At 70.1% G+C, this 57671-nt stretch carries 42 protein-coding genes (2 of these 42 running past the window's edge); 20 read left to right on the forward strand and 22 right to left on the reverse strand.

All coding sequences use genetic code 11. The annotated features are described in order from the left end of the window. A protein-coding gene (locus ABD743_RS00845; protein ID WP_344717719.1) for a beta-glucosidase family protein crosses the window boundary here: on the reverse strand, window positions 1-1943 show its 5' portion. Its footprint begins 559 nt before the window's first position; the window shows 1943 of its 2502 coding nt (coding positions 1-1943); its start codon is at window positions 1941-1943; the stop codon falls past the left edge of the window. 438 nt (window positions 1944-2381) lie between these two features. On the opposite strand from ABD743_RS00845, the gene ABD743_RS00850 reads away from it, so the two are divergent. The 4 genes from ABD743_RS00850 to ABD743_RS00865 all read left to right on the forward strand — a co-directional run bounded on the left by ABD743_RS00850 (window position 2382) and on the right by ABD743_RS00865 (window position 6280). Further along, window positions 2382-2927 carry a hypothetical protein gene (locus ABD743_RS00850; RefSeq protein WP_344717722.1) on the forward strand — a complete coding sequence of 182 codons (546 nt, stop codon included), beginning with the start codon at window positions 2382-2384 and terminating at the stop codon, window positions 2925-2927. 116 nt (window positions 2928-3043) lie between these two features. After that, on the forward strand, window positions 3044-3583 hold the full coding sequence (locus ABD743_RS00855; RefSeq protein WP_344717725.1) for a helix-turn-helix transcriptional regulator: 540 nt from the start codon (window positions 3044-3046) through the stop codon (window positions 3581-3583). A gap of 61 nt (window positions 3584-3644) precedes the next feature. Beyond that, window positions 3645-4265 (forward strand): Pvc16 family protein, encoded by a 621-nt coding sequence (locus ABD743_RS00860; RefSeq protein ID WP_344717727.1) that lies wholly within the window; start codon window positions 3645-3647, stop codon window positions 4263-4265. Beyond that, on the forward strand, window positions 4262-6280 hold the full coding sequence (locus ABD743_RS00865; protein WP_344717729.1) for an AAA family ATPase: 2019 nt from the start codon (window positions 4262-4264) through the stop codon (window positions 6278-6280). The genes ABD743_RS00860 and ABD743_RS00865 overlap by 4 nt, the downstream gene beginning before the upstream one ends. 39 nt (window positions 6281-6319) lie before the next feature. Here the strand turns inward: ABD743_RS00865 and ABD743_RS00870 are convergent, their stop codons facing one another. Then, a complete protein-coding gene (locus ABD743_RS00870) occupies window positions 6320-6937 on the reverse strand; it encodes an eCIS core domain-containing protein (protein ID WP_344717731.1) in 618 nt (205 codons plus the stop codon). Window positions 6938-6973: 36 nt separating this feature from the next. Beyond that, window positions 6974-8485 (reverse strand): hypothetical protein, encoded by a 1512-nt coding sequence (locus tag ABD743_RS00875; protein WP_344717733.1) that lies wholly within the window; start codon window positions 8483-8485, stop codon window positions 6974-6976. A gap of 221 nt (window positions 8486-8706) precedes the next feature. Here ABD743_RS00875 and ABD743_RS00880 point away from each other — a divergent pair, with 221 nt between their 5' ends. From ABD743_RS00880 to ABD743_RS00895, 4 genes are all read left to right on the forward strand, one after another. Further along, window positions 8707-10284, forward strand: coding sequence for a phage tail sheath family protein (locus ABD743_RS00880; RefSeq protein WP_344717735.1), 1578 nt, complete (start codon window positions 8707-8709; stop codon window positions 10282-10284). Window positions 10285-10345: 61 nt separating this feature from the next. Continuing rightward, a complete protein-coding gene (locus ABD743_RS00885) occupies window positions 10346-10795 on the forward strand; it encodes a phage tail protein (protein ID WP_344717737.1) in 450 nt (149 codons plus the stop codon). Window positions 10796-10856: 61 nt separating this feature from the next. Continuing rightward, window positions 10857-11270, forward strand: coding sequence for a hypothetical protein (locus tag ABD743_RS00890; protein WP_344717739.1), 414 nt, complete (start codon window positions 10857-10859; stop codon window positions 11268-11270). Then, on the forward strand, window positions 11267-11425 hold the full coding sequence (locus tag ABD743_RS00895) for a DUF6760 family protein (protein WP_338104185.1): 159 nt from the start codon (window positions 11267-11269) through the stop codon (window positions 11423-11425). Before ABD743_RS00890 ends, ABD743_RS00895 begins: the two co-directional genes overlap by 4 nt. 716 nt (window positions 11426-12141) lie before the next feature. On the opposite strand, the gene ABD743_RS00900 is transcribed toward ABD743_RS00895, so the two are convergent. From ABD743_RS00900 to ABD743_RS00920, 5 genes are all read right to left on the reverse strand, one after another. Further along, a complete protein-coding gene (locus tag ABD743_RS00900) occupies window positions 12142-12393 on the reverse strand; it encodes a hypothetical protein (protein ID WP_344717741.1) in 252 nt (83 codons plus the stop codon). A 588-nt stretch (window positions 12394-12981) separates the two neighbouring features. Beyond that, window positions 12982-14508, reverse strand: a complete 1527-nt coding sequence (locus ABD743_RS00905) for a hypothetical protein (protein WP_344717743.1) — start codon at window positions 14506-14508, stop codon at window positions 12982-12984. A gap of 108 nt (window positions 14509-14616) precedes the next feature. After that, complete coding sequence (locus ABD743_RS00910) at window positions 14617-15375, reverse strand: hypothetical protein (protein ID WP_344717745.1); 759 nt, start codon at window positions 15373-15375, stop codon at window positions 14617-14619. Between the two features lie 57 nt (window positions 15376-15432). After that, a complete protein-coding gene (locus tag ABD743_RS00915) occupies window positions 15433-15882 on the reverse strand; it encodes a hypothetical protein (protein WP_344717747.1) in 450 nt (149 codons plus the stop codon). 78 nt (window positions 15883-15960) lie between these two features. Beyond that, a complete protein-coding gene (locus ABD743_RS00920; protein ID WP_344717749.1) occupies window positions 15961-16467 on the reverse strand; it encodes a hypothetical protein in 507 nt (168 codons plus the stop codon). A 106-nt stretch (window positions 16468-16573) separates the two neighbouring features. On the opposite strand from ABD743_RS00920, the gene ABD743_RS00925 reads away from it, so the two are divergent. Genes ABD743_RS00925 through ABD743_RS00960 form a run of 8 tightly spaced genes read left to right on the forward strand, consistent with a single transcriptional unit; the run spans window position 16574 to window position 24024 of the window. After that, window positions 16574-16861, forward strand: coding sequence for a hypothetical protein (locus ABD743_RS00925; RefSeq protein ID WP_344717752.1), 288 nt, complete (start codon window positions 16574-16576; stop codon window positions 16859-16861). 17 nt (window positions 16862-16878) lie between these two features. After that, window positions 16879-17313 carry a phage tail protein gene (locus tag ABD743_RS00930; protein ID WP_344717754.1) on the forward strand — a complete coding sequence of 145 codons (435 nt, stop codon included), beginning with the start codon at window positions 16879-16881 and terminating at the stop codon, window positions 17311-17313. 3 nt (window positions 17314-17316) lie between these two features. Continuing rightward, the gene (locus ABD743_RS00935; protein ID WP_344717756.1) at window positions 17317-18090 is read left to right on the forward strand and encodes a CIS tube protein; all 774 of its coding nucleotides are present in this window, start codon (window positions 17317-17319) and stop codon (window positions 18088-18090) included. Beyond that, the gene (locus ABD743_RS00940) at window positions 18087-19955 is read left to right on the forward strand and encodes a VgrG-related protein (RefSeq protein ID WP_344717758.1); all 1869 of its coding nucleotides are present in this window, start codon (window positions 18087-18089) and stop codon (window positions 19953-19955) included. The genes ABD743_RS00935 and ABD743_RS00940 overlap by 4 nt, the downstream gene beginning before the upstream one ends. Before the next feature lie 31 nt (window positions 19956-19986). Further along, window positions 19987-20397, forward strand: coding sequence for a GPW/gp25 family protein (locus ABD743_RS00945; RefSeq protein ID WP_241036097.1), 411 nt, complete (start codon window positions 19987-19989; stop codon window positions 20395-20397). Then, on the forward strand, window positions 20397-22349 hold the full coding sequence (locus tag ABD743_RS00950) for a putative baseplate assembly protein (protein ID WP_344717760.1): 1953 nt from the start codon (window positions 20397-20399) through the stop codon (window positions 22347-22349). Before ABD743_RS00945 ends, ABD743_RS00950 begins: the two co-directional genes overlap by 1 nt. Next, window positions 22346-22909, forward strand: coding sequence for a phage tail protein (locus tag ABD743_RS00955; RefSeq protein ID WP_344717762.1), 564 nt, complete (start codon window positions 22346-22348; stop codon window positions 22907-22909). The genes ABD743_RS00950 and ABD743_RS00955 overlap by 4 nt, the downstream gene beginning before the upstream one ends. Further along, window positions 22906-24024 (forward strand): NADase-type glycan-binding domain-containing protein, encoded by a 1119-nt coding sequence (locus ABD743_RS00960; RefSeq protein ID WP_344717764.1) that lies wholly within the window; start codon window positions 22906-22908, stop codon window positions 24022-24024. The genes ABD743_RS00955 and ABD743_RS00960 overlap by 4 nt, the downstream gene beginning before the upstream one ends. Window positions 24025-24036: 12 nt before the next feature. Here ABD743_RS00960 and trxA read toward each other — a convergent pair whose 3' ends face one another. From trxA to ABD743_RS00975, 3 genes are all read right to left on the reverse strand, one after another. Beyond that, window positions 24037-24483 (reverse strand): thioredoxin, encoded by a 447-nt coding sequence (gene trxA / locus ABD743_RS00965; protein WP_344717766.1) that lies wholly within the window; start codon window positions 24481-24483, stop codon window positions 24037-24039. A gap of 122 nt (window positions 24484-24605) precedes the next feature. Then, window positions 24606-31022, reverse strand: coding sequence for an eCIS core domain-containing protein (locus tag ABD743_RS00970; RefSeq protein ID WP_344717768.1), 6417 nt, complete (start codon window positions 31020-31022; stop codon window positions 24606-24608). 556 nt (window positions 31023-31578) lie between these two features. After that, on the reverse strand, window positions 31579-38139 hold the full coding sequence (locus ABD743_RS00975) for an eCIS core domain-containing protein (protein WP_344717771.1): 6561 nt from the start codon (window positions 38137-38139) through the stop codon (window positions 31579-31581). A gap of 649 nt (window positions 38140-38788) precedes the next feature. Here ABD743_RS00975 and ABD743_RS00980 point away from each other — a divergent pair. Next, window positions 38789-39271: a DnaJ family domain-containing protein gene (locus ABD743_RS00980; RefSeq protein ID WP_344717773.1), complete on the forward strand. Its 483-nt coding sequence runs from the start codon at window positions 38789-38791 to the stop codon at window positions 39269-39271. 3 nt (window positions 39272-39274) lie between these two features. Here the strand turns inward: ABD743_RS00980 and ABD743_RS00985 are convergent, their stop codons facing one another. Genes ABD743_RS00985 through ABD743_RS01000 form a run of 4 tightly spaced genes read right to left on the reverse strand, consistent with a single transcriptional unit; the run spans window position 39275 to window position 41865 of the window. Then, window positions 39275-40237, reverse strand: coding sequence for an EamA family transporter (locus ABD743_RS00985; RefSeq protein WP_344718759.1), 963 nt, complete (start codon window positions 40235-40237; stop codon window positions 39275-39277). Further along, window positions 40234-40671, reverse strand: a complete 438-nt coding sequence (locus ABD743_RS00990; protein WP_344717775.1) for a GlcG/HbpS family heme-binding protein — start codon at window positions 40669-40671, stop codon at window positions 40234-40236. The genes ABD743_RS00985 and ABD743_RS00990 overlap by 4 nt, the downstream gene beginning before the upstream one ends. Before the next feature lie 40 nt (window positions 40672-40711). Next, window positions 40712-41131: a nitroreductase family deazaflavin-dependent oxidoreductase gene (locus ABD743_RS00995; RefSeq protein ID WP_344717776.1), complete on the reverse strand. Its 420-nt coding sequence runs from the start codon at window positions 41129-41131 to the stop codon at window positions 40712-40714. 20 nt (window positions 41132-41151) lie between these two features. Next, window positions 41152-41865: a M50 family metallopeptidase gene (locus ABD743_RS01000; protein WP_344717779.1), complete on the reverse strand. Its 714-nt coding sequence runs from the start codon at window positions 41863-41865 to the stop codon at window positions 41152-41154. Window positions 41866-41958: 93 nt separating this feature from the next. Between ABD743_RS01000 and ABD743_RS01005 the strand changes: the two genes are divergently transcribed. Then, window positions 41959-42864 (forward strand): helix-turn-helix domain-containing protein, encoded by a 906-nt coding sequence (locus ABD743_RS01005; protein WP_344717781.1) that lies wholly within the window; start codon window positions 41959-41961, stop codon window positions 42862-42864. A gap of 54 nt (window positions 42865-42918) precedes the next feature. Here the strand turns inward: ABD743_RS01005 and ABD743_RS01010 are convergent, their stop codons facing one another. Continuing rightward, window positions 42919-43554, reverse strand: a complete 636-nt coding sequence (locus ABD743_RS01010) for a LysE family translocator (RefSeq protein ID WP_344717782.1) — start codon at window positions 43552-43554, stop codon at window positions 42919-42921. 281 nt (window positions 43555-43835) lie between these two features. Here ABD743_RS01010 and ABD743_RS01015 point away from each other — a divergent pair, with 281 nt between their 5' ends. After that, window positions 43836-45305, forward strand: a complete 1470-nt coding sequence (locus ABD743_RS01015) for an aldehyde dehydrogenase family protein (protein WP_344717783.1) — start codon at window positions 43836-43838, stop codon at window positions 45303-45305. Window positions 45306-45380: 75 nt separating this feature from the next. On the opposite strand, the gene ABD743_RS01020 is transcribed toward ABD743_RS01015, so the two are convergent. The 5 genes from ABD743_RS01020 to ABD743_RS01040 all read right to left on the reverse strand — a co-directional run bounded on the left by ABD743_RS01020 (window position 45381) and on the right by ABD743_RS01040 (window position 55476). Next, entirely contained in the window at window positions 45381-48380 is a 3000-nt protein-coding gene (locus tag ABD743_RS01020; protein ID WP_344717784.1) for a bifunctional [glutamine synthetase] adenylyltransferase/[glutamine synthetase]-adenylyl-L-tyrosine phosphorylase, read from the reverse strand. A gap of 82 nt (window positions 48381-48462) precedes the next feature. Next, complete coding sequence (locus ABD743_RS01025; RefSeq protein WP_344717786.1) at window positions 48463-49299, reverse strand: GNAT family N-acetyltransferase; 837 nt, start codon at window positions 49297-49299, stop codon at window positions 48463-48465. Window positions 49300-49348: 49 nt separating this feature from the next. Then, window positions 49349-50692 carry a type I glutamate--ammonia ligase gene (gene glnA / locus ABD743_RS01030; RefSeq protein ID WP_344717788.1) on the reverse strand — a complete coding sequence of 448 codons (1344 nt, stop codon included), beginning with the start codon at window positions 50690-50692 and terminating at the stop codon, window positions 49349-49351. 11 nt (window positions 50693-50703) lie between these two features. After that, entirely contained in the window at window positions 50704-53652 is a 2949-nt protein-coding gene (locus tag ABD743_RS01035; protein WP_344717789.1) for a BTAD domain-containing putative transcriptional regulator, read from the reverse strand. Window positions 53653-53901: 249 nt separating this feature from the next. Beyond that, window positions 53902-55476 carry an alpha/beta hydrolase gene (locus tag ABD743_RS01040; protein WP_344717790.1) on the reverse strand — a complete coding sequence of 525 codons (1575 nt, stop codon included), beginning with the start codon at window positions 55474-55476 and terminating at the stop codon, window positions 53902-53904. 187 nt (window positions 55477-55663) lie between these two features. On the opposite strand from ABD743_RS01040, the gene panB reads away from it, so the two are divergent. After that, a complete protein-coding gene (gene panB, locus ABD743_RS01045; RefSeq protein WP_379659133.1) occupies window positions 55664-56557 on the forward strand; it encodes a 3-methyl-2-oxobutanoate hydroxymethyltransferase in 894 nt (297 codons plus the stop codon). A gap of 277 nt (window positions 56558-56834) precedes the next feature. Here panB and ABD743_RS01050 read toward each other — a convergent pair whose 3' ends face one another. Continuing rightward, on the reverse strand, window positions 56835-57671 hold the 3' portion of the coding sequence (locus ABD743_RS01050) for a glutamate-cysteine ligase family protein (protein ID WP_344717792.1). The gene runs 264 nt beyond the window's last position; only the last 837 of its 1101 coding nucleotides appear in the window; the start codon falls outside the window, past its right edge; the stop codon is at window positions 56835-56837.

Raw genomic sequence — 57671 nt, forward strand, 5'->3', positions numbered from 1 at the left:
GCCAGAGCACCGGCGCCCTCCTGTCCGGGCAGCCACCACCACAGCACGGCCGGCACCTCGTCCAGCCACGGCAAGAGCACCGGGGCTCCCGCGTTCACCACGACGACAGTGCGCGGGTTGGCGGCCGCGACCCGGCGGACGAACTCGTCCTGTGCTCCCGGGAGCGCGAGGTCGCGCCGGTCCCAACCCTCGGACTCGACCTCCGGATTGGTCCCCACCACGACGACCGCCAGGTCAGCGGCCCGCGCTGCCTGCACTGCGGCCGTCAGCTCGTCACCGGTCGGAGCCGTCGACGGAGCCCGGTGCCGCACCTCGAGCCGGGCGAACCGGCCGAAGCCCGCGGCGTCGACCACCTGCAGTGTCGCGGTCACCGGCACCGTGGCCGGGGAGGCCACGTCCACGGGGTGGCTTGTCCCGGCCGGGTGGCCCGCGGAACCGTCGAGCACGACCTCGCTGCCCGCGCGGTGATCGCTCGCGCTGACAAGGGCCTGGCCGACGGACGCGCGGTGGGCCCCGACGACGCAGAGTTCGACGACGTGGCGTCCCGGTTCCGCCAGCCGTAGATCGGCGCCGACGGTGACCTCCGCCGTGCCGGTCGGCAACGCGCGCAGCCAGCCGTCCCACGGTGCGTCGTGGTGGCGTTCCTCCAGCACCCCACCTGCGGCGTCCAGTGCCCGCACGGTGAAGCCGCCGGGCACCACGTCGTGCAGCGCGAGGGGGAGGTGGCGCCGGGTCGCTCCCCCGGGATGCGCGGTGACCTCCGCCGTGGGGAACGCCTCGCGCAGCGCTGCCGGCAGGTCGGGCTGGTGCGGCGCGACGACGTGCGCGCTACCGCCGCCCTGTACGAACGGATCGAGCGCGTTGTCGCCGATCAGGGCGATCGTGCGGAGCCCTTCGGCCACGACCGGGAGCAGCGCGTCCTCGTTGCGCAGGACGACGGTGGACCGGGCGGCCACGGACCGCAGCAGCCCGCGCACCTCGGGGGCGTCCGGCTCCGGGAGACCGCCGGGAACGCGGTAGGGCTCGATCTGACCAGGACGCCCGGAGAGCGCACCTGCCCGCTGTGCCACCGCGAGCACCCGGGCGACCTTGTCGTCCACAACGGACTCGGGCACGCGGCCGGACCGCACGGCGGCGAGCAGGGCCTCACCCCAGGGCCCGCCCGGTCCGGGCATGACGAGGTCCAGCCCGGCGAGCGCCGACTCCTCGGTCGTCTTCGTCGCCTGCCAGTCGCTCATCACCAGCCCCTCGAAGCCCCACTCCTGCTTGAGGATCGAGGTGAGCAGGCCGTGATGTTCCGTTGCGGGACCCGACTCGGTGCCGTCGTCGAGACCGTTGTAGGCGGCCATCACGGTCCAGACCCCCGCGTCGAGCACCACCCGCTCGAAGGGGGCGAGGTAGACCTCCCGCATCGTGCGCCGGTCGATCCGCGCGATGTAGGAGGTGCGGTCGGTCTCCGACTCGTTGCCGAGGTAGTGCTTCACGCAGGCGCCGACGCCTGCGGCCTGGACGGCCCGCACGAAGGCGACGGCCATGAGACCGGTGAGCAGCGGGTCCTCGGAGAAACACTCGAAATGGCGGCCTCCCACCGGTGTGCGCTGGAGGTTCACCACCGGGGCGAGCACGACATCCACCTGCTTGCGCCGCGCCTCACTCGCCATCAGCACTCCTAGCGCCCCGAGCACCTCCTCGTCCCACGTGGCGGCCATGGCGCTGGGGGCGGGCATCTGCGCCGACGGCAGCGAGTCGCCGGTTCCTCGCACCCCGATGGGGCCGTCGGAGACCGCCAGGCTGCGCAGTCCGATCGACGGCAGCTCGTGCAGGGTCCACGCGGTGGCGCCGGTCAGCAGCCGCACACGGTCCTCGATCGCGAGCGCGGCCACAAGACGCCGCATCTCGTCGACGAGCTTCCGTTGTGGTGGGACGGTGGAATCGGCCGCCATGTAGTGCTCCGTCCTGCTCGGCATCGAGACCGTCAGGAAGGGTACCTACACGTACTACGCTCTCCGACGGTTCAGTTGTCGCGCCGTGTTGCGCCGGGCGGTATCCCCGAAGGACACCAATGACGGGGGTCCGGGCTTTTCGGATCCAACGTACGCAACGGATCTTCGTCGCGAACGAAATCAAATCAAGCGGGAGAAGCAAGGTGTTATCCTTGACGAGTTGTCACACCTTGCCTACGCTCCCCCTTCGCCAACACTCGTGCAGTCGTTTCGAAAATCCGACGAAAACCGAATTCATGTTAACGGGCACGTTAACTGTTGGTGCCACACACCGGCCCGGACAACCGTCGACCATCCCATCCAGCCGACCTCACCGAATCCGTCCGAAAGGCAAGTCGAGTGCACACAAGCCTGCGCATCAAACTGGGATTGGTCACGTTGAGTGCCGTTGCGCTGACGTCCTGTGGCCTGATCCAGACCACGCCGGCGGCGCCGGCATTGGCACCGGCTCCGCCCGTGGCGCAGGCTCCCGCACCGATCCAGTCCGGCCAGGGCTCGGACACGTCCGGGGGCACTTCCCAGGGTTCGACATCGCTCGGACAGCGCAGCTCAGAGGGGGGCTACTGGCCCACGACGCTCCAGGTGGGCCAGAACGGCAGCCTGGGCAACGTGGTGGTCGACGGCCAGGGTTTCACGCTCTACCGATTCGACAAGGACACCGCCAACCCGTCCAGGTCGAATTGCTCGGGTCAGTGCGCTGTTACCTGGCCCCCGGTACTGACGAAGAACACGATCAGCTTCCGGAATCTGAACGCCAATGCACTCGGCGCCATTCAGCGCCCGGATGGCACACAGCAGGTGACCCTCGGCGGATGGCCGCTCTACCGCTACAGCCAGGACCAGGTTCCCGGCCAGGCGACAGGACAGGGAGTGGGCGGCACCTGGTTCGCTGCCGCCCCCAACGGCTCGAAGGCCGGTAGCTGAAACAGTAGGCATCGGGAAAAAACATGGCCCCTCACATCACGGTGACCGTGCATTCCGCCGATCCATTGGCACAAGCCGGCGCAGTCAGCCATCTCCGGCATCAGCCCGCTTTGGAAGTGGTCGATCCGTCGACCCCGCCCAACGGCGACTCAGTGGCCCTCGTGCTGACCCACCGGGTCGACGAACCCGCCGTCGTCGAACTGCGCCGACTGACCCGGGAATCAGGCCGACGCGTGGTGCTGGTCACCGATCAATTGCGGGAACCAGAGCTGATGGCCGTGTTGGAGTGCGGGGTGCGCACCATCGTGTGGCGCGCCGAGGCCACCCAGAGCCGGCTGATCGGAGCGGTCCGCTCGGCCGCGCGTGGCGACTCCAAGCTGCCTCCCGATCTGCTCGGACAGCTGATCGCCCATGTCGGACGATCGCAGCGGACCGCGCCCCACTCGCCGTCGACGGCACCGCCGGTGGGTCTGGCACCACGAGAGGTCGACGTGCTCAGGCTCGTCGCCGATGGCCTGGACACCCACCAGATCGCGGAGAAGCTCGCCTACTCGGAGCGCACCATCAAGAACGTTCTCTACGGCGTGATGTCCCGTCTGCAGTTGCGCAACCGGGCACACGCCGTGGCCTATGCCCTCCGCGAGGGCTACATCTGATGCACCACGCCACCGAGACGTCACGACTACGAGCACCTGACACGCTTCAGGAGACCGGGCAGTGATCCACGAGATCGACGGCGCGCTCCGGTCCCTGATCGGAACGCGTGCCCTGCCGGGCGTGATCACCGACATCGAGTTCGCAGCGCCGACCAGGAACTGGGCGGCCCGGCGGAACTCACCGACCGTGAACGTCTACCTCTACGACATTCGCGAGGAGGTCGGCCGACGCGAGCGGGGCCCGGTCCCGGTCCGCAACGAGGAGGGCCGGGTCGTGGGCAGGCGGCAGCCGCCACGCTGGTTCCGGCTCTCCTACCTCGTCACGGCGTGGACGACGCGGCCGGAGGACGAGCATCGCCTGCTGTCGGCACTGCTCATCCTGCTGCTGCAACACGAGATCCTCCCGCCCGAGGACCTGACCGGAGCGCTGAGGGAGCTCAACCTGTCGATTCCGATGACGGTCGCGGTGCCGCCCCCCGAGTCGCGCTCGCTCGCCGACCTGTGGTCCGCCCTCGGGGGCGAGCTGAAACCCTCGCTCGACGTCGTCGTGGTCGCACCGTTCACCGCCTCTCCCGAGTACCGGGTCGGACCGCCGATTGTCGAAGAGACCATCGAGGTGCGCGAACCCACCGGCGCGATCGTCGATTCGGCTACCCGCAGCTATCGAGATCACACGCCATGACCACCGCCGACCCGGCCGTCCCGCTGTTGCATCGAGTGGACCTGCTGCACGCCCGGGCCACGGGTCTCGTCCGGCAGCGCAGCGCGGGCGAGGCCGCCACCAACGACCCGCTACGCGGGCTGTACCTCTCCCCGGAGGTTGCGCTGCAGTGGGCGCACCGGCCCCCACCCGGCAGCGAGGTCGCGGACGGCGACCACGACGACGGGTACGACGCCGCCATGGAACCGACTGACGCGCCTGAAGACCGGTTGAGTGCGCTGATCTCGCGGTTCGCCCTGTCCGTGCTGGACCTGCACATCCTTCTGACCGCGATCGCCCCGGACGTCGACCGTCGGTTCGAGCCCCTCTACGCCTTCCTCAACGACGACGTCTCGCGGCGCCGGGCAACCGTCTCCGTTGCTCTGGAGCTCGTCGGGCTGGGCCCGCACCACAGGTTCGCGCGCGCCCGCGTCCACCCTGCCGCGCCGCTCGTGCGGGGCGGCCTGCTGACCGTGGAAGACGACCGGGAGCGGCCACTGCCCGGCCGGGCGCTTCGCGTTCCCGAGCGGGTCGTCGCTCACCTGCTCGGCGACGACGTGCTGGACGAAGGGCTGCTCAGCACCGTGACCCAACCACCGCCGCCCGCGGCGGGGCTCGAACCGGCGCCGGACTCGTTCGAAGTCCGGCTGGGCCGGCTGCTCACCGCGGCCCCGGTCGTCGTGCACCTCCGCGAACGCCGGCCGGCCACCGGCGCGGCCGTGGCGGTCGACGCGCTGCAGCATTTCGGACACACCGTCCTGCGCTGCGACCTGCCGCCCGCCACGGACGCCACACAGGCCTCCGACGTGATCCCGGTTCTGGTGCGGGAAGCCCGGTTGCGGGGTGCGGCGCTCGTCATCAGCCCACTGCCGGAACACCCGAACCGCGTACTGCGCGCGCTGGAGGACATCGGGGTTCCGGTGGTTCTGGTCGACGCCAGGCCGTTCGATCCACAATGGGCGACGGCCGCTGTCGCGCTGTCGCTCGATGTCCCGCACGGTGACCTGGCATCGGTGCAGCACTGGGCCGACGAGTTGGGCGAGGACGCCGACGTGCCCGATCTCGCCGCCACCGTCGCGCCGTTCCGCCTCGGCCGCGACCATGTGCGCCGGGCCGTCCGGTCCGCTCGTGCACTGGCGGCACTCGACACCGCGCCGGTGAGCACCGTCCACATCCAGCACGGCGCGCGCCAGCAGTCGGCGCCGTTGCTCAGCCAGCATGCCCGTCAGGTGAATCCCGAGGTCGGCTGGACGGACCTGGTGCTCCCCGAGGAGCCGCTGCAGCAGTTGCACGAACTGCTGCTGCGGGCCAGACAGCGCGACCGGGTGCTACGCGACTGGCGACTGCGTCCCGGCGGCGGGCGCGGGCGAGGCGTGGCGGCCCTCTTCGCCGGCGACTCGGGCACCGGAAAGACGCTGTCGGCCGAGGTGGTGGCCGGTGAGCTGGGCGTCGTGCTCTACATGGTGGATCTGTCCTCTGTGGTCGACAAGTACATCGGCGAGACCGAGAAGAACCTCGAACGCATCTTCGCCGAGGCCGACCGCACCGACTCGGTGCTGCTGTTCGACGAGGCCGACGCCATCTTCGGCAAACGCTCGGAGGTGAAGGACTCCCACGACCGCTACGCCAACCTGGAGAGCGCCTTCCTCCTCCAGCGGCTGGAGTCGTTCGACGGCGTCGCCGTGCTCACCACGAACCTCCGGGCCAACATCGACGAAGCATTCACGCGCCGACTCGACCTCGTCGTGGACTTCCCGTTCCCGGATGCGGCGTTGCGTACGGAACTGTGGCGTCAGTGCCTGGCGCACGCACCGTGCATGCCGGATCTGGACCTGGAGGCACTCGGGGCACGGTATGAGCTGTCCGGCGGTGGAATCCGCAGCGCTGCAGTCACGGCTGCCTACATCGCCGCAGGTCGCGGGGAGCCCATCTCCGACGCCGACGCGCTGCTCGGGGCCCAACGCGAGTACCAGAAGATGGGCCGGGTCGTCTGGTGAGCCAGTGCCGGGCGAGGCGCTCCCCGCCCGGCATCGCCGTCATCCGTGCCGGTGACGATTGGACATGATCGACCGTGCGGTCGCTTCGGCCTCTCGCTCGAACCGGTCGTCGGGGTGGCTCACCCGCAGTCCGTCGCCGTTGTCGGTGCCGGCCACCGGACCCTGTCGTTGCTGGACGACATGGGCCAACTCGTGGGCAAGGGTGTGGTCGTCGAGTTTTCCGGCCGACACGATCTTGTTGCCCGAGGTGTAGGCGATCGAACTCATCTCCCGCGCCGATTTCTGCGCGGCTCGGTCGCTGAGCAGCCGGACATCTCCGAAGCTCGTCCCGAATGCGGACTCCATGTTGGCCCGCACCCCCGGATCGAGTGGACGGCCCGGCGAGGCCAGCACGTCGCGCACCGACGACCGCTGCACCGGCTGCTGCTCCGCCGAGTGCTCAGCCGCGGACCCCGCCACGCCGGCCTCGTCGTCGCGCGCCCCGCCGGCAGCGAGCCACTGTGTGACCGCCGCGTTGCCCGCCAGCCGCTGCAGCGCGAGCATCCGGGAGGAGACGAGGTTTCCACCCGGCTCCGCCCTCGGGGAACGCGCCGTGGACCTGACGCGGGCGGCGTCACGGGATTCGCGCTCCGCCGCACCGTTCGCTTCCGCACGCATGTGGACTCTCCCTACTCGGTCCGGACGGACCCCTGGTCAGGACGCGGCAGTGAGCTGCCACTCCTGTGCCGGGGCGAGCTGGCTCTGACAGGTCGACGCCTGTACCGGCTGTCCGTTGCCCATATCGGTCATACAGGCCCCGGTCTGCGAGTTGACGATGGTCACGACGTCGTTGCTGCCTGCGGGACGAAGGATCCACGCCTGGTTCTTCAACAGCTGTTGCCCACCACTGATGTCCTGCAGGCTGAGCTGCGAGTTGTTGTTGCTGTTGGGCTGCTGGAGCACGAAGTTGTTCGCCGCCGCCGGGAGGATCGCCATGGAGCCGTCCTGAAGGCGAACCAGGGTCCATGTCTGCAGGCGGCGCAGCTGTTGCAGTTGCTGCTGTTGGTTCTGGTTCTGGTTCTGGTTCTGGTTGATCTGGTTCTGGTTGTTCTGGCCCTGATTCTGCTGGTTCTGGTTCTGCTGGTTCTGGTTCTGCTGCGGCGGGTTCAGCGAGCTCGACACAGCCAGCGGCGGACCACCACCCTGATTGCCGAGCACCGTCAGCCCCAGCTGGGAGTGGGTGATCAGCACGTTGGTCCCCTCACCCAGACCGGTCCCCGATCCTCGCTGCTGCTGTCCTTGTTGTTGCTGCTGCCCTCGTTGCTGCTGCTGTTGCTGTTGTTGCTGCTGCGGTGGGGGCGGGGGCTGCTGCTGGAAGGTGGCCTGAACACCGCCGCCCGGCAGCTGAGGTACCGACACGGACGGCAGCTGCAGGGACGGGAGGTTCAACGCCGGGAACAACCGGGACTGCAGGTTCGTAAACGGCAGGTACAACAGACCTGCGAGGAGCCCGGCGAGCAGGAGCAGCGGGATGAGGAACAACAACCATTTGGGCACCAGCCCCTGCTGGATGTACGTACCCCGCAGCAATGCCGGTTTCGCCCCGGTCGCCACCGCCGTCTCGGGCGGCGTCACGGTCACCGCGAACGGGTAGCGCTGCGGTTTCCCGGTGAGCCGTCGCCGACGAGGACGGATCCTCAGCACCGGTGTGCCGACAACTCCGGCCGGCACCTGCGTCGACGGCTCCCGCCCGTCGAAGACGAGTTTTCCCTCGTCATCCTTGCCGACCAGCCGGATCTCGAGCGGCGCATTGCCCCGGTTGTTGACGGTGAAGCGCAGCAACGCGGAGAGACGTCCGCGTACCGTCACGGGGTTCATCTCGGCACGCAGTTCCCCGAAGGGCGTGACGGTGATGGTGCCTTCGGCGACGTCGGACAGCTCAGGGTGCTCACGGGGCACCACCCGGACACCGAAAGGAGTCGGGCCGGCGAGGGCCTCCGGAGTACGGGGCACCTTGATCGTGATGGTCACGCTGCCCTCGTCGGCCGGGAAGAGCCGCAGCTTCTCCGGGGAGATCTGGCTCCAGCGATTCAACGACCCGACCAGGCTGAGCTGGTACTCCTCCACGGTATCGCCGCCATTGCGCACCCGAAGCGTGAACGTCGCCGCGGCTGCTCCTGGAGCGACAGTGCCGGATGTCGGCTCCAGGGAAGTCCATACACTCACTGAACAAGTCTAGGAAGCACCCTGGGCCAGATCTTGGGTCAAAAGGGCAACGGCGAGGGCAGATTCTCCGCCCGAACGGCCATGTACTCATGGCAAGCCATCGGTCAGACTGATGCCCGTTCCCCGAGTCGAGCGGACCTTCACTGCCGTGAGCAGGCAGCCCAGGATTCGAATAAAAGTCTGTTCGGTCAGCCCATCTCCGGTACGAGGGAATCTCCTGTATGCCTACTTACCTGTCGCCCGGCGTCTACGTCGAGGAGGTTCCCAGCGGCTCACGCCCCATTCAGGGTGTGGGCACGTCGGTGGCCGCCTTTGTCGGTTTTGCCCCCACTGGCCCGCTCAACACGCCGGTACTGATCCCGAACTGGTCGTCATACGTCGCCCAGTTCGGTGAGTTCGCGGAGGGCTGCTACCTCGCCCACGCCGTGTACGGGTACCTCAACAACGGCGGCTCGATCTGTTACGTCGTCCGCGTCGGCAGTGGACCCGACGACGGGGAGAACGGGAGCGAGCCCCGGTCGCGCGCCGCAGCCGCTGTGCCCGCGGCCGAGCCCGCCGCGCTCGGCCCGTTCCGGATCGCCGCGCTGCCCCGCAATGGCGGAGGCCAGCTCACGGCAGAGGTCACCGACAGCGCCGGGGACGTCCCGGAGGACCGCTTCACGCTGACCATCAAGGATGGCGACAACACGCTCGAGTCGTTCGACGTCTCGGCGCGCAAGGGGAACCGCAACTACGTCGTCAACCAGGTGCGGCAGAACTCGAAGCTGGTCACCGTGGAGGAGGCGATCCCGGCCGGGCAGCTGAGCCGGCCCGCCAACCAGACGGTCACCATCAGCTCCCCGTCCACAGTCGTCTCCACCCGAGGTGGCGACGCGGACGCTCCCGTCAAGTTCAACTCCGGTCACTTCATGGGCGACACGGATGACCGCACCGGCCTGGGCGGGCTCGAGGAGATCGACGAGATCACCATGGTGGCCGTTCCCGACGCGATGGCGGCCTACGAGCGCGGCGCCCTGGACATGGACGGGCTCAAGGCCATCCAGCTCGCCATGATCTCGCACTGCGAGCAGATGGGCGATCGGATGGCCATCCTCGACCCGCCGCCGGCGATGAAGGCGAAGGACATCCTCGACTGGCGCCAGGTGACCGCCGCCTACGACTCCGCTCACTCCGCGCTCTACTACCCCTGGATCAGGGTGTTCGACCCGGCCAGCGGACAGCCGAGGCTGGTCCCGCCGAGCGGTCACATGGCGGGTGTGTGGGCACGCACCGACGCCACGCGCGGCGTCCACAAGGCTCCGGCCAACGAGGTGGTGCGCGGCGCCATCGACCTCGGCACGCAGATCACCCGTGGTGAGCAGGGCCTGCTCAACCCGGTCGGCATCAACTGCATCCGGGTCTTCCCCGGCCGCGGTGTCCGTGTCTGGGGTGCCCGCACCCTCTCCTCGGACCCGGCCTGGCGCTACCTCAACGTGCGCCGCTACTTCAACTACCTCGAGGAGTCGATCCTCGACGGCACCCAGTGGGTCGTCTTCGAGCCGAACGACCGATCGCTGTGGGCGCGGATCCGGCGCAACGTCACTGCGTTCCTGCTCCAGGAGTGGCGGAGCGGAGCGCTGTTCGGCAACCAGCCGCAGAACGCGTTCTACGTCAAGTGCGACGAGGAGACCAACCCCGTCGAATCGGTCGACCAGGGCCGAGTGGTGTGCGAAATCGGAGTCGCGCCCGTGAAGCCCGCCGAGTTCGTGGTCTTCCGGCTCTCCCAGTACTCCGAGGGCGGCGGCGAGCTCACCGAGTGAGAGCAGCCCGATCACCCCTCGCTCACCCAGTTCTCACAGTTAGATCTCCAAGGAGCCGCTCATGACTCTCCAGCCGGGCGACGCGTATGTTGCTCATCAGTTCGCCGTCGACATCGACGGCATCCAGGAGCCGATCAACAAGATCGGGGAGATGAAGTACTCGCTGGGCGTCGTCGAGTACCAGCAGGTCGACCAGCAGGGGAAGCCGCTCCGCAAGAAGATGCCCGGCGCTCCGGACGGCGGCACAGTGACCGTGACGCGCGGTCTCGACGACAATTCCAGCCAGTTCAGCCAGTGGGTCGACGACGCAATGGCCGGCAACATGGACACGGCCCGCAAGAACGTTTCCCTCGTGGTGAACGACTACACGGGGGCGGAAAAGATGCGGTTCAACCTGACCAACGCCTGGGTCAGCAGCGTCACGACCACGGGCGGGGAAGCCGGCAGCACGTCACCGTTCACCCAGGACATCGAGATCAACTGGGAAACAATGAACATCCAGAACAGCTGATATGCGTCGAGGCGGCCAGCGAATCCATTCTGCTCCTACTGCGCTGGAGCCCTCACCCCTGGTGCCGGAGGCAGGGCCTCTCGATGCACCGCCGCAGCGAGAGGCCCTGCGCACCGAGTTCGAGTTCGAACTGCCCCGGGGCTACATCGACGAGTCGGGCAACCTGCATCGTCGAGGAAAGATGCGGTTGGCCACGGCTCGCGATGAGCTGCTGCCGTTGCGGGACATGCGGGTCAAGGAGAACCCGGCATACCTCTCGGTGGTGCTTCTCGGGCGGGTGATCACCGAACTGGGCACACTCGGGCCCGCGAACGACCAGATCGTCGAGAAGATGTTCGCCGCCGATCTGGCATTCCTGCAGGACTTCTACCGGCAGGTCAACGCGGAGGGCCACACGCGCGCATCAGTGGTCTGCCCGCACTGTGAACAGCCCTTCGACGTGGAGCTCGGTGGGAGCCGCCTGGGGGAATCGTGACGTACGCAACTCCTCGTATTCATGAGGAGATTGCGTACCTGGCCTTTTACTTTCACTGGCGCCTGGAGGACGTCTTGGATCTCGAGCACCACGACCGCCGTCGGTACGTGGCCGAGGCGAGCGCTCTCGTGCGCCGGATCGAGGAAAGCCAGTAATCGATGAACCTATTTCCACGCTTCCGTCGGCTACGGCCGGCCTCGGCGCGGCCGGCGACGCCGGCCGCGCCACCGGTCGCTCCCCCGTCCGAATGGAAGAACGTCGGGCCCATCCAACGGGTCGTGGCCGCTCCGCAGCGCGTCAGCGACTCCGGCGTGAGGGGTCCCGCGACCTTCGCGGATCCGCGGATGACCAGCGGCGACCTTGGTCACAACGTGAGCGCGGACGCGCCGGGCGGGGTGATGCACGGCTTGCTCTCCACACGGATCGGGCAGCCACAACCGCTCGATCTGGACATGCCGCCGCTGCCGGTCGAATCCCGGGCGGCCGAGCCGGCACCGGAGCCCGAGCACCCCGTGGTGAGGGTGCAACGCGCGACGACACCGGGTCGGATGACCTCCGCCGCTCCCCTGGCCCCCGTCCGACGGCTGACGGCGATTGCACCGACCCCCCGACCTGCACATTCGGACCCGACAGCGGCCTCCCCCGAGGCGGCGGCAACCCCGCCACCGCGTCCGGTCGGTGGTCCTGCGAACTCGCCGCCGGATCAGCCGAGCCGCTCGACGCCGAGCACCCCCTCCCCGCCGCACGCGTCGATCGATGGACAGGCTCCGGTCCTGCAGCGACGAGCCACTCCCGGGGTTCTCTCCTCCCAGCCCGTGCCGGACGTGTCCTCGACACCGGCAGCTGTCACCCCAACCGCTTCGGAGCCGTCCTACAGCGGCGACACAACGGTCCAGCGCACGTCCACCCCGTCCGGACGGCGACCGATCGGGCTCGGCGCACCGCTCACCAGAACGACCGAGGCTCCAGGAGGGGAAGCGACGCCGACCCCTGCCCCGCCCGCATCGCGGAGCGAGAACCATCCGGACGCCCAGCCGCTCCGGACGGTCCGGCGCCGGTCCCGGATCGGCCCGCCCATCTCGTCGACGGCAGCAGGCGGCCCGGCGCCCACCCCGACCGACACTCACGTGCAGCGCACTGCCACCGGGGCCTCGGCTCCGACACCTCCGACGCAGACGTTCCGCTCCCCAGCCGGCGCGTCACAGGTGCCCGCCGTACCCGTCACACCGCCGGACACCAACTCCCGGACACCGGCGTCCACCGAACTAGGCCGCGGGCCGCGCACAACGTCCAGTGACGGGGGAAGCCAGACGTCCCCCGCCACCGCATCGGGTTCGTCCACGGTGCAGCGCGCGCCCGCAGCACAACCGGTCCATGAGGCGTCCACGGCAACGGCGAAGGAACCCCGGTCGCCGGGCCCGGCAAGCAGTACCGCCTCGTCCGCTGCGAGCCAGGTGCCCCCGCCGGCCGATGACGCTCGAGGGCCCGGTGGCACGTCCGCGCCCAGGTCGAGCTCCGGTGACCCGGTCGCGGTGCAGCGCCGGCCCCTCACCTCCGCGGCACCTCCCCTGACGGCCAGCACCCCGGCGACCCCGACGCCAGGGACGGCCGAGACGACCGTGCACCGCGAGGCCGCTATTTCCCTCGCGTCTCCGGCGCCATCCGAGACCCGGTTGGCGGCTCCCGGCCGGCCGCTCACCTCCCCCGCGGGTCAGACCACACCGAGCCAGGGGTCGACGACCACACCCACGTCGGCCTCGCGCCGGACCACGACATCCCCGACAACTCCGACCGCGTCGCCGGCCGCCCCGTCGGACACCACGCCGCCGGCCCCCCGGCTCCCGGCAGTCATTTCCCGGTCGGTCGCCTCCCCGTCGGCCACATCTCGGTCGGGCACATCCGCCTCCCCGAGCTCTCCGCCGGCCGCCTCCCCATCGGGCACGTCCGGGGCTGCCACGTCGCCCGCATCTGCCAGTTCCCCGTCGGCTGCCTCCCGATCGGCTACGTCCACATCGGGCACATCCAGATCTGGCGCGTCCCCATCGGCCACATCCGCAAGCTCCCCCTCGACCGGCTCCCGATCGGCTACGACCACATCGGGCACATCCGGATCTGGCGCGTCCCCATCGGCCACATCCACCGGCACCACCCCGGCCGGCTCCCGATCGGCTACGACCACATCGGGCACATCCGGATCTGGCGCGTCCCCATCGGCCACATCCGCAAGCTCCCCCTCGACCGGCTCCCGATCGGCTACGACCACATCGGGCACATCCGGATCTGGCGCATCCTCATCGGCCACATCCACCGGCACCACCCCGGCCGGCTCCCGATCAGCCACATCCACCAGCACATCCGGATCCAGCACCTCCGGATCCGGCGCATCGGCCACATCCGCAAGCTCCCCCTCGGCCACGTCCGCCTCCGCCGCATCCCCGTCCGGCGCACCGACCTCGTCGCGCTCGGGCGACCCCGCAACGGTGCAGCGCCGACCCCTGACCTCCGCGGCACCACCCCTGTCGACCACCGCGCCGCCGGCCTCCACCCCACCCGCGGCATCCGGCAGCACGACCGAGGGGCGACAGACCTTCCCGACCTCGACCTCGGCGTCCGGGGCTGCGGCGGAGTCACCCGCGTCCTTGCCGGGCACCACCGTGCAACGCGCGGTCGGGACTCCCACGACGTCACCCTCGAGACCCTCGAGCCGTTCGGCCGCGCCGAGCGACTCGTCACGGCCCGACCCGGCCGCACCCAGTACGACCCGCCCGTCCCCGACGAGCTCGCCGACGTCGACCACACCCCGGACGACCACATCCCCGGCGGCCACGTCGCCGTCGACCGCGTCCCGGCCGGGGTCGCCTTCGGCCGCGGCGACGTCGTCGAGCCCACCGTCCACGTCGACCTCGTCGGGCACGTCGACCTCGGGTACGTCGGCCTCATCGGGTACGTCGGCGCCGAGCCGGTCGGCCTCGTCCAGCCCGTCGGCCACGTCCGGCCCGTCCGCGACGTCGACCCCGTCGACTGCGTCGAGCGCATCGCCTTCCGGCGAACCGGCAGCGGTGCAGCGCCGACCCCTGACCTCGGCGGCACCACCCCTGACCACCACGACCCCGCCAGCGACCACGCCGTCATCCGCGACCGGGACCACCCACGACGGCCGGCGGACCGCCGCACCCGCAGGCACCCCCGCGGCGACCTCGACCCCGGCGACCGGGTCACCGGGACCTGCAACCGGCACCACCGTGCAACGCACGGGCGCCGGCGCCGCGACCCCGACCACATCACGGCCGGACCGGTCGGCGGCACCCGGTCACTCGCCGCAGCAGCCGCCCACCTCCCCTGACGGTCACACCACGCCGAGCGCGACGCCGAGCCGCAGCTCGGCAACGTCGCGCCCGGCAGGCTCGTCGACCCCGGCGAGCACGTCCGGCGGGCCGACGACGTCCGGCAGCACGACCACCGGCAGCACGTCGAGCACGTCCGGCGCGTCGAGCGAATCGACGAGGTCGAGCACGTCGACCTCCTCCGGCGGATCGTCCACATCGACCACCAGCACATCGACCACCAGCACGTCGGCCATATCGCCGTCGGGTGGACCCGCCGCGGTGCAGCGCCGACCCCTCACCTCCGCGGCACCACCCCTGACCGCCACAACCAGGGCGGCCACTACCCCAGCACCCCCCAATCCGACGGCTACCAATCCGACGGCTACCAATCCGGCGGCTACCAATCCGCCGGCAACAACGTCGTCGGCCCCTACCCCGCCGGCCATCTCCCGGCCGGCCCCGCCCGCCGGAACCAGCAGCACCACGGAGGGCCGACGGACCGCACCACCGTCGCCATCGACCGCCCCGACGTCCGCGGGTGCGTCGCCGGGGTCCGGGTCGGGGACAGCTGTCCAACGCGCATCCGCCGCACCTGCGACAGCCACGACACCGCCGTCGACCCGCTCGGCAGCACCGGGTGCGGGCCCATCCGCAGCGGGACCGGCCGCGGTGGGTGCCGCGGATGCCAACAGGCCGTCCAGCACCGCACGCTCGTCGTCGCCCACCGCCGGCGCGGCGACGACGGGTACCAGACCGATCGCCTCCGCAACACCGCTCACGCCGCAGTCCCCGGGAGCCAACCGCGAGGTGCCACAGCCCGGAACCTCGGCGTCCGCTCAGGGCGCTCCGCTCGCGTCGTCGTCCGGCACGAATGTGCAACGCCTGGCCGACTCGGGCACGTCGGGCCTCCCGGTCACCGCTCTCGGCGGGACCGTCAGGCAATCCGCCGTCGCGACGCCCGGTGAGGACGCAGGAACCGCCACGACTGCCACCGCGGCCTCGGCATCCACGTCCGTGGCACCCGGCACGGGCGGCGGCGCCACCGTGCGCCGCACCACACCGGGCGCCACTACCGCCTCGCCCGCCACACCGGGCGCCTCCACCGTGCAACGCAGCACAGCAAACACCCCGACGTCGTCATCGAGCACGCCAGCCGGCACGGCCGTCCAACGCAGCACGAGCGCGGCCGTGGCACGCCCTGTCCGATCAGCAGCATCGGGCAGCAGAGCGACACGCTCCTCGTCGGCCCGGTCCGACGGGATGGGACACGCCTCGAGCGCTGTCACGCCGCTGACCTCGGCGAGCGGAGCGTCGATGTCGCGCCTCGGGGCGGCGGCGACGGGACCGTCAGCGTCGACCGCGATTCAACGGGCGATGGAGAACTCGGCCACCTCCGAGATACCCGAAGGCTCGTCGCCGGCTGCGCCATCGTCCCGGACGGAGCTGGCTCCGCTGCGTGGCATCTCGGTGCTGGGCCTGGCCGAACCCTCGATGAGCACAGCTCCGGACCCTGCATCGAGGCCGACGCCGGGCACCGTGGCATCGCCCGCACCACAGGCCTCGCCGCCGGCGGTGCAACTCCGGCGCCGCGGCACGTCGACCCCCACCGGATCCAGCAACGGCGGTTCCACTCCGGCCGTAGGGCCATCAGCCACGCCGTCGGGCACGAGCACGGGCACAGGCACAGACGCGCCGCTCACGGGATCGGCGGCAGGCGGACTCCCACTGCCGGGCCTGCCCTTCCCGCCCGGCGTGCTGCCCGGTTCCACCGCTCCCCAGGGGAGCGCCGCCGGGCCCGGTACTGCCGAGCCCGGCGGTGTGGCGCCCGCCGCCGCCGTGCAGCGGTCCCCGGCGTCGGGAGCCTCGACCACAGCATCCGCAGCGGTGGCCCTGACACCGCGGACCTACCCGGCCCCACTGCCTGTTCCGGTCCCGAGCCGGAAACGAGATGAGGCCGCCACGGTGCAGCGGAGCGCCGTGGGGAGTTTCCCGGCCACCCGCTCGGCGGCACTGCCCGCCACCGCGTCGACGAGCAGTTCGAACGCGGCCGTTCAGCGCCGTGCTCTGCCGGGCACAGCGCCACCGCCCCCGACCGAGCAGGGGCAACCGGGCGCGGCTCCGACGGGTCGCGCTCTGCCGTCCACCGGCTCGAGTCGCCAGGAGTTGGACGAGCTGGCTCGCCTGCTCATCGGCCCGCTCTCCCGTCTGCTGAAGGCAGAGCTGCGGATGGACCGTGAACGCAACGGCCGGTTGCGTGACCACTAGTACCAGGAGAAGGACGAATGGCTTCACCTAAGGATCCGGGCTCGACCGTCTTCTACCGACTGTCGATCGACGGGCTGGACCTCGGGCTGTTCAACACGTGCGAGGGGTTCTCCGTGCAGGCACCGGCAGAACAGCACGAAGAAGGCGGAAACAACTCCTTCACCTGGCATTTCTCCACGCGCCTCAACTACAGCAACATCCGGTTGTCACGGCCGATCAACGAGGACTCGAACAAGGCCAACCAGTGGATGGAGGCCTCGGTGGCTGTTGGATTCCTGAGGCCGACCGCGGAGATCACCGCGCTGCGCCCCGACGGATCCGAGGTCTGCTCGTGGGGACTCAACCAGGTCACGCCCGTGAGCTGGGAGGGGCCGCACTTCGACTCGTCCAGTCCCGGGGTGGCGACCGAGACCCTGGAACTCGCCTACCACGGCTTCACCGGGCCGTTCTGACCCATGACCAGTGGCTTTGGAAAGCTCAAGAGCGCCGCACAGAACGTCGCGGGGTCGGTGCCGGGCCTCGGCAGCTTCGCGGTCTCACACGCCTCACTGTCGATCTTCCGGCCGCCGGCAGCGGCCGGTGGCGCTCTCGGATCGAAAATCGCCGATGTCGATTTCGAGTACAACCCGGGCCAGGTTCAGATGTCCCGGTCCGCCTCGTGGAGCGCACAGACGGCGGTGTCCTTCGACCGCGGCCCCACGCCTGAGTTCCACGGCGCCCAGCCCGCCACGATGAACCTCGAGGTCATCCTCGACGGAGGCACCTTCGGCACGATCACCGGCGGCGACGTCGCGAAGAACGTCGACCTGCTGATGTCCTGCTGCGAGGTGGACCCGCAGAGTGTGACCAGCAAGCGTCCGTCACCGCCGTGGGTCAAGCTGTCCTGGGGATCGCTCAAGGCGGCCCAGTTCACGGCGATCATGATGAGCGTCAACGTGACCTATACGAGGTTCAGCCCCGACGGCACGCCCAACCGTGCACGGTGCCAGCTGGCGCTCCAGGAGGTTCCCCAGCCGACCAAGGGCCAGAACCCGACATCCGGGGCGCTCAGCGCAAACCGGGTGCATTCAGTAGTGGTCGGGGACTCACTGGCGTCGCTGGCCTGGAACGAGTACGGCGATCCAACGGTGTGGCGGGCGATCGCGCGGGCGAACAACATCGACGATCCCATGCGGCTGAAACCGGGACGGGAACTCCTGCTGCCCGCCGCCGAGGAGGTGGGCGAATGAGCCAGAAGATCTACACCAACATTCTCCAGGTGAAGCTGAACGGCGCGAAGATGCCGGATCAGCTGGCGCAGCTGATGACGTCCGGCTGGACGGACAGCAGCATGAACCTGCCCTCGGCGTTCGAGCTCACCTTCTCCGACCCGTACAGCGACGTGACCAAGAACTTCCCGCAACTGACCATCGGGACGACCGTCGAGATGTCGGTCATCGCGGATGGCACAACTTCGAAGAAGCCGCTGATCACCGGTGACATCACCGCGATGGAGGTGGACGCGGACCGGGCCGGCCGAACGCTTCGGGTCCGCGGCTACGACGCGGCCCACCGGCTGCAGCGAAACCGCCGGGTCGAGAGCTACAAGAAGATGACGGCGTCGGCGATCGTCCAGAAGATCGCGAAGACCAACAAAGTGAAAACCGGCAAGATCGACCCGACCACCACCCAATACGAGCAGGCGACCCAGCCCAACATCACCGACTGGGACTTCATGACCAGGTTGGCCATGGAGAACGACGTCTACGTGTACGTGGACCGCGACGGCAGTCTCCAGTTCACCAAGCGGCTGCCGGCGTCCGGCGCACCATCGGACACCACCTCGTCGGAGAAAAGCCCCTTCGTGCTGGAGTTCGGGGCCAACGCGTTGCGCTGCCGCGTCGGGGTGACGTCGGCCGGCCAGGTGAACACGGCTGAAGTCCGCGGCTGGGACGAGAAGAACAAGCGCGCGCTCACCAAGCAGTCGCCCGCGACGACGACCGACGGCGCAAAGATCGGCGTGACGCCGGGCAAGGTCATCCAGAAGTTCGGCCAGGCCTCGCTCACCGGATCCGACATCCCCTACACCACGCAGGCCGAGGTCAACACCGCGTCCAAGGGGCTCGCCGACGACGTCTCCAGCTCTTTCGCCGAGATGGAGGTGGCGGTCACCGGCACCCCGGAGCTCGGCCCCGGCGTCCCCGTGGCCCTCAAAGGCGCAGGTGAACCCTTCGAGGGCCAGTACACCGTCACCGCGGCCCGGCACGTCTTCGAGACCGGTCAGCAGTACCTGACATGGGTGGAGGTGAGCGGCCGTCAGATCCGCAGCCTCTACGGGCTCGCCTCGGGAGCGGCGTCGACCACGCCGGTGATCCCCGGAGTGGCCAACGCGACCGTGACCAACACGCAGGACCCGGACAAAAAAGGACGGGTCAAGCTGAAATTCCCCTGGCTGTCGGACAAGTACGAGAGCGACTGGTGCCGGGTGGCCCAGCTCGGCGGTGTGGGAGGCGGAGGTTTGATGACGCCTGCGGCCGACGACGAAGTGCTGGTCGGGTTCGATCGCGGCTCACTGGAGCACCCCTACGTGATCGCCGGCCTCTACAACGGCAAGGACAAGCCCACCGATGATCCCGATCGGATGGATCCGGTGGACACGGTCGGCAAGGTGAACTGGCGCAGCATTGCCTCCCGCGAAAAACACATGATCGAGCTTCTCGACGCTCGTACGAGAGGCAAGATGGGCATCCGGATGCGCACCGGCGACGGCCTCCTCACGATGTACCTCGACCAGACGACGACCACGATCACCGTGGACAGCAAGGGCGGGGTGAGCATCACCGGAGCGCGGAACGTGGACGTCAAAGCCGGCGGGGAGCTCAGCCTGTCCGCCGGCGGCGCGGTGAACGTCGAAGCCGGCGGGGCGTTGAACCTCAAGGCGGGCGGGGAGCTCGGGCTGCAGGTCGGCGGTGCCGCCACCGTCACGGCCGGCGGTCTGATCGCCATGACCGCGGGGGCGGAGATCACCATGGAGACAACGGCCAACATCAACGAGATCGCCACCACGATCACCATGGAGGGCGTCGTCCTGGCGAACGGGGTGCCGGTCATATGAGCGGTGCACACGCGGCAGCGGCGGGGCCGGCATGACCAGCCAGGCCTTCATCGGTGCGGGCTGGGCGTTCCCGATGCACACGAAGGCCTCCGGTGGGATCTCCCTCGCCACCGGCGAGCGCGAGATCGAGGAAGCGATCAGGCTGATCCTCTCCACCGCGCCGGGAGAGCGACCCATGCGGCCGGAGTTCGGCTGCGGTGTGCACGACCTGGCCTTCGACCCGATGAATCCGACCACCGCCGGCCGCGTGCGGTTCGAGGTCATGACCGCACTCGACCGCTGGGAGCCGCGCATCGAGGTGCTCGACGTCGTCGTCACCGCCGACGAGGAGGACACGGCGACGCTGCTCATCGAGATCCAGTACGAGATCCGCGGCACGAACAACCCCCGCAACCTGGTCTTCCCGTACTACGTCATACCTCCCAACGAGAGCGACCTTTAATGCCCCTGCCCGCGCCGAACCTCGACGACCGCCGTTTCCAGCAGTTCGTGGACGACGCCAAGCGCTACATCCAGCAGCGCTGCCCCGAATGGTCCGACCACAACGTGTCCGACCCCGGGGTGACCCTGATCGAGGCCGTCGCCTACATGGCAGACCAGCTCGTGTACCGCCTCAACCGCGTACCGGACAAGAACTACCTGGCCTTCCTCGACCTGCTGGGAATCACCCTCTTCGCGCCCGCAGCGGCGCGCGTCGACGTGACGTTCTGGCTGTCGGCCCCGCAGCCGGAGACCGTGGTGATCCCCCCGGGCACCGAGGTCAGCACGGACCGCTCCGACAACGACGCTGCGATCGGTTTCGTCACCGAGCAGGCGCTGCCCATCCCACCGTGCGAGCTGCAGCGAGTGGTGCGCCAGGTCTCCGGCGGCGCTCCGGAAGACCGCACGCAGGAGGTGCTGGGCGAGCGTGACGTGAGCGCGTTCTCTGCCGAGCCCCGCCCTGGCGACATGCTGCTGTTCGGACTGTCCGTCGGGGTCCCGAACTGCGCGGTGGCACTCGAGCTGGACAGCCGGGTCGACGGCGTCGGCGTCGACCCGCGCCAGCCTCCCCTCCGCTGGGAGGCACTCACCTCGCGCGGCTGGCGGCCGTGTGAGGTGGCCGAGGACGAGACCGGCGGTCTGAACCGCTACGGCCGGGTCATCCTGCACGTCCCGGACGGGCACACCCGCTCCCGGCTGGGGCAGGACGAGGCCGGGTGGCTGCGCTGTCAGGTCACCGAACCGAAGGTCGGACAGCCGTTCTACTCGGTGTCGCCCACCGTGCGCTCCGCCGTGGCGTTCACCATCGGCGGCACGACACCAGCGGTGCATGCCGAGGACGTCAACAACGAGATCCTCGGCGAGTCCGAGGGTGTACCGGGCCAGCGCATGCAGCTGGCGAACCCCCCGGTGGTGATCGGCGAACCGTCCCTGGTGCTGGACGTGTCCGCCGACGAGGGGTGGCAGCGCTGGGAGGTGGTCGACAACTTCGCCGCCTCGAATTCCCGCTCGCCCCACGTGCGCCTCGACGCGACCACCGGCGAGATCATGTTCGGCCCGGCGGTCCGTGAGCCCGACGGCAGCATGCGCCAGTACGGGGCGGTGCCGCCCAAGGGCTCGGTCGTGCGCGCCACTCGTTACCGGTCCGGTGGTGGCCGGGACGGCAACGTCTCGCGCGGCACCGTCCGGGTTCTCAGCAGCTCCATCCCCTCGATCGCCCGCGTGGAGAACCGCGAGGGCGCCCGCGGCGGGCTCGACGGCGAGACGATCGACGAGGCCAAGGTCCGCGCACCGATCACCCTGCGCGCACAGGACCGGGCGGTGACCCCCCGGGACTACGAGGAGCTCACGCAACGCGCTGCGCCGGAGGTCGCCCGGATCGCCTGTCCCACCGTGCGCGAGCCGGGCAACGAGAACGCGGTGCGGGTGCTGGTGGTCCCCCAGGCCGTGCCGGACGTGGGCGGGCGGCTCCGCTTCGAGCAGCTCGTCCCCGGCGACGAGCTGCTGGCACGTATCACCCGCTATCTCGAGGACCGGCGCCCGCTCGGCGTGCGGCTCTCCGTGGGACCGCCCTTCTACCAGGGCGTATCCGTGCAGGCGACGATGCACTCCTACCGCGGGGTCTCCTCACAGATGGTGCGGGCCGGCGCGTTGGACGCCTTGTACGAGTACCTGGATCCGCTGACCGGTGGTCCCCAGGGCAACGGCTGGCCGTTCGGGCGTCCGCTCGCGGCCGGTGAGCTCTTCGCGGCACTGCAACGGGTGCCGGGCGTCGAGCTCGTGGACGAGGTGCTGCTGTTCCCGTCCGACCCCCTGACGGGACGGCGCGCCGATCAGACCGACCGGATCGATCTCGCGCCCGTGGCGCTGCTTTTCCCGTACGACCTTCGGGTGCGGGTGATCGGGGACCGATGAGAGCGAACGTCAACGACCCTCGCAGCCCGAACCCCCTGGCGGACCAGCTCCCCGCGGTCTACCAGGAGGACTCGTTCGGACTGCGCTTCGCGAGCGGCTTCGACGTGGTGCTCGGGCCGCTGATGATCGTGCTGGACTGCCTCGACGCCTACTTCTCCCCCTGGCTCGCGCCGGAGGACTTCCTCGACTGGCTGGGCCAGTGGATCGGTGCGGAACTCGACGGAGACGAGCCGTTGGAGATCCGCCGGGAGGCCATCGCCAGCGCCGTGACCATGCACCGCAGGCGTGGCACCGCGTTCGGTCTCGCCACCGCGGTGCGGCTGGCGATCGGGGTGACCCCGGAGATCATCGAGAGCGGCGGATCGGCATGGTCGGCCCGCCCACTCGGCCCGTTCCCCGGCAACCGAGAACCCGACCTACGGGTCATCGTCCGGGTACCGGACCCGAGCACCATCAACCGCGTCCGGCTGGACGCCGTGGTCGCGGCGGCCAGCCCCGCACACATGCCGTATGCCATCGACGTGATCGGCACCGGCGGAAATGACGTGTTGCCTGTATGAGCGACGAGAACAACCCCGCGCCCCGCTGCCCGAACTGTGGGAACGAGGGGCCCAGGAGCGGGAAATCGTTCTGTGAGGTGTGCGGCGACTTCGTCGACTGGGACGAGGTCAGCCGTGCCGAGCGCGCTGCCCGCCAGCCCAAGCCCGCGCCCGCGCCCGAGCCGCCGGCGCCTTCACCGGCACCCGCACCCGCACCGGCACCCGCTCCGGCCGCGGCAGCAACGCCGCCACCGGTGCCGACCACGGCTTCCTTCGACGACACCCCTGCCGAGTCGGAGTCGAAGAAGTCGGACCTGCGGCGACGTGCACGCCGGCTCCTCGTCCCGCTCTCGGGCCGGGAGGAGGACGAGGTGGTGCCGGTGCTGCCGGGGCGCCCCGAGCCGCCTCGGCCCGAGGTGCGGCCCGTCGTGGCCAACGAGGAAAGCGGCATCGTCTGCTGGAACTGCGGTGTCGGCAACCGCGCTGACCGCAAGTTCTGCCGCAACTGCGGTGTCGACCTCAGCGCGGGCCCGCCTCCCGCGGCTCCCCGGAAACGCTCCTTCTGGCAGCGCATCCGGCTGTGGTTCGCCCGGCTCACCCGGGCACAGCTGATCGGTCTCGTTGCGCTCCTCGCGCTCGCGATCCTCGCCTACCCCGCTTTCCTGCTGGCCCAGCGCCTGCTCAACTCCGAGACCCTGCTCCCGCCCGCGACGGTGGCCGCGTCGGCAGCGGACACCAGCCACCCCCCGACATCGGCGTTCGACGGAAACCAGAACAGCTGGTGGGGAACCGGTCAGAACGGCGACTCCGCGGGCCAGTACCTGCAGGCGAACTACAACCGGAGCATCAACCTGCGGGCGGTTCGCATCACTCCCGGCGTCTCCCCGCGCCCCCAGGACCACTACAACCAGTACCGGCCCGAACAGATCGACATGACGGTTCGCGACGCCCAGGGCAAGAACACGGTGTTCCACCTGCACCTGATGGACGACGTCGTCCAGCAGATCTCGACACCGGTGGACAACGTCCGCCAGGTCACCCTCACCCTGCGCAGCGCCTACCGGTCGCCGGGCCCTGACAACAAACAGGTGGCCATCGCCGAGATCGAGTTCCTCGGAACCCAGAGCAACGGCTGACCGCCGGGCGGGTCAGCCCTCCTTGCCGCTGCCGACACTGGCGTCCAGCCACTGGCGCAGGGCCGGCAGTGGGAGGGCTCCCGCCTGGCGGGCCACCACCTCGCCGTCACGCACCACCATCAGCGTCGGCACCGCCTGCACCCGGAATCGCTGCGCCAGCCGCGGAGCCGCGTCGACATCGACCTTGACGAGCTTGACGCTGCCCGCGCGCTCGGTGGCCAACTGCTCCAGCGCAGGACTCACCATCCGGCAGGGCCCGCACCACGTGGCCCACATGTCGACCAACACGGGCAGTGCGGCACGCTCGACGACCTCGGCGAAGTCGTCGTCGCCGGCAGCGGTGATCCAGGGCAGCGAGCGGTGGCAGTTGCCGCAGTGGGGCAGTCCACTTGCGGCGGACGGCACACGGTTGGTCTTCCCGCAGTGCGGGCACTTGACCGTGGCGGTGGACGGGCTCATGCGACCTCCCGAGTGTGGCGACACCCCACTGTGCCTGCAGCCGGGCACTGCGCGCACAGCAGGTCACCCGCGATTCGGACAACAAGCGGTGAAAACACCGGCGACGTCGCCGTCCCGGCGGGTCAGACACGGTCCTTCGGAGGGGGCGGTGGCGGCAGAAAGTACGCCTTGATCGTTCGCGCATTCCATGGCGCGGAGGTCGGAGCATTCGACCGGGTCTCGTACCACGTGATCCGGCTTCGCTTGTTCACGACCTCTTTCACGACCCGGTACTGGCGGGCCTCGTTCTGCCCCGGGCGCCTGACCTGCACGATGCAAGCGGCTCCCTCGGGGCCGCGGTCCAGGTCGTTCTCGATCCCGGCGAGCGCATCCGCCGCCTCCGGATACCTCGGAGTCGGGCCGTCCCACTCCACCTCGGCCTTCTCCGGCAGCTGGGTCTTCGCAACTTCCTTGGTGTCCGCGGTCGGCACGGAAATCGTGAACGGCACGACGCCGGAGTGCGTGATCGATGACTTTCCGAGAGGGCCGGGATAGAAGGTGAAGTTGAACTTGACGTGCCCGCTCAGATGGGTCTGCGACTGCGTCACCTTCGCGTTGGTGATGAGCCGCCCACCCGTCTGCGCTTCCGTGCCGACCCGTGTGCGGTGGGAACTGCCGCCGGCGAACCGCACGCCGCCGAGGCCCAGGCTCGCACCGATCTGGCCGATGAACTGGCTGAGCTTGGACACCCGCTCCCGCTCACGGAATCGGCTGGTGTTCTCGCCCACCCACGCGACGTCGGCTTTCGGTTCCACGCGCTCGAAGCCCTGCGCGACCACCTCGGCGGTGGCCTCGATCCGTGCGGGCCGGAGGCGGACCGAGAACTGGTGGCTCGTCAGCGGCCTGCCGATGGTCATGCCGGCCAGGCCGGCCCTCAGCTTCTCCAGACTGAAATCCTTGTGGACCATCGGGCCGTGGGTCTTCCACGCCGACCCGTAGATCTGCGGCCCCACGGCGTCGAGCAGATCGTAGAGAGAGTGGACATCGGGCAGGTCACGAACGATGTGATCGGGCCTGAGGCCCTTCTCCACGTCAGGCAGCCGAAGAGCGGCAGGTTCGACTGCGTCGACCTGCTCGTTCTCGACCTTCAGCGCGTCCTTGGTCTCGATCAGCACGGTGAAGGGCACCCGCGCAAGTCCCATCCGAGATCCGGTGATCCGCGCGCGATCCTGCAGCATCATGTCCTTCGCCGCCGCGAGTTCCGCCAGTTGCGTCCGGGCCTGCCCGACCTCGGCCTCGTCGGCTCCGGGAGTGCCACGGAGACGTTCGTGCGCCTTCTCGGCACCCTGAATCGACTTGTCGATGTTCTTCGGCGCGAACTGTTCGCCGGCGTAGGCCGCGGGGTTCTGCCTCATCCCGATGCGAAGACGGATGTTCTCGCTCTGCTCCATCAGCAGTGCGCGCAGTTCCTCCTGATCAGCCCGCGAGAGTCCGCCGCGGGACTGCGCCTTCGTGAGGTCGGCGATCCGCTGATCCCGCCGCTTGGACCGGGTGGAGAACTCCGGATTTATCGTGCTCGCCAGGCTGCGGGGCTGATCGAACCGGAAATGAAGGAGGGCAACGCCTTTGAAGATGCTGCCCGGCACCTTCGACTTCGTCCCGATGCCTCTCTGGCGCGAGGTGAGATAGTCGGCCGTCAGATCCTTCCCACGCTCGTACGTGGTGGTGAAGCCCGGCGTGATGGACGCCTCCAGCGCCGACGGGGACGAGTTGCCGGTCATCCCGCCGATCGCCTGGTAGGCGATGCGCGTCTCAGCGCTGGGACGTCCGTCGGCGGTGCCGCCGAGGACGAGACCGCTGGTGGCTCCACTGTTGAACTCGGCGGGGTCGCGCGTGTTCTCGACGTGCGACATCTCGCCCTCGACGCTGGCCGTGACGGTCACGCGGCCGTGCTTCCCCAGGTCGATGCGCAAGCCCTGCCCCGTCATCATCGACTTGAGCCTCGGCTTGAGCGTGATGGGGTTGAGCTCGTCGACCAGGACGGGCCGCACGGCGGCCCAGTTCTCGGGCGAACCGAAGATCTGGCTCCCCTCGTGCGCCAACTGCTCCACGATCAGAGCCGCTGAAGGCTCGGCTCGCCGAACGGGCGACAACCTCGAAGCCGCCGCCCCGGCCTTCTGGGGGAAGAGTTCCAGCACGACATCGGTCGAGCCGAGCCTGCGTGAGCTGGTGATCCGGGCAGGCTGACGGTAGACCGACTGGTCCCTCGAATCCGCCGGCTTCTTCGCAGCCCCCGAATCCTTCTTCGCGCTCGCCTCCGGGTCGTTCTTTGCAGGCTCGTCCTTCTTCTTCTCGGGCGCCGGGGGCTTCGACGTGTCACGCGCCGGGAATGCGAACTGACCCGGCATGGAGGCCGCGACGGTCTTGACCTGACCGCCCAGGTTCAGTTCGATCAGAAACCGAATTTCACCCTTGTAGAGCTCAGCCTCCTCGACCATCTTCGTGCGCGTCACGAGGCCGCCGGCAGAGTTGACGCTACCTTCGGAGAAGATATCGACGGTTGCGCCGCCGGCACCAGTGGACGTCACGTGCCCGGCCCCCGCGGACGCCGCAAGCTGAGTTCGGCCGGTGAAGCGCGTTCGACTCCCGCTCGACGTTCCGGTACTGACCGCCGAATCCGATCCGACCTCGAACTCGAACTTCTTGACGGTCTGCACATGCTCGGTCATGCTCGCCCGGGCCGCGATGATGCTGACCACTGCCGCCACGTCGGTCCCGTTAGCCGTCTTCGTGGACACCGACGTCCCCAGCCGCTGTCCGTGGGTGAGCGCCGGAACGAGCGGCTGGATTGCGGCCCGGTCGAATACCGGAAGCACCTTCGCCTCGAACGTGTGCCAGTTGACACCGAGGTCCTTCTGGAGTTCCGCCTTCAGCGCGTTGACCACGGCCAAGTCGTTGTCGAGCCGGACGATCACGTCCGACGCACCGATCTGACCGTTCTTCGTGACCCGCAGAGGGGGACCGACCGCAAGGGGTGCGCGCGCCGGAGCGGGGGCGGCGGCGCCGTTGTTCCCGGCGGCCCCTTCCTCGGCCGGCTCCTGCCCTGCATCCGCAGACCCCGGGGCGAGCGACTCCTTGGTGTAGGCCTTAGGCAGGGCGACGACGAACCGGACCGGGGCCTTCATGATGCGGCCAGGCGTTTGCCCGCTCTCGGTGAGACGAAGGTCCACAGTGGCCTCACCGATGAACACGACCATCGGCTTCTCGAACTTGCCGTTTGCGGTGTTCGCGATGGCAACCGCCTGGCGCATTCCGGTGCGCTGCCGCTGTCGCGCACCGACGAGGAAGGAGGGCGAAAAGGTCGTCTCCGCTGGGAGCGGTACCCGAGGGCCGCCCTGGATCTGTCCTCCGCCTCCGTAGTAGGAGCCCTTTTGCGCGTTCGAACTCGTGGCCACGTCATTGAGCACGTTGAGCTCGGCCTTGGAACTCAGCTCCCGCACGAAAGACAGATCTTCGAGTTTGGCCGTACCCGACACCCATGCGGGGTCGTGCTCGGCGCGGATCAGCGGAGGGCTCTGCAACGGCACCTTCCGTGTCATCGCCGGGATCGATGCCGCCAGCCGCTCGCGGCTGAAGGTTCCGAGGATGACCGGCCGGAGGTCCGCCCAGGAAGCGCCGAAGTATCCCTTCCCCCAGTCGGCGACCTCGTCGGCGACGGGGTTGTGTTCGCCCTTCTCTCCGGCGAGGACGTCGAGAATGACGACGTCGGCCGGCAGTCCTGTCCCCCCGCCCGGCTCGGCGCCACCCAGCAAGCCGTCTGCCGCTGCTCTGATCTTCGTGTTCGGTGCGAACACCGGCGCAGCCATGCTGTGCTTACGCGGTCCTCCGCCCGCACTCCACGCTCCCGGGGCGTCGGCACCCTTGGATTCCAACTCCGCGGCATCGATGATGGCCCGGAAACTGATCATGGCGTTCGCCTGGGAGCCGACTCCGGAGTGGCTGAACGTCAGCATCGCCCTGCCGTCGAAGACCGCGCCGGGGACCTTCATCTTGAGCGCGGTGCCGGTTCGGGCGGATGCCTGGTCGCCCTCCCGGTTCTCGCGGCCGTACTCGCCGACGGGGGTGACGGTGAGACTCCCGGTGACCGCGGTTTCCCCCAACGGTGAAATCCCGATGGGAACGGTTGCTTCGCCCCGCGTGTTGCGGCCCTCGGACGAGGCTCGAGCCCGACTGCTGTCGGATCCGACGTTGAACTCCGTCTCCTTGGTGGTGCGCCGATATGACATCCAGTTGGCCTCGGCGCCGATCCAGACACTCCCGAGGTTCTTCGAGAGAGGAACCTCGATGCCCTTCCCCACCATCATCGCCTTCAGATCCCGCTGCAGGGACGACATGGTGAGGTGCGCCAGGATGTCCTTTCGGACGGTGGGCCAGTCCGGGAGTCCGGAGCCCCAGGCTTCCAGCGACGTCCGATCGTCCTTCGTACCCAGCAGCGCCGACACGCCGGATGCGCTCGGCCTCAGGCTCTTGTCGAGGGCACGGACATCCGTGACGACGTCCATGCCGCCCAGCGCACGCGTTTCCTGCACCCGAGCAGGCGGCCAGAAGCCGGCCGCCGCCGCTTCCCCTGCCGGTGGCCGGGCCACCGTCGCCCCGATGGGTTTCGATCCGGTCTCCGGGACCTGACGTCGTGGTCCCACCCCCAGCCGACGCGGCCCCTTGACGTCGGAGAAGTCGAACTGCATCTGAATCTCTGTATAGAAGAGCGGCGCCTGTTCTTTCGACTTGGTACGGGCGAAGCTCCGGCCACCACTCGAGACCGTCTCACCGGTGACGTCGTCCCGCAGCACTCTCACACCGAGGCCGACACTCACGCCCGTCGGTGAAACGGTGCCGACGACCTGCCCCTCACGCCGGTCCCGATTCTCCGACAGGCCGACGCCCGAGGTGAACCTGTCGCCACCGGCCTCGAACTCGACCGTGGCGGTGCCCTGCGTCTTCGCTTGTTGCACGACCCGGGCCGACACCTTGATCCGACCCGTCCAGCCGCCGACGTTCAGCGGCACCAACAGGACGTCGCCGCGGGTCATCGATGACAGCATCGGCTGCAGGGCGGCAGCGCTCAGGGTGGCAGCCCACCTCTGCTCGGCGATCTGCAGATCACGCGGGCTCAAGACGTTCTTCAGAGAATTCGACAGAAAGTCGATGACGATGTTGTCGTCGAAGGCCACGCCCGCGTCGCCCTTACTCGGGTCGCGCGGCTCGCCGATCTTGAGAATCTGATCGTCGCCGCCCAGCATGAACCGGTCCGCGACGGTCTTCGCATCTTTTTCCGGCACGTCGGGAGGCTGGGGATCGTCTTTTTCCGGCACGGCGGGGGGCTGGAGAAAGTCCTTTTCCGGCACGGCGGGGGGCTGAGGATCCTCTCTGAGGACTTCCTCGATCTGCGGGGCAGCCACCCTCGCAGGACCAGGACGGTCAGGACGCGGGCGCGGCCCAGCCGGCAGACCCGGACGCGTACGGACCGGACGCGGCTCCGCCGGTCCCGGCGAAACCTCTAGTCCCTCCGGCCCTCCGCCGACACGACCCGGACGCGGCCGCGGCCGCGGACCAACCGGCACACCCGGCCGCGTGCGAACAGGCCGCAGCCACTCCGGCGGCGAGACCCCACCGACACGACCCGGGCGCGGCCGGGGCCCGGCCGGCAGCCCTGGCCGCGTACGAACAGGCCGCAGCCACTCCAGCGGCGAGAAACCGGCTCTTTCGGAGACCTCGGACTGCGGCCGGGTCGCCGCGCCTGCGACAGGCTCGTCCTCCCGTTCGTCCGCGGAACTCGAACCGGCCGGGAAGAACGTGGCGGGCGGCCCCCATCCGATCCGCTCGTCGGCGATGTCGGTCTCCTCCTCCGTGGCCACATCGGTCTCACTCGGCCGGGACGCGGCCGGTGCAGCCGGTACGGAGGGGCGATCCCTGCGCCACCCGAGGATCTGGTCGGTGATGTCCGCCTCGGGACGCGGACGCCAGCCCAATCGCTTACGCCGCGCCTCTACTTCGGCCGCTGTCTGCGCGCGCTGTACCACCACGCCGGTGCCTGCCGGGCCCGTCTCGGCCGGGGGGTCACCGCCGGGAGCCCGCTGGATCGGCGACGTCGGGGACGTCAGCGCCTCAGCGGTGGCCTCCGCCTCCCGCTCGAAACGGTCACCCGGATCACTCACCCGCAACCCGTCACCGTTGTCGGTACCGGCCACCGGCCCCTGCCGCTGCTGAACGACATGGGTCAACTCATGCGCCAGGGTGTGCCGGTCGACCGGACCACCGAACACCACGTCATTCCCGGAGGTGTACGCACGCGCACCGATCGCAGTGGCCGAGCTACTCGCGGCACCGCCGGTGTGTACCCGAACCTCCGAGAGATCCGCACCCAGCGGCCCCTCGAACTCCCGGCGCTCCTCGGCGTCGAGCGGCCGACCCGGCGCGGCCAGCACATCGTGCACAGCGGAACGCTGCACAGGAGCAGATACGTCCTGCCCGCTCGTGCCGGCCGTCCGATCGGAGCTCACGTCGGCCAGTGCACGGGTGACGGCGGCATTCCCGGCCAGACTCTGCAGCGTCAGAACCGATCCCGGAGCCCCTCCGATGTCCCGGGGGCCTTCCACACGCTGCACCGGCGATTCGTCACGATGTGCCGCAGTGGTGCTTTTACGCCCGGTGCGGCCTGCTTGCACTGATATTCCCCTTGCTCACGGTGACGCAGCGACTGCGTAATGGCATGATCTTTGTTGCAGCCGGCAGCGACGCAGGAACGCAAAGATGTACGGGTCGAAAAATCCGCATGGCCGCACGCCACTCGCTCCTCCTGGAGCAGGATTTGAACAGCCTTTCACCAGAACCTCCCGAAAACGGGGATGATCTGGACATCGTGGCTGCTGACCGCGGCGTGCAGCGAGTGCCACGACTACTCGTAGTCGCCGCACCCTTGGGCACGACCCATGGGGAATGAAACTCTTGCGGGATGCCGGCGTGAGCCCAGCCACCACCAGCGCTATGCGAACGCCCGGCGACACCACGCGACGGCTGTCCAGTCGGGCGAGCGTGGACCCTGGAACGGTGGCGGCACTACTTGGGGAGATAAGTTTCCTGCGCGGACATGGAGACCGTGACCGGGAGGGCGAAGCTCATCGTCGAGGACGACTCCCGAAAGAAACTGCCGGGAGGCTGAAGCCCGGGATAGAAGGTCATGGCGAATATGGCGTGGCCCTGGAAGCGTGCCTGCTGCTGGGTCACCTTGGAGTTGGAGACGAGCCGGCCACCGATCTGCACCTCCACGCCTTTTCGGTTGCGCCACGAGCCGCCACCGGAAAACGTCACGGGACCGATACCGAGCTGGCTGTTCGACTCGTGCAGGTTCGAGCTGCGCTCCCGGCCTCGGAGTCGATCCGTACTCTCGGCCACGAGCGCGACGTCGGCCTTGGACTCGCGGAGGAAGTCGAGAAGCCAGCGGTCGTTGTCCTTCACCTGAGCGGTGAGCGTGATCCGCCCGGGCCTGAGGCCGTTGATCTCTGTGGTCTCCAGCGGCACACCTTGGGTCATCGCCGGCAGGTTCACCATGATCTGTTCCGCACTCAGTTCGCTCAGGATCGTGGAACGATACTTGCTCCACGCACCCCCGTAGATCATGTTGCCGTAGACGTCGAGCATCTTCTCCACGGAACCGAAGTCGGGCATCGTGCTTATGTGATCGTGCTCGAGCGTCCCCTTGGCGGGCCTCCGGCCGGCATTCTCCGCGCCGGCCCTCCCGGCACGCTTGTCGTCGTGCCGAGAGAAGCGGGCGTCCTCAGCGTTCTCGACCTCGTGAGCATCCGCGGTCTCGACCATTGCGGTGAAGCGCACCCTCGCCTCTGGAGTACGGGACGCACCCGCGGCACTCTGCTGGGCCTCGGCCCTGCGTTGCTCGGACCAGTTCTGCTCCGCCACCAGATCTTTCAACTCCCCGACTTTCTCGGTACGGTCCGCTTCAGCGCGCCTCTTCTCGTCGTCGGAGATTCCGGGGGCGGCCAATTTGTCGTCCAGCGCACGGACTTCCTTGCCGATTTCGTCCCACCGTTCCTTCCGGTTCTTGAGGTACTCGGAGGAGGGCCCGCGCCCCGTAGGAGTGGCCGCACCGCTCCCACTCGGCAGGTCGAACTCGAAGTGGAGTAGCGCCACGCCGTCGTAGACGCTGCCCGGGTCCTTCGACTTGGTACCGACACCCGTCTGACGAATGCGGGTTTGCCCGCTGCCGGAGTCCGTCCCGCGCTCGTAGGTGTAGGTCTGGCCAGGCGTGACGGCGGTTCCGGCGTCTGGCTGGGTCACGGTGCGGGTCAGCTGGGAAGCCTCGCGGTAGAACACGCGCCTGTCCTCGTCCAGGGGCCCGTCCGCACCACCGCTGAGGACGAGACCGCCGGCGATCCCGGTGTTGAACTCCACCGGCTCCCCGATGTGGGTGGCGTGCGCCATCTCTTCCACGCTGGCCGTGATGGTCACGTCGCCGTGTTCGCCCAGCGGGATCTCCCAGCCCCGGCCCGCCATCATCGACCGGAACCTCTGTTTGAGCTCGTCGATGTTGAGCTGCGCCTCCAGGGCGGGCCGTGCGGCGTTCCACTTCTCGGCGGACCCGAATATCCGCTCGGCGCGTTCGTCCAACTGGCTCAGAATGGCCGCCGCTGAGAGCTGCGCGGGCGGTTCTGCCCGCGCAGCCGACGCTCCTGCGGTCTGCGTCGCGGCTCCTGCTTCGGTCTGCGGCGCTGACGCTCCGACGGGTTGCCGCTCGTTCGGCGGCAGAAGGTTCAGGACGACGTCGGACTCGCCGAGGCGAAGCGAGTCCTTGATCCGGTCGGGCACGCTGAAGAGCTTCGACGCCCCTCCTTGCCCGGCCTCCTGGGGCATGTCGCGTGCCGGGAAGGCGAACTCGCCCGTCATCACGGCCTGCGCCTCGATGGGCTCCGCAGACCCGCCCACCTCTATCTCGATCGTGAAGGTGACGCTGCCCTCGAACAACTGGGCCGGTTCGACGATCTTCGCCCTGTTCACCGTGCCACCGGTGACATCCTGGGTGCTGCCGGAGGTGTCGTCCATGTTCACGGTGAAGCCGACGGGGTTGGCTGTCAGGGCGGCGCCCTGGGGTTGAGCGGCCACGCTCAGCGTCTGGTTCTGACCGATGTACCGGTTTCGGCGCACCGACTGGGTTCCTCCGCCGGTCGTCGAGTCCGAGCCGACCTCGAACTCGAACTTCGGAACGGAGTCCGTGTGCTTGGTCATGGTGGCCTGCGCGCCCACGATGGCGACATCCGCCGTGACGTCGCGCGCCCCGGCCGCCATCGCAGGTACGCGCACCGACGAGCCCCACCGCCGTCCGTGGGTGAGCGCCGGGATGAGCGGCTGGATGACGGCCCGGTCGAACACCGGGAGCAGTTTCGCCTGGGCCACCTCCCAACGGTCACCGAACCTGTCGCCGATCGCTCCGCGGACCGCGTTGATCACGGCCATGTCGTTTCCGAGCTGGACCACCACGTCCGAGAACCCGATCTGGTGACTGGATCGCACCCTCATCGGTCCCAAGCCACCTCCGGCGGCCGGGGCGGCCGGCGGCGCCGCGGCGACCTCGGTTGCCGAGGGCGCGGGCTCTTCGGACCGCCCGGCAGTGCTGTCCGCACCGACCACGTGCTCCTCGGTGTGCGCGTGGGGCAGGGCCACCAGGAACTGGAGCTGGGTCGGCGGACGGGCGACCGGCGCCTGTTCACTGTGGATGAGCATGAGCGTCACCGATGCCGTGCCGAGGAACACGTGCATCGGAGCCTGGGGCCTCGCGAACTTGCCGCTGGCGATGCTGCCGAAGGCCTGCGTCGCGCGGGTTCCTCGTTGCCACCGCCTCCGGGCGCCGACGGTGGGTGCCGGAGCGTCCACAGTGACGTTCGGCGTCGGCGTCCGAATCGTGGCGGCGCCTCCGACCTCCGCCCCCACACCCTTGTAGGAGTTGTGCCGGCTGCCCGAGCTCGTACTGACGTCATTGAGCACGTTGAGCTCGGCCTTCGGGCTGAGCTCCCGTACGTACTCCAGATCCTGCAGCGTCGCGGTGGCCGACACCCATGCTTCCCCGTAGGGGGGCTTCAGGGGGTTCAGCTGCCGGGGTGTGGGCACTTGAGGAATCGGCAGAATCAGCGGGGGGCTCTGCAGCGGCACCCCCCGCGACATCGCCGCGATCGACGACGCCAGACGCTCGCGACTGAACGTGCCGAGAACGGTCGCCTCGAGGCCCGCCCACGAACGGCCGAGTTGCTCCTCCCCGAACTGGCCGGCTGTGTCGGCCACGGGATTGTGTGCGCCGCCCTCTCCGGCAAGGACGTCCAGGATGACCGCGGTGGAAGGCAGCCCTCCTCCGTTCCTCGGCCCGCCCCCGCCCCCGCCCCCGCCCAGGATCCCCGTGCTCGCCCGCCGGATCTTCTCTCCCGGTGTGAACGGCGGCGCGGTCAAGCTTTTCCGGATCCCCTTCGCCACGAACTCCTGCGGGTCTTTGCTTCCCGGATCGATCGCCTCCGCGGCATCGACGATCGCTTGGAAACCGATCCTTGCCTCTCCCAGGTTCGGCTGTCCGGGCTGCCCGGGCCTGCGCACCTTGAACGACAGCTTCGCCACACCGTCGAAGACCGCGCCGGGAACCTTCATCTTCATTCCGACGCCGGAACGCGCGGCGCCCTGCGCGCTCTCCCTGCCGTCCCGGCCGTACTCGGTGAAAGGAGTGACGGTCAAGGATCCGGTCGCCGCGCCGCCACCCAGACCGGACAGTCCGATGGGAGCAGTGACCTCCCCACGCTCATTGCTGCCCTCGCTCGACGACATCGAGCCACTGGTGTCCGTCCCGACGTTGAACTCCGTCTCCTTCGTGGTGTGGTGGTGTGACATCGAGACGATCTCGGCGCCGATCCGGATGCTGCCGAACTCCTGCGGCAGCGGGAACGCAAGACCGTCCCCGACCATCATCGCTTTCAGATCCCGCTGCAGCGACGTGATGCTGACGTACGACAGGATGCCCTTCTGAACCGCCGGCCAGTCTGTTCCGAACACTGCGCGGCCGGTGTCCTCGATGGAGCGCAGCAACCCGGACACCCCCGCGCTGCTGAACGTCCCCCTATCGGTGAGCGCGTGCACGTCGTTGACGACGTCCATGCCCCCCAGCGCGAGGGTCTGCTGCACCCGCCGCGGCGGGAGCAAGCGCATCGCAGGGCCTGCACCATCGGAGACCGGGGTGGCCACGTCCGCGGAAATTGCGTCGATCGTCCTCGACTCATACCGTTCTTTGCCGCTCTCCACCCGCTGTCGAGGGCCCACCACATAGAACGAACGCGGACCCTGAAGCTCGGAGAAGTCGAACTTCAGCTGGATCCGGCTGTCCAGAATTGTGGCCTTTTCCTTGGTCTTCGTACGGGCGAAAGCCCGACCGGTACGCGCCGTCGCGCCACTCGAGAATTTGTCCTGCAACACTCGCCCGGTGGGGGTCACCCCCAGGGTGGGCCCGCCCTCGATAATCGGAATGGTGCCGCCGAATTGGCCTTGGAGCCTCTCCCGCGACTCCGAGAGCTCGCTGGTCGAGCTGAACCGGTCACCACCCGCCTCGAACTCGACCGTCTTCGGATCGAGCGTCTTGACTTTCATGACGCGGGCGGACACCGTGATCGGACCGGACCAGCCGCCGACGTCCATCGGTACGGTCACCGAGTCGCCTCGCGTCATCGCGGAAAGCCTCGGCTGCAGCGCAGCGAGGCTCAGGGTGTCGGCCCATTGCGCCCTGGCTTCCTGCCTGTCGCCTGCGCTCAACGTGAAAGGCAGAGCGCTGACGAGGCGATCGACGACCACATCCTCACCACCTTGAATGGTGATGACCCGGTCGCCACCGCTCAACCAGCCCTCAAGGATGCGCCCGGGCAGACTCGGGGCCGGAGGCTGGGCCGGTGCGTTACCTGCCTGCGCCGGGACCTCCTGGTCCTTCACCGCCGCTTTCGGCTCTGTCGCCACCTTCGTCGCCATGGATCCCGGCCGCGAACGCGGCACCTCACGGATCTCGGGGCTCGCAGGCTCCGGCGCCACCGATCCCTGCCGCGAACGCGGCACCTCACGGATCTCGGGGCTCGCAGGCTCCGGCGCCACCGATCCCGGCCGCGAGCGCGGCACCTCGCGGATCTCGGGGCTCGCAAGCTCCGGCGCGACACCTCCGTCCGAGCCCTCTCCGTCGTGTTCGCTCGACCGGATGCTCTCGGCATCCGACGACAAAGACTCCGGGGTGGGCGGGAGCGGCCGGGGCCGGCCGCCTCCGCCGGCCTCGTTCGGCACCGCGCTGTCAACGCTGGATGCCGCACTCTCGATGGTCGGTGCCGCACTCTCGACGCGCGCAGTGTCACCCGCGGCCGTGTCTGCGCCCGCACCGCCCGAGGCCGGCGCCGCACCGGGCGGGAAAAGGTACCGACGCCTGCCGAGTCGTCGACGCTGCTCCTCGACCTCCTGCGCCGTTCGACCGAGCGGGTCACGCGGCCCGACCTCGGAGCTCCAGGACGAGATCCTCGCCTGTCGCGCGGCATCGTCCTCGATCGAGGAGGACCCTGCTGCTGCCTCGGTGATATCGGCCTCGTCGACCGACCCCCGTACGGCCTCGATCGAGGAGCGCCCCGACTCCGTCGTCGCCCCGGGCGAGGGCGGCTCCGCCGGACCACCCGAGGCCGACGTCTCGACGGGAGGGAGAAGCTGCCGCCGCCAGCCGAGTCGCCTGCGCTGATCCTCGGCCTCCTGCAGCGTCCGACCGAGCGGGTCGCGCGGCTCGACCTGGTCGCGCCACACCGAGATGCTCGCCAGCAGCTCCGCTTCCGCCTCGGCATCGGCCTCCTCGATCGACCCGCGCACGGTGTCGATCGAAGAGCGCCCCGACTCCGATGCCACCCCGGGCGAGGGAGGCTCCGGCGCGACGGCCTGCGTTTCCGCTGTCTCTCCGCCCGGGACCGGCGCTCCGACGGGAGGGAGAGGCTGCTGCTGCCGCCAGCCGAGTCGCTGACGCTGGTTCTCGATCTCCTGTTCGGTGCCACGTCGCTGACCGAGCCAGTCACGCGGAGCAACGTTGTTGCGCCACGCCGAGATCCTCGCCCGCCGCTCCCCTTCGGTCTCCGCCCCCGCCTCGGTGATGTCGGCCTCCTCGACCGACCCACGTGCGGTATCGACGGAAGAGGCTGCACGTTGCACCGCGACACCGCCCGCGGAGCCCGTCTCCTCCGGAGGACCACCACCGGCGACCCGCTGGACCGGCGACGCCTGCGACACGAGGGCGTCCGCGGTGGCATCCGCCTCCCGCTCGAACCGATCACCCGGATCACTCACCCGCAACCCGTCGCCGCTGTCGGTACCGGCCACCGGTCCCTGCCGCTGCTGAACGACGTGGGTGAGCTCATGCGCCAAGGTGCGCCGGTCGACCGGACCACGGAACACCACGTGATCACCCGAAGTGAAGGCCTCCGCGTCGACTGCGGCCGCCGCCGAAGTGCTCGCAGGATCGCCGCTGTGCACCCGGACGCTCGAGAGATCGGCGCCCAACGGTCCCTCGAACTCCTGGCGCTGCTCCGCATCCAGCGGCCGACCCGGCGTGGCCAGCACATCGAGCACAGCGGAACGCTGCACAGGAGCGGGTACGTCCTGCTCGCTCGTGGTGGCCTCTTGATCGGAGCTCGCCGTTCGCTGCTCACCAGCCAATACCCGGGCGACGGCGGCATTTCCCGCCAGCCTCTGCAGCCTCAGAACCGACTCCGGAACCGACTCCGGAACCGCTCCGACTTCCCGTGGAGCTTCCACCCTCCGCACCGATTGATCCTGATTCGCTGCGGTGACGCTTTCCTGTCCGGAGCGTCCTGTTCGCACTTAATTCCCCTTGCCCACGGTGACGCAGCGACTGCGCAATGAGACGATCTTCGTCGGGGTTGGCTGCGCCCCAGGAACACGAGGATGTACGGATCGGAAAATCCGAATGGCCGCACGGTATTCGCTGCTCATGAGCCGGATTTCAACAGCAACACAAGTGCCTCGCCAAATATGGCCCGGAATCCGGACAGCACGACTTCGGAACGGGCCAGGAGCGCTCGATTACTGCGACTGATCGCAGTCGTGGCGCCTTCAGCTCGACTCGTCAGAAACGAAAACTCCGGCCGCGCGAGAAGCGGGCCGCTGACCAGTCCCGACAGTGCGGTTCACCCGCGTCGCAGGCCGATCTCCCGCGGTACGGTCGGGGCGGCGACGAGCTGTTCGAGGAGGTGGCGCTGTGGTGGATCCCGGAGCGCACTGTCACGAGTCGGTGGTGGACAAGCAGATCCGGCTCGCTCAGGAGCGGGGCGACTTCGACAACCTGCCGGGGAAGGGCAAGCCGCTGGCCGGTATCGGTGATCCGCACGACGAACTGTGGTGGGTGAAGGGCTACCTGAAGCGGGAGGGGCTGACGAGCGAGATGCTGCTGCCGCCGTCGATCCAGCTGAGCAAGGAGCTCGACCGGCTGCCGGAGACGCTTCGCGCTTTGGCGTCCGAGCAGGAGGTACGGGATGCGGTTGCGGAGCTCAATCTGCGCATCGTCGAGTTCCTCCGCGCCCCGTCGGGACCCAGGGTGCGGATCGGCCGGGTGAACGCGGACGAGGCTGTGCGCCAATGGCACGCCGTACGTCCCGTCCGCGCTCGTCCCGCCGATCCTGTGGCTCCGGCTCGTCCTCCACGGCCGGCACCGTGGTGGCAGCGGCTGCTCCGCCGGCGCTGATCCCTACGGCAGGCCGGGTTCCGGCTCGACCAGCGCGACGGGCCGGGCCGTGTTCGTGAACGCCACCCCCGTGAGGATCAGCACGCCGCCCAACGCCTGCACGACGGTCGGCACCTGGCCGAGCAGCAACCAGGACGCGACAGCCGACGCCACCACCTCCAGCAACGCCACCAGCGCACCGCGGGAAGCACCGATCCGGGCGATCGCGGCCACCCCGGTGAGGTAGGCGATCACGGAGGAGACGACGACGAGGAGCCCGGCCGCGACCGGCCACCCGACGTCGACGCCTGCCAGCAGCACGCCGGTGGCCCCGATGTCGACCACCACGGGCAGCACCCCGAGGAGCCCGAGCAGTCCCACCACGACGGCACCCACGGTCATCCCGACCCCGGCGAGCACCAGCGGCGGGGTCTCGTTGCCTGCGCGGTCGGCCAACAGGAAGTAGGCCGCCTGGCACAGCGCCGCAGCGAAACCCCAGGCGAGCCCCTCCCAGCGAAGTCCGATCCCGCTCCAGACCTGCACCACCAGGGTCAGTCCGAGCAGGGCAACGGCCGCGCCCAGCACCGTGCGCGGGCCCGGCGGCTGCCCGCGGACCAGCCACACCCACAGGATCACGAAGACCGGACCGGTGTACTCCAGCAGCAGCGCGACCGTCACGGGCAGGTACAGCAACGCGTTGAAGAACGCGACCTGCACACCGGCCATGGCCAGCAGCCCGTACAGCACGAGCGCGCCGCCGTCGGCCCGCACCGCGGCCATCACGCCGGGCCGCACGACCGCGAGGATCACGAGCAGGATGACGGCCGCCCCGGCGAGCCGGACGAAGGCCGCCCCGGTGGCTGACCACCCCGCATCCGTCAGCGCCTTGGCGAACGGCCCCGAGAGACCGAATGTGACCGCCGATACCAGCGCGAGAGCGAGACCCGCCCCCGCGTGACTTCGGCCGACGGCAAGACCGGTGCTCAGCCCTCCGCTCCGGTCTCGGACACGAGGCCGGCCGCCGCGATACCCGCGAGGGCAGCGGCCTCGTCGTTGAGCGACGCGTCGCCGCTGACACCCACGGCACCGAGCAGCGTGCCCTGTGCGTCACGGATGAAGACACCGCCGGGCACCGAGACGATCTTGCCGCCCGACAACGCGACGAGCGAGGTGTAGATGTCCGGGGAGTCCGCGGCGCGCGCGGCGAGCGCACGGTTGTTGATCCCCATGCCGAGGATGCCCCAGGCCTTCGCGGTGGCGAGGTCCGGCCGAAGGTATCCGGAACCGTCCTGGCGACCGAGGGCGACGAGCGCGCCCCCGGTGTCGAGAACGGCCACCGTGAGCGGCTGGAACCCCTGTTCCGTGCCGTGCTCCAGCGCGGCGCGCACGATGGTCTGGGCCTGCTCGAGCGAGATGGTCACTGCATCCTCCGGGTCGACGACGGTCAGGCCTGATCTTGCCTCAGGACGCCCTGGTCAGCCGGAGGACGGGGATCAGCCGCGTCGTCTTCGCCTGGTACTCCCCGAAGCCTGCGCGCTCGGCAACCACCCGCGACCAGATCTCGTCGCGCTCGGGCCCGGAGACCTCCTCGGCATGCACCGGGAACGTCTCGGTTCCCACCTCCACGGTGAACTTCGGGTTGGCCTTCACGTTGTGGTACCAGTCGGGGTTGGTCGGCGACCCACCCTTGGACGCGATGATCACCAGGGTTCCGTCGTCCTGCGGGAAGTAGACCAGCGGCGCCACCCGCTCCGTGCCCGACTTCGCGCCGATGTGATGGATGAGGATCATCGGCGCGCCGTCGAACGGGCCGCCCACACGGCCCTCGTTCGCCCGGAACTCGTCGATGATGCCCTGATTCCAGCTGTTCCAGTCCCTCAACGTGTCTCCTCGCAGCGTGCTCAGAAGAGCAGTACCCAGACCGCGGCGACCACGGCCCCACCTGCGAGCAACCAGAACAAACCGGCCCACATTCCACCCGGAAAGGGCGTCAAGCGGGCAAGCATGTCGGCGTCGGAACTTCCGTGCAATCCGCGGCGCCTGCCCCGCTGCAGCTCCCGCACCGCACGGAGCCCACCGAACACCAGGAACCAGCACAGCGCGGCCGCGAACCCGTCCTGCAGGCGGGGCTCGCCCCACCCGGCCACCACGGCGACCAGGGCGCCCGTGGCGAGCACGGCGACCGCACCGTAGAGGTTCCGGATATGGATCAGGGTGGCAGCGAGCAGGCCGAGCGCGATCCACAGCATCAGCGAGGCCTGGTCGGCGGCCACCAGCACGGCGCCACCGACGCCCAGTAGCGACGGCGCGGGGTAACCGCCGAGGAACGTGAACACCAGGCCGGGGCCCCGCCGGGCGCCCGTGGAGACCGTCAGGCCGGAGGTGTCGGGATGCAGCCGGATGCCGGTCAGGCCGCGTCCGGCGACGACGGCCGTGAGCGCGTGTCCACCCTCGTGGGCGATGGTGACCACGGTGCGCGTCAACCGCCAGAGCACTGACCAGGAGACCGCGACGAGCGCCAGAACGGCCGCCAGCAGCACTCCGGGCCGGTCGGTGACGAGTGTGCTGACGGTGTCGATGACGGTCTGTACCGCCGAGGTCGCGTTGTCCCCCACACCTCGAGTCTGGCAGCGGTGACGGACCGGGCGCCGCGACGGCCCGTTAAAGACGTTGACCTTCCAGCCAGTGGAGACCCGACGATGGCCCGCATGACCGAGACGACGCTGCTGACGATCGGACAGCTCGCCCGCCGTTCGGGCGTACCGGTCCGCACCATCCGGTTCTGGTCGGACGAGGGCGTGTTACCCGAGACGGACCGCTCGACCGGCAACTACCGCCGCTACGACGCCCGTGCCGTCGCGCGGCTGGACCTCGTGCGAACGCTGCGCGAGCTCGGCCTCGGTCTCGACGACGTCCGGCTCGTGCTCGAGCGCAGACGCAGCGTCGAGGAGGTGGCCGCGGCGCACGTCCAGGCCATCGACAGCCAGATCCGAACCCTGCGGACGCAACGCGCCGTCTGCACGCTGCTCGCCCGCGGGGACTCCTCCGAAAGAAAGGTGACTCTCATGAACGACCTCGCCCGACTGTCCGCCGCCGAACGCCAGCAGCTGATCGACGAGTTCGTCGACAGCGCGTTCGCCGGCACCGACCCCGAAGCCCCGGGCGCGGGCATCGCCGGTGCCATGCGCATCATGCCTGCGCAGCTACCCGACGAGCCGACCACCGAGCAGGTGGAGGCATGGGTGGAGCTCGCCGAGCTCGTCACGGACCCGTCGTTCCGCGCGCGGGTACGGGAGATGGCCACCGCGGGATCCGAACCGGGTGCCGCCGATCCGCTGGTCGATCCGGCGGCGGTCATCGAGCACGCAGGCGCGGCGGTCGCGGCCGGCATCGCACCGGGATCGGCGGAAGGCCAGGCCGTCCTGCACCGGCTCGTCTCGCCGGAGCTCGACGCGGCGGGCCGGGACGATCTCGCCGACAAGACCGCCACCTTCACCGACCGGCGGGTGGAGCGCTACTGGGGGCTGCTCGGAACGCTCAACGGCTGGGAGCCCAGGCCACCGGCGGTGCCCGCGTTCGAGTGGCTGATCGACGCCCTCCGCGCCCACCCGTGACGCACCCACCCCCGCGAGTCGCCTGTCTCCCGGAACGTCGGCGACTCGCGGGGGTCAGTCCTTGCGGCCTGTCAGAGCCAGTCCGGCGCCCATCACGATCATCATGAGGCCACCGACGCCGCCGACGCGGCGCAGGCGGGCGGGTGAGGTGGCGAACCAGGCGCGGGCCGTACCGGCGGCCAGCCCCCACATGCTGTCGAGCGTGGCGGCGATGCATGCGAACAGCAGGCCGAGTACCAGCATCTGCGAGGTCGGACTGCCGGCGCCGGAATCGACGAACTGCGGCAGGACGGCGGCGAAGAAGATCAGCACCTTCGGGTTCGTCACGCCGACCACGACGCCCTGCCAGAACAGCCGCCGGTCGGCCGGGCCCGCAGTGCCCTCGAGGGCCGCCGCGAGGGATCCACGCGAACGGATCGTCTGGACGCCGAGGTACACGAGATAGATCGCGCCCATCAGCTTGAGCACGGTGAACACCTCGGCAGACTCCGTGGCGAGCGCCCCGAACCCGAGAGCCACCGCGACGACCACGAGCGAGGCTCCGACCGTGTTGCCCGCGACGCTGGTGAACGCGGCCCGCCGACCGTGGGCGAGCGCGCGGCCGACGATGAAGAGCACGCTGGGGCCGGGGATCACCACCAGCACGATTCCGGCGAGCGCGAAGGTGATGAGGGTCTCCACGGAAGGCACGGCCGCACGCTAACTCGGATACACCCTCTCGATCACCATGTTTCGACCCGTCCTCGTCGGAACACCCCGCGGCTCCCCGCGGTGTGCGAGCCGAGAGGCGGTCACGGGATCCCCTAGTTCCGCAGATGCGGTGGTAGAAGCGCAGTGAAACCGTAGACACGGACCCGGCGCCGTTGACGCAAGCATGATCCGCTGGCTAGCTTCGTCGTGTTCGTCCGGTGGACGAGTGCCCGCACACCGAACGCACGTCCACCGCAGTCGAACGCCGAGGGGTGCCCGCCATGCTCGACCTCACGATGACCATCAACGGTGCGGCCGCCACCTCCACCACCTGGTCGACCGTCGTCGACCCGGCCACCGAAGAACCCGTCGGACGTGTGCCGGACTGCACCCCCGAGCAGCTCGACGACGCAATGACCGCGGCCCAGAACGCATTCCCCGCCTGGGCCGCCGACCTCGAACAACGCCGCGCAGCCATGGAGGCGTGCGCAGTCGCCCTCGACCATGCCGCCGAGGAGCTCGGCGAGCTCACCACGCGCGAGCAGGGCATGCCGCTCACCGTGGCCGTGGCCTCCGCGCGTGGCGCCGCCTCCAGCTTCCGCCGCTACGCTGCGCTCGAGCTGCCCACCGAGACCGTCCAGAACGACGAGAGCGCGCTCGTGCGGATCGAGCGGCGGCCCGTCGGTGTCGTGGCCGCGATCAAGCCCTGGAACTTCCCGCTGGGCATGGCGATCGGCACCATCGCGCCGGCCTTCCGGGCCGGTTGCCCCGTCGTGGTCAAGCCGTCACCCTTCACCCCGCTGGCGACCCTGCGCCTCGGCGAGATCCTTCGCGACCACCTGCCGCCCGGTGTCCTGACCGTCGTCTCGGGCGGTGACGACCTCGGCCGCGCCATGACCTCGCACCCCGTCCCGCGGGCGATCTCGTTCACCGGGTCCGTAGCGGCCGGGCGCAGCGTCAACATCGCCGCCGCCGCCGACCTCAAGCGCGTTCTGCTGGAACTGGGCGGCAACGACCCCGCGATCGTGCTCGACGATGTCGACCCGGCGACCGTGGCCGAGTCGCTGTTCTGGCCGACGTTCAGCAACGCCGGGCAGATCTGCAAAGCCATCAAGCGGCTCTACGTCCCCGAGTCGATGCACGAGGAGATCGTCGAGGCACTCGCCGAGCGGGCGCGAGCCGTCCGCGTCGGGCGAGGCACCGAGCCGTCGGTCGAGATGGGTCCGATCAACAACCGGCCGCAGTACGAGCGGGTCCGCGAGCTCGTCGCCGAGGCGGTCGACGGGGGCGCCACGGTCGCCGCCGGGGGCACCGCACCGGACGGCCCAGGTCTGTTCTTCGAGCCCACCGTGCTCACCGACCTCGCCGACGACGCTCGGATCATCGAGGAGGAACAGTTCGGCCCGGCGCTGCCGGTGCTGCCCTACAGCGACGTCGCGGAGGCCGTACGGAAGGCCAACGCGACGAACTTCGGGCTCGGCGCGTCGGTCTGGTCGAACGACCCTCTGCGCGCCGCGGCCGTCGCCACCCAGCTCGAGGCCGGCACCGTCTGGGTCAACACCCACGGCCCGATCGGTTCGACGGCTCCGTTCCAGGGCGTGAAGTCCAGCGGGCTGGGCTCTGCGAACGGGATCTGGAGCGTCTACGCGTTCACCGACATCCGCACCGTCTATCAAGCCCGCTCGGGCGCGAACGTCTACCAGGCCCCCGAGGCCGTCGCCACCACCACCGAGCTCGGCACAGAGGGCTGATGGGCCACGAGCACCGCTGCGCGCAGCCTGCCGCGACGGATCGCTCGTCCTCATCCGCTCAGTCGCCTCGACGGGCTACCAGCCGTAGAACACGCGCTCCACGACGGCACGGGCCCGCCGGGTGGTGCGGCGGTAGTCGTCGAGGAAGACACCGGGGTCGCCGTCCGGCGGATAGCCCATGGCAGCGGCCACGGCCGCCAGCTCCCGCCCCGACCGGGGCAGTTGGTCGCCCGGCTTGCCCTTCACCAGCATCACGGCGTTGCGTGCCCGGGTCGCCATCGTCCAGCCCGCGGTGAGCTCCGCTGCGTCCTCGGCCGTGAGCAGCCCCGCCTCACGCGCCTCCCGCAGGCCCTCCAGGGTGGAGGTCGTCCGCAGTTCCGGGATGTCGCCCGCGTGCTGCATCTGCAGCAGCTGCACGGTCCACTCGACGTCGGCGAGACCGCCGTGGCCGAGCTTCGTGTGCGTGCTGCGGTCGGCCCCGCGGGGGAGCCGCTCGTCGTCGACGCGTGCCTTGATCCGGCGGATCTCGGTGACGGTGGCCGCGTCGATCCCGACGGCGGGGTACCGGATCGGGTCGATCATGTGCAGGAACCGCCTGCCCAGGTCGGCATCGCCTGCAACGACGGTGGCCCGGAGCAAGGCCTGCGCCTCCCAGGCCTGCGACCAGCGGGAGTAGTACTCACGGAAGGACCCGATGGTCCGCACGAGCGGGCCGGAGCGCCCCTCCGGGCGCAGGTCGGCGTCGACCACGAGTGCGGGGTCGGGGCTCGGAGCGGCGAGGCGCCTGCGGACCGTCTCGGCCACGGTGGTGGAGTAGCGCACCGCCTCGTGGTCCGACGCCTCGCCGACGGGCTCGCACACGAACATCACGTCGGCGTCGCTCGCGTAGCCCAGTTCCGCGCCGCCGAGCCGGCCCATCCCGATCACCGCGAGCCGGGCGGGCGGCGCCTCGTGGCCGATCGCCCGCTCCACGGACTCCAGCGTGGCCTGCAGCACGGCCACCCACACCGAGGTGAGCGCCGTGCACACCTGCTCGACATCGAGCACGCCGAGCAGGTCACCGCATGCCACGCGCAGTATCTCGTGCCGCCGCATCGAGCGCGCCGTGGCCGCGGCGCTGTCCGGATCCTGCTGCCGTGCGACGGTGGCGCGCAGTGATCCGGCTACCTCGGCCGGGTCGCGGGCCAGTTCGTCGGCATGTCCTGCCGTTGGCGCGGCGAGGAGGCGCAGGACCTCCGGCGCACGCACCAGCAGGTCCGGGACCAGCGCGGACGTGCCGAGCAGCCGCATCAGCCGTTCCGCCACGAGCCCCTCGTCGCGCAGGAGCCGCAGGTACCACGGCGTGGTCGCGAGCGCCTCGGACACCCGGCGGTAGGCCAGGAGGCCGCGGTCGGGGTCGGGGCTGCGCGCGAGCTCGTCGAGCAGCACCGGCAGCAGAGTCTGCTGGATGGACGCAGCACGCGACACACCCGAGGTCAGCGCCCGCAGGTGGCCTAGCGCGCCCTCCGGCGAGGCCCAGCCCAGCGCGCCGAGCCGGGCCGCCGCCGCCTCCTCCGACAACCGCGCGGAGTCGGGCGACAGCCGGGAGACCGCGGTCAGCAGCGGCCGGTAGAACAGCTTCTCGTGGAGCCTGCGGACGCGCCGCGAGTTGCGCGTCCACTCCGCCACGAGCACGCCGACGACGTCGTGGCGCCCGTCGGGACGCAGCCGCGCAGCGCGGGCAAGCCAGCGCAGCCCGTGGGTGTCGTTCTGGGACGGGAGCAGGTGGGTGCGGCGCATCCGCTGCAGCTGCAGCCGGTGTTCGAGCAGGCGGAGGAACCGGTAGGACGCCGCCAGGTTCGCGCCGTCGTCGCGCCCGACGTATCCGCCGTCGGCGAGGGCGGCCAGAGCCTCCAGGGTGGACGGGGAACGCAGCGCCTCGTCGGTGCGCCCGTGCACGAGCTGCAGCAGCTGCACGGCGAACTCGACGTCGCGCAGGCCGCCGGGACCCAACTTGAGCTCACGTTCCGCGTGGTCGGGACGGATGTGCTCCTCCACGCGGCGGCGCATGGCCTGCACATCGGCGACGAAGTCGTCGCGGCCTGCGGCGTTCCACACCATCGGCGCCACCGCCTCGGCGTACGCCGCTCCCAGCTCGGGGTCACCCGCGACGGGCCGCGCCTTCAGCAGCGCCTGGAACTCCCAGGTCTTGGCCCATCGTTTGTAGTACGACACATGCCCGTCGAGGGTCCGGACGAGCGCACCCTGGCGGCCCTCGGGACGCAGGTTCGCGTCGACCTGGAAGCAGGCCTCCCCCGCGATCCGCATCACCCGGCTCGCGAGCCTGGTCTGCGTCTGGTCGGCGGGCTCCGCCACGAACACCACGTCGACGTCGCTGACGTAGTTCAGCTCGTGGCCGCCGGTCTTCCCCATCGCGATGATCGCCAGCCGGCCCGGCTCGTCCCCCGCCTCCGCGACGGCGACGGCCAGCGCGGCCTGCAGCGCGGCGGCAGCGAGGTCGGCGAGCCGTGCCGCGACGTCCTCCAGGGCGAGCACCGGGAGATCGGGCTCCCCGACGGCCGCGAGATCAGCGGCGGCCAGGAGGAGCAGCTCGTCGCGGTAAGCGACGCGCAGGGCGGCGATCGCCTCCGACCCGGTGAGCGTTGCGGCCGACCCGCCCGGCGAGCCCGCGGGTGGGGCGGCCGGGTCGGCCCCGACGGCGCGGAGGATCGCACCACGCGCGTCGTCGTCGTGGTCGGGCGCGTCGGTGACCAGCCGGTGCCAACGGTCGGGGTGGGTGACGAGGTGGTCGCCGAGGGCGGAGGAGCTGCCGAGGAGCGCGAACAGCCTCCCGCGCAGGCCGGGGTCGGAGCGCAGTGCCGCGTCGAACTCGTTCCGGTCGGACGCGGCGTGCGCGAGCCGCTCCACGGCGCGCAGAGCCAGGTCGGGGTCGGGGCTGCGGGCGAGCGCCCACATGACCTCCTCGGCGCCGTCGGCCGGCCTGTCGCCGACCCACCAGCCGAGCTCGTCGAGCGTGGCCTCCGCCCACGACTCGGTCAGCCCGAGCCGGGCGAGCGAGGTACCGGTACGCGTCACGGAGCACGATCCTGCCGTAGCGGGAGGCCGCAGTGGAGGTCGAGTTCGCCATCGGTTCGGTGGCGCTGCCGGGCCGTCCCGATCATCGCTCGAAGCGAAGCTCCAGTGCGTCGTGCAGTGGGCGATAGCCGATGCGTGGGTAGAGCCGGTTCGTCGTCGGGTTGGCGAGGTCGGTGAACAGCAGCACGTGTTCGGCGCCCTCGTGAAGCGCCCACCGGGACGCTGCGGCCGTCACCGCCGCGGCATATCCGCGGCCGCGGCGCTCGGGCGGGGTGTACACGGGCCCGATCCGCGACATCCCCGCCGTGACCGCGCGCGCCGACGCCTGCGCGACGGGGATGCCGTCGACCTCCCAGAGCAGTTCGCCCGTGCCCAGCCGCAGCGAGCGGGCCGCGAGTTCCCGGGGCGAGAGCGCGCTCGTCCACGCGCCCCGGTCGGCCTCGTGGAAGGCGAAGCGCCAGTCTGCGAGCAGGTCGAGGTCACCCGCGTTCGCACGCCGGGCCGCGCCGGGCACTCCTGTCGGGGGCACGAGCTCGTCGAGGGTGAACAGCCGCGTGCGCTGCTCCACCAGCACCCTCGCCCCCGTGCGAGCGACGTGCGCAACAGCGAACGCCTCGGCCACGCCGGTGGGCCCGCTCACCCCGGGCAGATCCGGGTCGGCGGCCAACGCATCGTCGACGGCCGCCGCGTGCCCGGGCTGCAGCGCCGAGACGAGAACGGGCCGGCCGGGGGTGCGCAGCGCCGCCCCCACGACCTCACCGGCGTCGTGCACCGTCAGCAGCGCCGCCGCACGCTCCTGACCGCGGCACAGCGCGTCGAGCACGCTGATCTCGGTTGTGTGCCGGACCGGGTCGGACCAGAGCAGCGGAAGGGCCGGGCGGGCGAACGCCTGCACGTCGTTGTGGACAACAAGATCCATGCGCGCAGACCCTGCCTTGCCTCCGGCCAGTCCGGCGACTGGTTTGCGGTCAGAGGACGGGCAGGTAGGTACGCAGCTCGTAGGGGGTGACCTGGCGCCGGTAGCCGTCCCACTCCGCCCGCTTGTTGCGCAGGAAGAAGTCGAACACGTGCTCGCCGAGGATCTCCGCGACCAACTCCGAGTGCTCCATGGCCACGAGCGCCTCGGTGAGGTTCTGCGGCAGCGACTCATAGCCCATCGCCCGACGCTCGGTCTCGGTGAGCGACCAGACGTCGTCCTCGGTGGGCGGCGGGAGCTCGTAACCCTTCTGCACGCCGGTGAGCCCGGCGCCGAGGATCACCGCGAACGACAGGTAGGGGTTGCAGGCGCTGTCGAGCGTGCGGATCTCCACGCGGCGCGTGGACGCCTTGCCCGGGGAGTACATCGGCACCCGCACCAGCGCGGAGCGGTTGGCATGGCCCCACGACACCGCCGTGGGCGCCTCGCCGCCGGTGATCAGGCGCTTGTAGGAGTTGACCCACTGGTTGGTGACAGCGCTCATCTCCCGGGCGTGCCGGAGCACACCCGCCACGAACGCCTTGCCCGTCTCGGAGAGCTCGAACGGGTTGTTCGGGTCGTGGAAGGCGTTGCGGTCGCCCTCGAAGAGCGAGAAGTGCGTGTGCATCGCCGAGCCGGCGTGCGCGGAGAAGGGCTTGGGCATGAAGGACGCCCGCACGCCCTGCATGATCGCGACCTCCTTCACGACGTACCGGAACGTCATGATGTTGTCGGCCATCGTGAGCGCGTCGGCGTAGCGGAGGTCGATCTCCTGCTGCCCGGGGCCACCCTCGTGGTGGCTGAACTCCACGGAGATGCCCATCGACTCCAGCGTCTCGATGGCGTTGCGCCGGAAGTGCGGGGCGATGTCGTGGCTGGCCTGGTCGAAGTACCCGCCGGAGTCGGCGGGCTGAGGCGGCGACCCGTCGTCGGGCAGGTCACGCAACAGGTAGAACTCGATCTCGGGGTGGACGTAGCAGGTGAAGCCGGCCTCGCCCGCCTTGCTCAGGGCCCGTCGCAGCACGTGCCGCGGGTCGGCCCACGACGGGGAGCCATCGGGCATCGCGATGTCGCAGAACATCCGGGCCGAGTAGTGCTCGCCGGACTGGCTCTCCCACGGCAGCACCTGGAACGTGGAGGGGTCGGGTCGCGCGACCATGTCCGACTCGTACACCCGTGCGAAGCCCTCGATGGCGGACCCGTCGAAGCCGATGCCCTCCGCGAACGCCCCCTCGAGCTCCGCCGGAGCCACGGCCACCGACTTGAGATAGCCGAGCACGTCGGTGAACCAGAGGCGCACGAAGCGGATGTCGCGTTCCTCGAGTGTGCGGAGCACGAACTCCTGCTGGCGGTCCATGGGCGTCGAGCCTAGGAACGTCGCGTTACAGGCATGTTTCCTCGCTGCTCAGGACCTGCTACTTCCAGTACCCGATCAGTGGCCTGCGCCCGCCGTCGCACTCGTCGTGGCCGTGAGGGCGAGGCGCCCCTCCCGGAACTCTGCGGCGCGCGTGCAGCAAGACGTTCCTCCAGACGGGCGTGGCGGAACTGGTACACGGCTCCCACCTGTCGCAACACACCGCGGCGGTGGGCGTCGTCAAGGAAGCGCATGAGCCGCAACGGGGTGCTGCCCCGTGCAGCCAGCCAGGCGCGCGTGACGACAGAGGCACCCCAGGCCCGGGCGAGGCACACCGTGAGACCGACCGCCAGACCGAAGACGAGGCCGACCGCGAAGGCCGTGGCCGGGTCCGGCGCGGACCGAAAGACCAGACCGCCGATCGCGGCACCCGCGAGTCCGTAGATCACGCTCCCGACCATCCTCATCAGGAAGTGGCCGAGCAGCGCGGCCGCCACCCCACCGGCGAGCACGAGTGCGAGGTCGAAGCGGCCGTCCAGTACCCCGAGAAACCGGGTCTCACGGGAGAAGGCGAAGGCCATCGCGTAGAAGAGGCCGAGCGACACCGTCAAGGACAGCGCGAACCACGCGGCGGCCGCCCGGTCGTTCCGCAACACGCTGGCCGGGCTCGACACCCCCCGCACGTCGACCGGGGTACCCAGCCAGACGTGCACCCCGATGGACAGCCCGAAGACCACAGCGAGTAGGCCGATCACCCCGGGCGACAACGACCAGCCGAGCCCCAGGCACACCGCGATCACGACGCCGATCACGAACCTGCGCAGAAATCTGCCGCCGGTGCCCCGCATCCGGAACTCGACGTGCATCGGCCCGGGCCGTCGTCCGACGGCGTGCGCCAGGCAGCCGGCCAGTACGAACGACAGGCCGTAGATCGTCCCGACCAGGGGGCCGCCGGCGAGCCAGCCGCTGAGAGCGAACAGCACGGCAGGCGGCAGACCGAGGTACAGGCTGCTGACCAAGCGCGGAACCGACCGGTCGAGCCGCCACCATGCGAGGTTGCGGGCAGGCAGCCGGTGCACGTGCTGGGCGAGGAACGTGAGCCACCGCTCGGCCTGCCGCGGGTCGTAGCTGCGCCCGGACGCCGGGCTGCGGTGCTGCGCGGGCGGGGCAGGCGCTTGCCGGTAGACGGCCGGCAGGTAGGCGTCCAGGAGGTGGCCTTCGATCGCGCCTCTGTCGGGGAACCGGGTGGGGTCGCAGAGATCGGCCGGGTTCGAACCGGGATGCGCGTAGGCGGTTCTCGCCAGGTCGACCATCAATGGGGTGCGGAGTGCCTGTGCCGGCGGACCGTCCGGGTGCTGGCGCAGGTGGTCCACGAGGGGCTGCCAGCGGGTCTCACCGAGCCTCCTGCGCGCGGTGAGGAACGCGATGGCGTCCTCGACGACCACCGGTTCGATCTCGACGACGGCCGCGCTGGCCAGCATCGATCCCGCCTGGTTCACGGCGAACTCGTAATCGGTGCTGCGACACGTCACCACGAGTGGTCGCCCGCCCGCCACCGCCCGGTCGAGTGCGTCGATCGCCGCGGCGTGCAACGCGGGAGGCGTCTCGTCGAGGCCGTCGAGCACCGGGATGATCCGGCCCTCGAGAACGAGCCGCGTGGCGGCGTCCGGACCGTAGGCGGACCGGTTCGCCAGAGCCGGGTACTCCTCGACGAGCCTGCGGGCGAGCCATCGGTGCAGATGCTCGCGGTGGGGGTTCCACGACGCCAGGGGCAGCAGCACCGGGATCGGCTCGCCGGGCAGCGGATCGGCGAGCAGCCCCAGGGTGAACAGGATGGCGAGCACCGACTTGCCGGCGCCGGGCTCCCCCAACACCACCATCTGTCGCGCGGGGATCTGCCGGAACTGCGCGACCACATCACCGAGGCCGCCGCACAGGGTCAGGCGATCGGGCCGGGCGCCGTCCGGCCCGTCACCCAGCACGGCGGATGCGACCGCCGCCACCTGTCGTCCCGTGCCCGACCACCTCACCGGAACCGGTTCGGGCCGGTTGAGCGACCGCATCTCGACCTCGACCGTCCACTGGCGGGAGATCGCCGACGCCAGTTCGCCGACCGCCCTGTCGAGACGGTCGTCGCGCGGGCCCGCGAAGGGCTTCTTCGGGGCGCCACCCGCCTCGGCCGCCGGTGGCCCCGGCTCGCTCCGGGGCGGCTGCGGCTCACCGGCGAGGATGCGTTCGTGCAGCTGGAGCACCTCGCTGCCGGGATCGATGCCGAGCTCGTCGACGAGGCGCGTGCGCAGCTGATGGAAGACGTTCAGCGCGTCGGCCTGCCGTCCGCCGCGGTGCAACGCGAGCATGAGCTGCGCGTGCAGCTTCTCGCGCAGCGGGTGCTCCGCGACCAGCTCCATCAGTTCGGCGGAGACGTCGTGGTGCTGCCCCAGCGCGAGTTGCCACTCGACGCACTGCTCGATGGCGCCGAGCCGTTGCTCGTTCAGCAACGTGACGCGGTTCGCCAGCACGGAGACGCACAGGCCGTCGAGTACGGCGCCGCCCCAGAGCCCCAGTGCCGCGCGGGCCTCCCGAACGGCGTCCGGGAGCCGGCACTCCGCGGCGAGCTGCCGGGCGTCGGAGAGACCGCGGGTGAACCGCAGCAGGTCCAACTGCTCCTCGGTGACCGCCATCCGGTATCCGGGCCCCTCGGTGACGATGACGTGACCGCCACTCCTACCGCTGCCACCCAGGCGCTCCCGCAGCACCGACACGCAGTTCTGCACCTGCTTGACCGCGGTTGCCGGCGGCTCGTCGTCCCAGACCGCCTCGACCAGCTTCGACAGCGGCACCACCGAGTTGGGCGTCAGCAGCAAGGCCGCCACCACCCGCTGATGCCTGGTACTCGGCAGCGCCACTCTGTCCCCGTCGTTGGTGACCTCGAGTGTCCCGAGCACGCGGAACTGCAACGCCATGCTTCCCCCCGCACGTCCAGCGCAGTGGATGCTACCGGTAGTAGCCGATTGACCACCGTTTGCGCCGAATTCCGCTAGAAGGACGGCGCAGGGACACGGTGATGACGAGGACTGTCACGGTCGGTCAGCCGCGTCCGCCACGAACGGCGCACGGGTGCGGCGGATCGGTGATTGCCAGTCGTGGGGGGTTGTCAATCACCGTTCCGCACGCAGGTGGACAGGCGCCGGAGCGCCCGCCACCGCCCCCGGTCAGCCGGCGCTGCACACCGTGTCCGCCGGTGGCAACGCACCGTCGATCAGGTATTTCGAGACGGCGTCGTCCACGCAGGGCACGCCCTGCAGGGCCACCGTGTGCTGCGTGCCCTGGTAGGTGAGCAGGTTCCCGTGCAACGCCTTCGCCAGGTCCACCCCTGCCTGGTACGGCGTGGCCGGATCCCCCGTCGTCGAGATCACGAGCGTGGCCGGGAGGCCCTGCACCTGCGGCACGTGTGGCTGGCTCGTGGGCGGGCTCGGCCAGAACGCGCAGGGGTCGAGTGCCGGCACGATGCCGCGCCCGTCGTTGCGGAAGGGAGCGGCCTCGTTCGCCCGCCGGATCAGCTCCGCCTGCTGGGCCCGGTCGGTGATCCGCTCCTCGTCCACGCAGCTGATGGAGATGAACGCCTCGATGTCGTTGGCGTAGCGGCCGTCGGGGTCGCGGCCGTTGTAGATGTCGGCCAGCCGCAGCAGGATCGTGCCGTCGCCCGACGCCAGCAGGGACAGGCCGCGCGAGAGCGCCGGCCACAGCTGGGAGAGGTAGAGCGCCTGGATCGTGCCCGTCACCGCGTCCGGGTAGGACAGCGTGCGGGCGCCGTTCTCGGCCTGCACGGGTTTGTCGATCAGCGGACGGGTCAGCGTCTGGAACGCCGTGGTCGCCTTGGCGGGATCGGTGCCGAGCGGGCAGTTCGGCTGACGCGCGCAGTCGGCGGCGAAGGCGTCGAACGCCTGCTGGAACCCCGCGTTCTGCTTCACGGTGCGATCCACCGTGGTCTCGGTCGGGTCCAGCGCGCCGTCGAGCACGAGCGCACGCACGTTCTGCGGGAACGCCTCCGCGTAGGCGGAGCCGATGCGCGTGCCGTAGGAGAAGCCGAGGTAGGTGAGCTTCTCGTCGCCGAGTGCCGCGCGCAGGATGTCGAGGTCCTTGACGACGTCACGAGTGCCGACGTTCGACAGCACCTCAGGTCCGCCGGACCGCTCGCTGCACCGCTCCGCGTACTGCCGGTTCTCGGCCTCGGTCTGGTCGATCCCCGCGGGCGACGGGTCGACGTCCAGGTCGGCCCGTTCGGCCTCCCACTCGGCGTCGTTCAGGCAGTCGAGGGCAGGCCGGCTCGCGCCCACGCCGCGCGGGTCGAACCCGACGAGGTCGAAGCGCTGGTTCAGCGGGCTCTGGGCGACCCGGCTGGACAGCGACGCGGCTGCGCTCGTCCCCGACGCGCCAGGGCCGCCGGGGTTGATCACCAGCGACCCGATCCGCTCCCCGGTCGCCTTCTGCCGCAGGACCGCGATCTGCGCCGTCCGGCCGCCCGGATCGGCGTAGTCGAGCGGCACCTCCAGGCGCGCGCACGCGAACTTCGGGTCGGCGAAGGCCTCCTGGTCAGTCGCCGACACAGCGAAGTCCGCGCATGGTCCCCAGGAGAGCTGCTGCTCGTAGAAGCGGGCCAGCTGTGCCTTCTGGTCGGTGCCGCCCGGACCGGCCGTGCCGGTCGTCGACTGGGTGCACGCCACCAACAGCAGAGCGGCGCAACACAATGCTGCGACGAATGTGGTCGATCTGATGCGGTCTGACACCGGGTCAGCATGCCAGCGCCGGATCGTCCTGTATCTCCCCCCGCCCGAGCCTCACCCGGCCTCACGCCACCCGCGTGTGAACTCCATCCCAGAGCCGCTGCGGCGGGGCTTCGCAATGTCACGCTTTGTTCACCAGCACGTGACGACCCGGGGACCCTGCACGGGCCTCGAGGGAGGACGGACGATGATGTCGCAGCAGCCCACCACGCCGATACCGACCGCCGCCACATCTGGCGAGGTACAGCCGCCTTACCGCTCGCAACCGGCCCCCACAACGGGCAGGCCGAAGCGGACCCGCGTCCACCACCTGCGCGAGATGAAGGAGCGCGGCGAGCGCTGGCCGATGCTCACCGCCTACGACATGTACTCCGCCGAGATCTTCGACGAGGCCGGCATCCCTGTCCTGCTGGTCGGCGACTCGGCCGCCAACAACGTCTACGGCTACGACAGCACCCTCCCCGTCACCGTCGACGAGCTGATCCCGCTCGTCCGGGCGGTGGTGCGTGGCGCCAGGTCCGCGCTCGTGGTGGCCGACCTGCCGTTCGGCAGCTACCAGATCGGCCCGGAGCAGGCGCTCTCCACCGGCTTCCGCTTCCTCAAGGAGGGCGGCGCGCACGCCGTCAAGCTCGAGGGCGGGGCCCGGTTCGCCCCGCAGGTCGAGGCGCTGGTGGGCGCCGGCATCCCGGTGATGGCCCACCTGGGGTTCACGCCGCAGAGCGAGCACGCGCTCGGCGGGTACCGGATCCAGGGTCGTGGCGACGCGGGTGAGCGGCTGGTGGAGGACGCGCTGGCGCTGCAGGCGGCAGGGGCGTTCTCGGTGGTGCTGGAGATGGTGCCCGCGGACGTCGCCAAGCGAGTGACGGCCGAGCTCGTGATCCCGACGGTCGGGATCGGCGCCGGCCCGGACACCGACGCCCAGGTGCTCGTGTGGTCGGACATGGCCGGGATGAACCGCGGGCGCAAGCCGCGGTTCGTCAAGCAGTACGCCGACCTCGGCGGAGTCCTGCTGGACGCCGCGAGGCGGTTCGGTGACGACGTGCGCGGCGGGGAGTACCCCGACGCTGCGCACTCGTACAGCTGAGACCTCCCGCACGGGCGCGGGGCCCCGCGGCCGCGCCCGTGCGGTGAGCCATCCGTGGTGACGTGGACGAACGCGCGACCGATGAGTTCCGGGGCCGTAGCGAGTCTGAATCCACGTACCCAGGATGGTTCGCGAGTCTCGGAGGGGTGATCCGCGGCGTCCGTACCCCTGCGCGAGTCGCCCGAACGAGTGGCGCAAGCAGAAATTTCGGGCGACTCGCGCCCAGGTTCCGGGCGACTCGCGAGCTTCGGGCGGCTCGCCGGTCAGGTGGGGTCGTTCACGCGCCGGGACGGCGCAGGCCTGCGACGCGCTCGCCGGCCTCGTACCGGGCGAGCATCTCGGCGGCGGGGCTTTCCCTGCCCGCCCAGCGCTCGCGCAACCGCTCGAGCCGGGCCAGGTCGTCGTCGCGGCCGGCGAGCGCCGCTGCTGCTGCGTCGAGAAGCGCTCCCGTGCCGGCGTGCACGTCGTCGTCGCCCAGCCCGGCCACCGCGACGTGCCGGTGGAGCTGGGCGTCCGGCGTGGTGCGGCGCCCGGGCAGCGTCTCGTCCAGCACGAGTCCGGTGAGCAAGCTGAGCAGCTCCCCGTAGAGCTCGAGGTCGGGGCAGGCGTCGAACGCCTTGAACTCGATGCGCCCCACCTCGGCCGCGAGCCGCGCTCGCTGTGTGAGCGACGGGTCGGCCTCCACCTGCTCGTCGCCGTCGCCGAGGAACACCAGCACCGCCGGTCGCACCCCGGTGCGGATCGCCGTGCGTGCCGAGAGGCCACCCCAGGGCCCCCCGTCGCGGAACGGCGACGAGAACGACAGCGGCACGAGCCACGGGCTGTAGTACGTCAGCTTGCGGGCGACATCGACCAGTGCGGTGGTGTCGAGTGCGTCGCAGGAGAGGTTCAGGTCGGGCCCGTAGGTCGACATGTGCAGGTGGGCGGTGCGCTCCTCCGGCGAGCCGAGCCGGTGGCGGCGCTCCCACTCGTTGAGCGGCGGCTCGATCACGTACTCCGAGCGCACGGGGTTGAACGCGATCACCGTGCTGCGCAGTTGCGAGGTGGCGAGCGCGTCGTCGAGCCGGGCCACGTCCTTCTGGACAGCGCTGACCGTGGCGTCGATGGAGGGGTG

Source organism: Pseudonocardia yunnanensis, assembly GCF_039534065.1.
Taxonomy (GTDB): domain Bacteria; phylum Actinomycetota; class Actinomycetes; order Mycobacteriales; family Pseudonocardiaceae; genus Pseudonocardia; species Pseudonocardia yunnanensis.

Bases quoted from the DNA above. Each gene is read 5' to 3' on its own strand.
- ABD743_RS00865 (WP_344717729.1), top strand. From the start codon at position 4,262: ATGACCACCGCCGACCCGGCCGTCCCGCTGTTGCATCGAGTGGACCTG.
- ABD743_RS00870 (WP_344717731.1), bottom strand. From the start codon at position 6,937: ATGCGTGCGGAAGCGAACGGTGCGGCGGAGCGCGAATCCCGTGACGCC.
- ABD743_RS00880 (WP_344717735.1), top strand. From the start codon at position 8,707: ATGCCTACTTACCTGTCGCCCGGCGTCTACGTCGAGGAGGTTCCCAGC.
- ABD743_RS00885 (WP_344717737.1), top strand. From the start codon at position 10,346: ATGACTCTCCAGCCGGGCGACGCGTATGTTGCTCATCAGTTCGCCGTC.
- ABD743_RS00930 (WP_344717754.1), top strand. From the start codon at position 16,879: ATGGCTTCACCTAAGGATCCGGGCTCGACCGTCTTCTACCGACTGTCG.
- ABD743_RS00935 (WP_344717756.1), top strand. From the start codon at position 17,317: ATGACCAGTGGCTTTGGAAAGCTCAAGAGCGCCGCACAGAACGTCGCG.
- ABD743_RS00940 (WP_344717758.1), top strand. From the start codon at position 18,087: ATGAGCCAGAAGATCTACACCAACATTCTCCAGGTGAAGCTGAACGGC.
- ABD743_RS00945 (WP_241036097.1), top strand. From the start codon at position 19,987: ATGACCAGCCAGGCCTTCATCGGTGCGGGCTGGGCGTTCCCGATGCAC.
- ABD743_RS00950 (WP_344717760.1), top strand. From the start codon at position 20,397: ATGCCCCTGCCCGCGCCGAACCTCGACGACCGCCGTTTCCAGCAGTTC.
- ABD743_RS00955 (WP_344717762.1), top strand. From the start codon at position 22,346: ATGAGAGCGAACGTCAACGACCCTCGCAGCCCGAACCCCCTGGCGGAC.
- ABD743_RS00960 (WP_344717764.1), top strand. From the start codon at position 22,906: ATGAGCGACGAGAACAACCCCGCGCCCCGCTGCCCGAACTGTGGGAAC.
- trxA (WP_344717766.1), bottom strand. From the start codon at position 24,483: ATGAGCCCGTCCACCGCCACGGTCAAGTGCCCGCACTGCGGGAAGACC.
- ABD743_RS01005 (WP_344717781.1), top strand. From the start codon at position 41,959: ATGACCGAGACGACGCTGCTGACGATCGGACAGCTCGCCCGCCGTTCG.
- ABD743_RS01015 (WP_344717783.1), top strand. From the start codon at position 43,836: ATGCTCGACCTCACGATGACCATCAACGGTGCGGCCGCCACCTCCACC.
- ABD743_RS01025 (WP_344717786.1), bottom strand. From the start codon at position 49,299: ATGGATCTTGTTGTCCACAACGACGTGCAGGCGTTCGCCCGCCCGGCC.
- glnA (WP_344717788.1), bottom strand. From the start codon at position 50,692: ATGGACCGCCAGCAGGAGTTCGTGCTCCGCACACTCGAGGAACGCGAC.
- ABD743_RS01035 (WP_344717789.1), bottom strand. From the start codon at position 53,652: ATGGCGTTGCAGTTCCGCGTGCTCGGGACACTCGAGGTCACCAACGAC.
- panB (WP_379659133.1), top strand. From the start codon at position 55,664: ATGTCGCAGCAGCCCACCACGCCGATACCGACCGCCGCCACATCTGGC.